The 55,987-nt window shown below is 62.4% G+C and carries 52 protein-coding genes and 1 tRNA gene (1 of these 53 cut by a window edge); 32 read left to right on the plus strand and 21 right to left on the minus strand.

The annotated features are described in order from the left end of the window. Positions 1–5 precede the first annotated feature (5 nt). The 3 genes from ACNA1V_RS13095 to argJ all read right to left on the minus strand — a co-directional run bounded on the left by ACNA1V_RS13095 (position 6) and on the right by argJ (position 3,168). Positions 6–977: a Nudix family hydrolase gene (locus tag ACNA1V_RS13095; protein ID WP_415834049.1), complete on the minus strand. Its 972-nt coding sequence runs from the start codon at positions 975–977 to the stop codon at positions 6–8. A gap of 76 nt (positions 978–1,053) precedes the next feature. Beyond that, entirely contained in the window at positions 1,054–1,929 is an 876-nt protein-coding gene (locus tag ACNA1V_RS13100; RefSeq protein WP_415834050.1) for an ATP-binding protein, read from the minus strand. A 6-nt stretch (positions 1,930–1,935) separates the two neighbouring features. Next, the gene (argJ, locus tag ACNA1V_RS13105; protein ID WP_415834051.1) at positions 1,936–3,168 is read right to left on the minus strand and encodes a bifunctional glutamate N-acetyltransferase/amino-acid acetyltransferase ArgJ; all 1,233 of its coding nucleotides are present in this window, start codon (positions 3,166–3,168) and stop codon (positions 1,936–1,938) included. 303 nt (positions 3,169–3,471) lie between these two features. Here argJ and ACNA1V_RS13110 point away from each other — a divergent pair, with 303 nt between their 5' ends. The 5 genes from ACNA1V_RS13110 (at position 3,472) to ACNA1V_RS13130 (ending at position 8,242) form a co-directional block, all read left to right on the plus strand. Continuing rightward, positions 3,472–4,917 carry a COG3014 family protein gene (locus tag ACNA1V_RS13110; protein WP_415834052.1) on the plus strand — a complete coding sequence of 482 codons (1,446 nt, stop codon included), beginning with the start codon at positions 3,472–3,474 and terminating at the stop codon, positions 4,915–4,917. A 55-nt stretch (positions 4,918–4,972) separates the two neighbouring features. After that, positions 4,973–5,425 carry a YcfL family protein gene (locus ACNA1V_RS13115; protein ID WP_415834053.1) on the plus strand — a complete coding sequence of 151 codons (453 nt, stop codon included), beginning with the start codon at positions 4,973–4,975 and terminating at the stop codon, positions 5,423–5,425. Between the two features lie 99 nt (positions 5,426–5,524). Continuing rightward, a complete protein-coding gene (gene lpoB, locus ACNA1V_RS13120; protein WP_415834054.1) occupies positions 5,525–6,136 on the plus strand; it encodes a penicillin-binding protein activator LpoB in 612 nt (203 codons plus the stop codon). A 32-nt stretch (positions 6,137–6,168) separates the two neighbouring features. Further along, on the plus strand, positions 6,169–6,957 hold the full coding sequence (locus ACNA1V_RS13125; RefSeq protein WP_415834055.1) for a hypothetical protein: 789 nt from the start codon (positions 6,169–6,171) through the stop codon (positions 6,955–6,957). Positions 6,958–7,123: 166 nt separating this feature from the next. Beyond that, positions 7,124–8,242 (plus strand): helix-turn-helix transcriptional regulator, encoded by a 1,119-nt coding sequence (locus ACNA1V_RS13130; RefSeq protein ID WP_415834056.1) that lies wholly within the window; start codon positions 7,124–7,126, stop codon positions 8,240–8,242. A gap of 36 nt (positions 8,243–8,278) precedes the next feature. Here the strand turns inward: ACNA1V_RS13130 and hemL are convergent, their stop codons facing one another. Genes hemL through thiD form a run of 3 tightly spaced genes read right to left on the minus strand, consistent with a single transcriptional unit; the run spans position 8,279 to position 11,060 of the window. After that, complete coding sequence (hemL, locus tag ACNA1V_RS13135; protein ID WP_415834109.1) at positions 8,279–9,562, minus strand: glutamate-1-semialdehyde 2,1-aminomutase; 1,284 nt, start codon at positions 9,560–9,562, stop codon at positions 8,279–8,281. A gap of 38 nt (positions 9,563–9,600) precedes the next feature. Continuing rightward, positions 9,601–10,266 (minus strand): thiamine phosphate synthase, encoded by a 666-nt coding sequence (gene thiE / locus ACNA1V_RS13140; protein ID WP_415834057.1) that lies wholly within the window; start codon positions 10,264–10,266, stop codon positions 9,601–9,603. Beyond that, positions 10,263–11,060 (minus strand): bifunctional hydroxymethylpyrimidine kinase/phosphomethylpyrimidine kinase, encoded by a 798-nt coding sequence (gene thiD / locus ACNA1V_RS13145; protein ID WP_415834058.1) that lies wholly within the window; start codon positions 11,058–11,060, stop codon positions 10,263–10,265. The genes thiE and thiD overlap by 4 nt, the downstream gene beginning before the upstream one ends. Positions 11,061–11,339: 279 nt before the next feature. Between thiD and ACNA1V_RS13150 the strand changes: the two genes are divergently transcribed. The 7 genes from ACNA1V_RS13150 to ACNA1V_RS13180 all read left to right on the plus strand — a co-directional run bounded on the left by ACNA1V_RS13150 (position 11,340) and on the right by ACNA1V_RS13180 (position 16,263). After that, entirely contained in the window at positions 11,340–11,504 is a 165-nt protein-coding gene (locus ACNA1V_RS13150; protein ID WP_068372778.1) for a rubredoxin, read from the plus strand. Between the two features lie 67 nt (positions 11,505–11,571). Then, positions 11,572–12,156 (plus strand): YqgE/AlgH family protein, encoded by a 585-nt coding sequence (locus ACNA1V_RS13155; protein ID WP_415834059.1) that lies wholly within the window; start codon positions 11,572–11,574, stop codon positions 12,154–12,156. Between the two features lie 109 nt (positions 12,157–12,265). After that, the gene (gene ruvX, locus ACNA1V_RS13160) at positions 12,266–12,703 is read left to right on the plus strand and encodes a Holliday junction resolvase RuvX (protein ID WP_415834110.1); all 438 of its coding nucleotides are present in this window, start codon (positions 12,266–12,268) and stop codon (positions 12,701–12,703) included. Between the two features lie 18 nt (positions 12,704–12,721). After that, entirely contained in the window at positions 12,722–13,276 is a 555-nt protein-coding gene (gene pyrR / locus ACNA1V_RS13165) for a bifunctional pyr operon transcriptional regulator/uracil phosphoribosyltransferase PyrR (protein ID WP_415834060.1), read from the plus strand. Then, on the plus strand, positions 13,269–14,222 hold the full coding sequence (locus ACNA1V_RS13170) for an aspartate carbamoyltransferase catalytic subunit (RefSeq protein ID WP_415834061.1): 954 nt from the start codon (positions 13,269–13,271) through the stop codon (positions 14,220–14,222). Before pyrR ends, ACNA1V_RS13170 begins: the two co-directional genes overlap by 8 nt. Continuing rightward, positions 14,219–15,517, plus strand: coding sequence for a dihydroorotase (locus ACNA1V_RS13175; protein WP_415834062.1), 1,299 nt, complete (start codon positions 14,219–14,221; stop codon positions 15,515–15,517). The genes ACNA1V_RS13170 and ACNA1V_RS13175 overlap by 4 nt, the downstream gene beginning before the upstream one ends. Continuing rightward, entirely contained in the window at positions 15,514–16,263 is a 750-nt protein-coding gene (locus ACNA1V_RS13180; protein ID WP_415834063.1) for a lysophospholipid acyltransferase family protein, read from the plus strand. Before ACNA1V_RS13175 ends, ACNA1V_RS13180 begins: the two co-directional genes overlap by 4 nt. A 103-nt stretch (positions 16,264–16,366) precedes the next feature. On the opposite strand, the gene ACNA1V_RS13185 is transcribed toward ACNA1V_RS13180, so the two are convergent. From ACNA1V_RS13185 to mpl, 6 genes are all read right to left on the minus strand, one after another. After that, positions 16,367–17,203: a symmetrical bis(5'-nucleosyl)-tetraphosphatase gene (locus tag ACNA1V_RS13185; RefSeq protein WP_415834064.1), complete on the minus strand. Its 837-nt coding sequence runs from the start codon at positions 17,201–17,203 to the stop codon at positions 16,367–16,369. Continuing rightward, positions 17,200–18,378 carry an LPS export ABC transporter permease LptG gene (lptG, locus tag ACNA1V_RS13190; protein ID WP_415834065.1) on the minus strand — a complete coding sequence of 393 codons (1,179 nt, stop codon included), beginning with the start codon at positions 18,376–18,378 and terminating at the stop codon, positions 17,200–17,202. The genes ACNA1V_RS13185 and lptG overlap by 4 nt, the downstream gene beginning before the upstream one ends. 109 nt (positions 18,379–18,487) lie before the next feature. Continuing rightward, positions 18,488–19,219, minus strand: a complete 732-nt coding sequence (mtgA, locus tag ACNA1V_RS13195; protein WP_415834066.1) for a monofunctional biosynthetic peptidoglycan transglycosylase — start codon at positions 19,217–19,219, stop codon at positions 18,488–18,490. Positions 19,220–19,233: 14 nt separating this feature from the next. Then, on the minus strand, positions 19,234–20,094 hold the full coding sequence (aroE, locus tag ACNA1V_RS13200; protein ID WP_415834067.1) for a shikimate dehydrogenase: 861 nt from the start codon (positions 20,092–20,094) through the stop codon (positions 19,234–19,236). Between the two features lie 114 nt (positions 20,095–20,208). Continuing rightward, complete coding sequence (locus ACNA1V_RS13205) at positions 20,209–22,101, minus strand: ribonuclease catalytic domain-containing protein (RefSeq protein WP_415834068.1); 1,893 nt, start codon at positions 22,099–22,101, stop codon at positions 20,209–20,211. Between the two features lie 169 nt (positions 22,102–22,270). Beyond that, positions 22,271–23,653: a UDP-N-acetylmuramate:L-alanyl-gamma-D-glutamyl-meso-diaminopimelate ligase gene (mpl, locus tag ACNA1V_RS13210; RefSeq protein ID WP_415834069.1), complete on the minus strand. Its 1,383-nt coding sequence runs from the start codon at positions 23,651–23,653 to the stop codon at positions 22,271–22,273. 461 nt (positions 23,654–24,114) lie between these two features. On the opposite strand from mpl, the gene accB reads away from it, so the two are divergent. The 5 genes from accB (at position 24,115) to ACNA1V_RS13235 (ending at position 28,878) form a co-directional block, all read left to right on the plus strand. After that, positions 24,115–24,564, plus strand: coding sequence for an acetyl-CoA carboxylase biotin carboxyl carrier protein (gene accB, locus ACNA1V_RS13215; protein ID WP_415834070.1), 450 nt, complete (start codon positions 24,115–24,117; stop codon positions 24,562–24,564). A gap of 6 nt (positions 24,565–24,570) precedes the next feature. Beyond that, positions 24,571–25,917 (plus strand): acetyl-CoA carboxylase biotin carboxylase subunit, encoded by a 1,347-nt coding sequence (gene accC / locus ACNA1V_RS13220; RefSeq protein ID WP_415834071.1) that lies wholly within the window; start codon positions 24,571–24,573, stop codon positions 25,915–25,917. 136 nt (positions 25,918–26,053) lie between these two features. Continuing rightward, the gene (prmA, locus tag ACNA1V_RS13225) at positions 26,054–26,971 is read left to right on the plus strand and encodes a 50S ribosomal protein L11 methyltransferase (protein ID WP_415834072.1); all 918 of its coding nucleotides are present in this window, start codon (positions 26,054–26,056) and stop codon (positions 26,969–26,971) included. Between the two features lie 163 nt (positions 26,972–27,134). Then, positions 27,135–28,079, plus strand: coding sequence for a carbohydrate kinase family protein (locus ACNA1V_RS13230; RefSeq protein ID WP_415834073.1), 945 nt, complete (start codon positions 27,135–27,137; stop codon positions 28,077–28,079). 295 nt (positions 28,080–28,374) lie between these two features. Then, a complete protein-coding gene (locus ACNA1V_RS13235; protein ID WP_415834074.1) occupies positions 28,375–28,878 on the plus strand; it encodes an outer membrane lipoprotein in 504 nt (167 codons plus the stop codon). Positions 28,879–29,067: 189 nt separating this feature from the next. Here ACNA1V_RS13235 and ACNA1V_RS13240 read toward each other — a convergent pair whose 3' ends face one another. Together ACNA1V_RS13240 and gltX are read right to left on the minus strand one after the other, a co-directional pair. Continuing rightward, positions 29,068–29,631, minus strand: coding sequence for a YggT family protein (locus ACNA1V_RS13240; RefSeq protein ID WP_415834075.1), 564 nt, complete (start codon positions 29,629–29,631; stop codon positions 29,068–29,070). A gap of 2,182 nt (positions 29,632–31,813) precedes the next feature. Next, positions 31,814–33,226: a glutamate--tRNA ligase gene (gltX, locus tag ACNA1V_RS13250; RefSeq protein WP_415834076.1), complete on the minus strand. Its 1,413-nt coding sequence runs from the start codon at positions 33,224–33,226 to the stop codon at positions 31,814–31,816. 81 nt (positions 33,227–33,307) lie between these two features. Between gltX and ACNA1V_RS13255 the strand changes: the two genes are divergently transcribed. After that, positions 33,308–35,761, plus strand: a complete 2,454-nt coding sequence (locus ACNA1V_RS13255) for a bifunctional acetate--CoA ligase family protein/GNAT family N-acetyltransferase (protein ID WP_415834077.1) — start codon at positions 33,308–33,310, stop codon at positions 35,759–35,761. A gap of 73 nt (positions 35,762–35,834) precedes the next feature. Here the strand turns inward: ACNA1V_RS13255 and ACNA1V_RS13260 are convergent, their stop codons facing one another. Together ACNA1V_RS13260 and yjgA are read right to left on the minus strand one after the other, a co-directional pair. After that, a complete protein-coding gene (locus ACNA1V_RS13260; protein ID WP_415834078.1) occupies positions 35,835–36,518 on the minus strand; it encodes an alpha/beta hydrolase in 684 nt (227 codons plus the stop codon). Continuing rightward, entirely contained in the window at positions 36,515–37,099 is a 585-nt protein-coding gene (gene yjgA, locus ACNA1V_RS13265; RefSeq protein WP_415834079.1) for a ribosome biogenesis factor YjgA, read from the minus strand. The genes ACNA1V_RS13260 and yjgA overlap by 4 nt, the downstream gene beginning before the upstream one ends. A gap of 109 nt (positions 37,100–37,208) precedes the next feature. Here yjgA and pmbA point away from each other — a divergent pair, with 109 nt between their 5' ends. The 6 genes from pmbA to erpA all read left to right on the plus strand — a co-directional run bounded on the left by pmbA (position 37,209) and on the right by erpA (position 42,739). After that, positions 37,209–38,576, plus strand: a complete 1,368-nt coding sequence (gene pmbA, locus ACNA1V_RS13270) for a metalloprotease PmbA (protein ID WP_415834080.1) — start codon at positions 37,209–37,211, stop codon at positions 38,574–38,576. 235 nt (positions 38,577–38,811) lie between these two features. Then, complete coding sequence (gene rplM / locus ACNA1V_RS13275) at positions 38,812–39,240, plus strand: 50S ribosomal protein L13 (protein WP_068372705.1); 429 nt, start codon at positions 38,812–38,814, stop codon at positions 39,238–39,240. Positions 39,241–39,249: 9 nt separating this feature from the next. Next, positions 39,250–39,642 (plus strand): 30S ribosomal protein S9, encoded by a 393-nt coding sequence (gene rpsI, locus ACNA1V_RS13280; RefSeq protein WP_068372703.1) that lies wholly within the window; start codon positions 39,250–39,252, stop codon positions 39,640–39,642. 654 nt (positions 39,643–40,296) lie between these two features. Beyond that, the gene (gene argC / locus ACNA1V_RS13285; protein ID WP_415834081.1) at positions 40,297–41,361 is read left to right on the plus strand and encodes an N-acetyl-gamma-glutamyl-phosphate reductase; all 1,065 of its coding nucleotides are present in this window, start codon (positions 40,297–40,299) and stop codon (positions 41,359–41,361) included. Between the two features lie 21 nt (positions 41,362–41,382). Then, positions 41,383–42,162: a DUF6776 family protein gene (locus ACNA1V_RS13290; RefSeq protein WP_415834082.1), complete on the plus strand. Its 780-nt coding sequence runs from the start codon at positions 41,383–41,385 to the stop codon at positions 42,160–42,162. A gap of 208 nt (positions 42,163–42,370) precedes the next feature. Continuing rightward, entirely contained in the window at positions 42,371–42,739 is a 369-nt protein-coding gene (gene erpA, locus ACNA1V_RS13295; protein WP_415834083.1) for an iron-sulfur cluster insertion protein ErpA, read from the plus strand. Positions 42,740–42,961: 222 nt separating this feature from the next. On the opposite strand, the gene ACNA1V_RS13300 is transcribed toward erpA, so the two are convergent. Both ACNA1V_RS13300 and ACNA1V_RS13305 read right to left on the minus strand, forming a co-directional pair. Beyond that, positions 42,962–44,092, minus strand: coding sequence for an anhydro-N-acetylmuramic acid kinase (locus ACNA1V_RS13300; RefSeq protein ID WP_415834084.1), 1,131 nt, complete (start codon positions 44,090–44,092; stop codon positions 42,962–42,964). A gap of 4 nt (positions 44,093–44,096) precedes the next feature. Then, positions 44,097–45,527, minus strand: a complete 1,431-nt coding sequence (locus tag ACNA1V_RS13305) for a M23 family metallopeptidase (protein WP_415834085.1) — start codon at positions 45,525–45,527, stop codon at positions 44,097–44,099. Positions 45,528–45,758: 231 nt separating this feature from the next. Here ACNA1V_RS13305 and tyrS point away from each other — a divergent pair, with 231 nt between their 5' ends. The 8 genes from tyrS (at position 45,759) to ACNA1V_RS13345 (ending at position 52,608) form a co-directional block, all read left to right on the plus strand. After that, positions 45,759–46,991 (plus strand): tyrosine--tRNA ligase, encoded by a 1,233-nt coding sequence (gene tyrS / locus ACNA1V_RS13310; protein ID WP_415834086.1) that lies wholly within the window; start codon positions 45,759–45,761, stop codon positions 46,989–46,991. Between the two features lie 90 nt (positions 46,992–47,081). After that, positions 47,082–47,321: a hypothetical protein gene (locus tag ACNA1V_RS13315; RefSeq protein WP_415834087.1), complete on the plus strand. Its 240-nt coding sequence runs from the start codon at positions 47,082–47,084 to the stop codon at positions 47,319–47,321. A 170-nt stretch (positions 47,322–47,491) separates the two neighbouring features. Beyond that, entirely contained in the window at positions 47,492–48,148 is a 657-nt protein-coding gene (locus ACNA1V_RS13320) for a YbhB/YbcL family Raf kinase inhibitor-like protein (RefSeq protein ID WP_415834088.1), read from the plus strand. A gap of 381 nt (positions 48,149–48,529) precedes the next feature. Continuing rightward, positions 48,530–49,774: a serine hydroxymethyltransferase gene (glyA, locus tag ACNA1V_RS13325; protein ID WP_415834089.1), complete on the plus strand. Its 1,245-nt coding sequence runs from the start codon at positions 48,530–48,532 to the stop codon at positions 49,772–49,774. Positions 49,775–49,881: 107 nt separating this feature from the next. Next, a complete protein-coding gene (gene nrdR, locus ACNA1V_RS13330; RefSeq protein WP_415834090.1) occupies positions 49,882–50,376 on the plus strand; it encodes a transcriptional regulator NrdR in 495 nt (164 codons plus the stop codon). Positions 50,377–50,454: 78 nt separating this feature from the next. After that, entirely contained in the window at positions 50,455–51,585 is a 1,131-nt protein-coding gene (ribD, locus tag ACNA1V_RS13335; RefSeq protein ID WP_415834091.1) for a bifunctional diaminohydroxyphosphoribosylaminopyrimidine deaminase/5-amino-6-(5-phosphoribosylamino)uracil reductase RibD, read from the plus strand. A gap of 167 nt (positions 51,586–51,752) precedes the next feature. Next, entirely contained in the window at positions 51,753–52,385 is a 633-nt protein-coding gene (locus ACNA1V_RS13340; RefSeq protein ID WP_415834092.1) for a riboflavin synthase, read from the plus strand. A gap of 132 nt (positions 52,386–52,517) precedes the next feature. Next, positions 52,518–52,608, plus strand: a tRNA-Ser gene (locus tag ACNA1V_RS13345). A 718-nt stretch (positions 52,609–53,326) separates the two neighbouring features. Here the strand turns inward: ACNA1V_RS13345 and ACNA1V_RS13350 are convergent. The 3 genes in view from ACNA1V_RS13350 to ACNA1V_RS13360 are tightly spaced (each overlapping or abutting the next) and all read right to left on the minus strand, a layout consistent with a single transcriptional unit that may run on beyond the window. Beyond that, positions 53,327–54,868, minus strand: coding sequence for a YfjI family protein (locus tag ACNA1V_RS13350; protein WP_127772959.1), 1,542 nt, complete (start codon positions 54,866–54,868; stop codon positions 53,327–53,329). After that, entirely contained in the window at positions 54,865–55,818 is a 954-nt protein-coding gene (locus ACNA1V_RS13355) for a DUF7146 domain-containing protein (RefSeq protein WP_415834093.1), read from the minus strand. Before ACNA1V_RS13355 ends, ACNA1V_RS13350 begins: the two co-directional genes overlap by 4 nt. Then, a protein-coding gene (locus ACNA1V_RS13360) for a helix-turn-helix transcriptional regulator (RefSeq protein ID WP_415834094.1) crosses the window boundary here: on the minus strand, positions 55,811–55,987 show its 3' portion. 21 nt of this gene lie beyond the right edge of the window; only the last 177 of its 198 coding nucleotides appear in the window; the start codon falls outside the window, past its right edge; it ends in the stop codon at positions 55,811–55,813. Before ACNA1V_RS13360 ends, ACNA1V_RS13355 begins: the two co-directional genes overlap by 8 nt.

The raw sequence follows: 55,987 nt of genomic DNA on the forward strand, positions 1-55,987 counted from the left end.
GGAAGTCAGGTGGGGATCAGGGCGCGGATGCCGGCAATGCCGTGGGCCCCATGGTGATGCGCTGTTTCCAGGGTATCAGGCGTCTGGCCGCCGATGGCATAAACCGGCAGGCCGGCGTCCGCCAGTTGGCGCGTGAAGCCTTCCCATTCCAGTACCGGGCTGCCTGGGTGGCTGGCGGTGGGCAGGACGGGTCCCAGTACGGCGAAATCGGCCTGCAGGCGGCGGGCATGCGCCAGTCCGACGCTGTCGTGGGCCGATACGCCTAGCAGATTGTAGGGGCGCAGGGCGGGCCGGGTCGTGGTGGCGCGTGCGTCGGCGGCGCGCAAGTGTATGCCGTCGGCCTGTTGCACCCATTCCAGCGGGTGGGCACTGTTGACCAGAACTCGTGCGCCGGCCGCGTGACAATGCTCGCGGACGGCCTGCAGCGCAGCCAGTGCGCTGGCGTCGGCAGGTCCGCCGTCAGTCCAGCCGGGTTCACGGAATTGCACCAGTTTCAGGCCACGCGACAAGGCGCGATCCAGGCGCTGCAGATAGGCCTCCAGGCCGGCAGCGCCGCCGATGGCGGTAATGCCGTAGGCATCGGGCAGTTGCAGCCAGCGCAGCGGCGGATAGGCGGCGGGCAGCAATTGCGGCAGCTCCAGCGCATCGTGCGGCGTGAACCAGCCCAGCGTCTGGCGCTCTTCCGGGCGCGGTTCGCCTTCCCAGTGCTCCACGCGGCAGAATGACAGCCGTACCGTGGCATGGGGATATTCGTGGATATAGGTGACCCAAGGGTAGGAACGGGTCACATGGATGCCCAGCTCTTCCTGCAATTCCCGGGCCAGTGCCTGCAAGACGGTTTCACCGGCTTCTATTTTGCCGCCGGGCAATTCCCACCAGCCAGCCCAACTTTTATCCGCGGGGCGCTGGTCGAGGAGTACGCATCCATCCGGGCGTACCAGGACACCGACTGCAACATCAAGAATTCTTCCAGGCATGGGTATTCGGGGCTTTCTGTTTCGTGGTTGCTAGGTTGAGTCGCGGGCGGCGCTGCCGCCCGCAAGGCCGGGGCCGTTAGGCTTGGCGTGCCACCCAGTCGCGGGCGAACTGCCGTGCTACGCGGCCTGAGCGTGAGCCGCGCTCCAGGGCCCATTGCAGGGCTTCCTTGCGCCAGGGCAGGCTGTCATCTGCTGCGCCGCCCAGTTCCTTGACCCAATGGGCCACGATATCGAGGTAATCGTTCTGGCGGAAGGGGTGGAAAGACAGCCAGAGGCCGAAGCGTTCCGACAAGGATACCTTTTCTTCGACGGCTTCGCCCGGATGGATCTCACCGTCGTCGTGCATGGTGGTCTGCAGATTTTCGCTATGGTACTCCGGCATCAGGTGGCGCCGGTTGGAAGTTGCGTAGATCAGCAGTTTGTCGTCGGTGGCGGCGATCGAGCCGTCCAGCACGGATTTGAGCGCCTTGTAGCCGGCTTCGCCTGTCTCGAAGGAGAGGTCGTCGCTGAAAACAATGAAGCGTTCCGGGCGGGTAGCGATCAGGTCGATGATTTCCGGCAGGTCGCCCAGGTCTTCCTTATCGACTTCGATCAGGCGCAGGCCCTGGCTGGCATAGGTCAGCAGCATGGCGCGTACCAGCGAGCTTTTGCCTGTGCCGCGCGCACCTGTCATCAAGACATTGTTGGCCGGTTTGCCGGCAACGAAATGACGGGTGTTGCGGTCCAGGATCGTTTTTTGGCGTTCGACATGGCGCAGGTCGTCCAGCGCGATGGCGCTGACGCGCGGTACGGCTTCGAGCCAGCCGCTGGCACCGCGTTTGCGCCAGCGGTAGGCGTGGGCAGACCAGTCTGTCGGGGGCGGGGCGGGCGGCAGCCAGGCTTCGAGCCGCGCCAGCACCCGCGAGGCCTGGGCCATTAACTGGGCCAGATCTTCGGGTTGGGTTGAATTCATGAAATCTCAGGAACGATAGTCTGCATTGATGGAAACGTAATCGTGCGAGAAGTCGCAGGTATAGACCGTGTCGCTGACCTGGCCGCGGGCCAGGGCGATGCGGATCACGATCTCGGCCTGCTGCATGACGCGCTGGCCGTCCGCTTCCTGGTAGTCAGGGTTGCGTCCGCCGTCGCGTGCGACCAGAACGTCGTCCAGCCACAGGCGCAGCTTGCTGACGTCGAGGTCTTCGACGCCGGCATAGCCGATGGCAGCCAGGATGCGGCCCAGGTTGGGGTCCGAGGCATAGAAGGCGGTCTTGACCAGCGGTGATTGCGCAACCGAGTAGGCGATCTTCAGCGCTTCTTCGGTGCTGGTGGCTTCTTCCACATGGATCGTCATGAACTTGGTGGCGCCTTCGGCATCGCGCACGATTTTCTGTGCCAGATCGCGCGCAGCGTCGGTCAGGGCTGTGCGCAGCGCCGCATAGGCGGGGTGGCTGGCATCGTCAATCTGCACGCCGCTCTTGCCGGTCGCGATGACGATGAAGGAGTCGTTGGTGGAGGTATCGCCATCGACGGTAATACGGTTGAAGGATTGGTTCGCCAGTTCGAGCGCCAGTTCACGCAGCAGGGCAGGTGCGATACCGGCGTCGGTCGCGAGGTAGCCCAGCATGGTGGCCATATTGGGGCGGATCATGCCCGCGCCCTTGCTGATGCCGGTAATGGTGATGGTCTTGCCTGCCAGCGTCAGTTGGCGCGAATGGATTTTCGGCTGCGTGTCCGTGGTCATGATGCTGTGCGCGGCTTCGAACCAATGCGCCGGGGCCAAATCCGCGATGGCGGCAGGCAGGGCGGCGATGATGCGGTCCACGGGCAGCGGTTCGAGGATGACGCCGGTAGAGAAGGGCAGCACCTGTTCACGGGCCAGGCCCAGCAGGCCGGCCAGCGCATCGCAGGTTTGTTCGGTATGGGCCAGGCCGCTGGCGCCAGTGCCGGCGTTGGCGTTGCCGGTATTGATGACCAGCGCGGCGATCTCCGCGCCGCTGGCCAGGTGGTGTTCACAGACCTGCACGGGCGCGGCGCGGAAACGGTTGCGCGTGAACACGCCGGCAACACTGCTGCCCGGCGCCAGGCGGAAGACTGTCAGGTCGCGCTTGCCACTGCCCGCCTGCTTGACACCGGCGGAGGCGATGCCGATTTCAACGCCGGCGACGGGATGGATCTGGTCTGCGGGAGGAATCTGGAGGTTGACAGCCATGTGACTTGCCTTGAAAGGGAAAACAGCGCCTGAGGCGGCGGATGGGAGACTGCCATTATGGCAAATCCGGAGCGCCGTTGGCGGTCATGGGGGGCAAAGTCGTGCCTTGTCCCTGAGTCATGCGGCTAGTGGCGGTCAGCTATCAGGATTTTCGGGGGCGCGTCATCCTGCAGTTGGGGGATGTGGGCGGTGTCAGTTTCTTCTTATAACCCGTAAAAAATGCAAGGAAATGTCAGCGGGTCGGTCTGGCTTCCTTGGGGATATGCCCGGGTCGCGGGTTCAACAGTGAAGAAGGGGAAAACCATGATTCTGCAACGCGGAGCATGCCTGGTGGCGGCAGGGTTGTTGGCGGGTTGCGCAGCGACGCATGATAGCAAGGTGGGCGAGAGCGCCAACGATCTGGCTGCTGGTTTGCTGGACTCTGCCATCCTGCGGGTTGAAACCCAGATGCAGGGGGAGGCAGCAGAGGATCTGCTGTTGAATCTGGAAAAAGGTGAGCTGTTGCGTGTGGCGGCGCGCTATGAAGAAAGTCAGCAAGCGCTGGAAACAGCTGATGTCACGGTGCGTGCCTGGGAGGATCAAGTCCGAGGTGCTCTGACCACCGTGGGGACTCAGATCAGTGCAACGCTATTTGGCGATGGCATGCGGGACTATGAGGGCCAGGATTACGAGAAAGTCATGCTCACGACTCGCATGGCCATGAATCGGTTGAATATGGGCGACCTGGAGAATGCTCGCGTGGATATCCGTCGCACCCATGAGCGTGAGGCATTAATAGCGGAAGCGCGCTCACGTGCCAATGCCGAAGTCGAGGCGCAAGCGCAGGAGCAGGGTGTGGAAGTGGAGCAGAAGGAGATCAGTGGTTACCCAGTGGAAATTTTCGATGACCCAGCTGTGATCGGTTTGAAGAATGGCTATCAGAATGCCTTGAGCCATTATCTGGCAGGCTTTGTCTATGAAACGCTGAACGAACCTAGTTTGGCTGCGGCTGGTTATCGCCAGGCCATCGAGTTGAGGCCGGATGAAACCACCCTGCAGGCAGGACTGGAAGGCTTGGAGGAGCGTCAGCGGCGATTGGCGACGGCTAAGGAAACGGATGTCCTCTTTGTGATTGAAACCGGACTGGCACCTGCCCGTCGTTCTCAATCCATAGTGTTACCTGTACCCACTCACAACGGTCTGTTGACCTTGGCAACGGCCTTTCCCGTGATTCAGCCTAACCCTTATGCGCTGGATTTGCAGCAGATTTCGATTGCAGGCCAGTCGGTGCCTGTGGCCCAGGCTGCTGATCTCAATGCCATGGCGCGTCGTGCGTTGCGTGACGAACTGCCTGGCATGTTGACGCGTTCGTCGATTCGATTAGTGACTAAGGCGGTACTGCAAAATGAAATCAACCAGCAGGCTGGGCCGTTGGCCGGGTTGTTTGCCGCTTTGGTCTCCGCAGCGACAGAGCCGGCGGCAGACGATCGCATGTGGCGCATGTTGCCTGAACGTGTGTACTTGGCGCGCGCGTTTGTCCCGCACGGACGGCATGAGCTGAAATTGTCCGAAGACAGCCATGCGCTCAGGACATTGGATGTGAGGGGCCAGCGCATGGTGGTGCCAGTAAGGATGCTCAGCACGGTGACTTATTTTGGCGCGCCGGCCTATCTGGATGGGGCAACCGCCGGGCAAGCGGGGTCGGCACGGCAGGCCATGGAGGCTGCTGCGCTGCGATTTCCCGTTTCGTTAACGCAGGATAGGCAGTAGGGAAATGGGGCAAGCGGCGCGCTCAGGGTCAATCGTCATGTCTCAGGAAGTCACCATGAACCATACAAGCAATCTGTGCCGTATCGCATTGGGTATCGGTGTGCTGCTCCTGGCTGCCTGCGCGCAACCGGGTCGCAGCGTGTCGCAACCGGAGTTTCTGATGCCGGCGTCGCCAGAAACAGCCGTGCTGCCGGATTATGCTGCATCGGCAGGCATCGCTAGCAAATTGGTTGTGCCGCAGCCCATGTTTGATTTGCGGGTGGTAGGCCTGCGTTCGCAGCGGGTCAACGATATGTTGACGGTACAGGCAGAGATTGCCAACGGTAGTAGCGGCCCTCGGCGACTGTTCTATCGCTTTCTTTGGCTGAACGCTGATGGTCTGCAGAGCGGGCGCGATGAGCCCTGGAAGGAACTGCCATTCCTGGGTCTGCAGAACCATTTCGTGCAAGGCATGGCAGCGCGCCCGGATGCGGTGGATTTCCGGCTCGAACTGCGTGCTGATAAGTGAGAACGCTGCACAAATCTGGTCGGGGTCGTCAGTCGGGGGACTGTTGTATGGCCGGGCCGCGCGTCGTGGATACGATAGATTTTTCTGGGAGTACCTATCATGTTGTCTCTTGAATACCTGCCCCGTGCAGCTTGCAGCCTGGCTCTGGCTGGTGTCCTTGGCCTGGCTGGTTGCCAATCCACCTTGCCGCTCGTGAGTGGTTCGGGCGATGTTGTCTATGGCGATCCGTCTGCGGTCGAAAATGTGACCAATGAATTTGGTTCTACGGATTTGCAGCGCCTGGCGGAAAGCATGACAGCGTCCTTGCTGCAAAGTCCTGCGCTGGCCGGCCGCCCTACGGTGTCTTTGGATCCCGTGCTGAACAAGACCAGCGAATATATCGACACCGGCACCATCATGCTGCGTATTCAGACTGCGCTGGTCAATAGTGGCAAGGTGCGTTTCGTGGCCAGTCACGCAGAAATGGATACGGCGGTTCGCGAGTTACAGCGCCAGAATCAAAGCGGTCTCTACAAGGCCAAGGGCAGGGTGCGAACGGGTCAGATGGAAGGGGCGCAGTTCCGCATAGAAGGTGAAATTTCGTCCATCGTCAAGCGCTCTTCCAGCATCAAGGATGTGTACTACGTCATGACGCTCAAGCTTTTTGATGCGGAGTCGGGCGTGATCGAGTGGCAGGACCAAGCGGAGCTGCGCAAATCCTCGCGCCGTTAAGGCGGCCGCGATGATTGGATCAAGGACGGAACATGAAAGAACAGCCATTGCTGAACCGGGCGCGTTGCGCCGTGTTGGCCCTGCTGTGCCTGGGCACGGCGGCGCAGGCAGCCGGGCCCAGGGTAGCCGTGACGGATCTGGGCTATGAGGCGCAGGTGTCGGAATACTTCCGCAACGTGTCGGCATCGCAGCAGTTCAGCCATCACGGCAGGCAGGCCAGCGGCAGCAGCAGCTTCACGCTGGAAGAGGGCAGCAAAACCTATATCGTGCCGGGTGAGCTGCGCAATTTCACGGCCGACATCAAGGGGGCGCTGGTACGTGGCGGCAAAGTCAGGGTGGTGCAGGGTCGGCCTCATACGGGCAAGACGAGCGAGAACGTCCACGACATCATTGCTCGTATCCGGGCGGGTGCCTTTCCGGGCGCGGATTACGTGCTGTTCGGCACGGTCAGTGATATTCAGTTCAGCGAAGGGGAAATGGGTTTCGAGGCTGGATCGCGAGCTTATACCCTGCAGCTGGATCTGGTCGCGGACTTCAGTCTGATCAACACGCGCAACTATGAAATCGTGGCGGCTTTCAGCGCAGCCGGCAGCGGGCTGGACAGCAAGATACTAAGCCGCGCCGGAGACCGGGTCAGCCTGAACCGCGCCAAAGTGGTGCGGGAAACCTCGCAGCGCTTGGCCGAAGAGGTTTATGAACAGTTGATCGGCCAGTTTGCTCAGGCCGGTGCCACGATCAGCTTCGAGGCGCCGCTGCCGCCTGCGCAGCCTGTTGCGCCGGCGACTCCCGAAGCGCCTCGCAGCGGGGTGACTGTCTATTGACGGTTGCGGCGCGTCGGCCCGCACATCTGCGCAGAGCCAAAAGTGCAATAGTAGGTAGAATCACGGAATTTTCATTTTTTCAAATAATTGAAATAGAATGAAACTTGTTTGGTGGTAATGCGCAGTGGCGGGGTGTCTGGTTTGGCACGCAGGAAGGGGAACGTCCATGGCTCGTGATCCATTGCAGGTGGCGCAGGATATCGCGCCGCTGTTCTATGAGGGAGTGCTGGATTCGAATCATTGGTACATTGCCCTCGATTCACTCTGCCGGGAATTGGAGGCGATGAACTTCCATCAGGTGACGTTGGGCCCGCCTCATGAAGAACCGATTCTGGAATCCATGGCATCGGAAACCGTGCCGGGCGACAAGCTCGAGGAATACGAGCAGCAGTATATGGGGCGAGATGAACGCGTCGCTCTGCTGGATCGTATGGTGGAAGGCGAGGTGGTGTTCGACCATCATCATTTCGATCAGCGTCATATGTCGCGCTCGGCAGTCTATGATTTCCTGCGTGGTGTCGGGACGCGCTATTCGATGTGCATGGTGATGCGGCAGACCGCTGGCACGAACGCCTATCTGGCCATGCTGCGCCCAGTCGATCACCGGCCTTACGGTGAGCGTGAGGAAGCCGTCATGCGGCTGCTGGCGCCGGAAATCCTGCGCGCGACCCGCTTGCGCGACCATACCCGCGAACTGGCGCGCCGCGCTGCGCTGGGAACCTCCGCCTTGGAGCACATGCCGTTCGGTATCGTCATCGTTGACGCTGGGCGGCGTATCCAGTACCTGAATGCCCGGGCGGCCAGCTATGTGCGGGAGGCGACCTGGTGTTCCGGCTATAGCCGCTTTGCGCTCAGGCAGCAGGCGTTACAGCTGCAGCTGGAGCAGGCCGTGGCGCGTGCCTGTTCGGTTGCCAGACGTGCGGCGGTTGTTCGTTGGGGCAGCGGGGTGGATACGGTCGTGTTGCGCATACTGCCCTTGCCGTCGGTCGCTACGGCATTCGGGGCTGGCAGCAGCCAGCCGCCGCTGGCGCTGATTGCCATGGCGCTGCCTTATGCCGGGCTGTCGTTTTCGTGCGGTGAGCTGGGAGAAGTATTGGGCATCACCTCTGCTGAGGCGGAGCTGGCCAGCGTGCTGGCGGGTGGCGATACCATCAAGGCATTCGCGATGGCCCGAGGATGCACCCTGAATACGGCCCGCAGCCACCTGAAAAGCCTGCTGGCCAAGACAGGCTGCAAGCGCCAGCTCGACCTGGTCAGGCTTATTCATGCAGTAGCGCAGGGCTGAAGCCGCCGCAAGCGCTCTCCGGCACCCCGCTCGATATCATCGCTTCAGGCTCGCAAATGCTTTATCTGCTGCTGCCAGCGTGGCTTCGATGACTTCGTCCGTATGAGTGGCGGAAACGAAACCGGCTTCGAAGGCGGAAGGTGCGAGATGGACGCCGTGATCCAGCATGGCGTGGAAGAAGTGCTTGAAGTGCTCGATATTGCATTCCTGCACTTCGGCAAAGCTCGTGGGCGGTGTTTCGCGGAAATACAGGCCGATCATGCCGCCTACGCTGTCGCTGGAGAAGGCGATGCCGTGGCGTTGTGCGGCGGCATCCAGGCCGGCGCACAGGCGGGCCGAGCGCGCGACCAGCGTTTCATAGAAACCCGGCGTGCCCAGCAGCCGCAGGGTGGCGAGCCCGGCGGCCACGGCTACCGGATTGCCCGACAGCGTACCGGCCTGGTACACCGCGCCCAGCGGCGCAATGTTGGCCATGATGTCGGCCCGGCCGCCGAAGGCGCCGACCGGCATGCCGCCGCCGATGATTTTGGCCAGCGTGGTGATGTCGGGCGTCACGCCCGTCAGGCCTTGCGCGCCTTGCGGGCCGACCCGGAAGCCTGTCATGACTTCGTCGAAGATCAGCAGGGCGCCGTGGCGCGTGCATAGCGTGCGCAGGGTTTCCAGGAAGCCGGGGGCGGGGCGCACCAGGTTCATATTGCCGGCAAAGGGTTCGACAATGACGCAGGCGATATCGTCGCCCATGCTGGCGAAGGCGGCTTCGGCAGCGGCGTTGTCGTTGTAGTCCAGCACCAGCGTGTGTTGCACGAACTCGGGCGGCACGCCGGCGGAGGTCGGATTGTTGAAGGTCAGCATGCCTGAACCAGCCTTCACCAGCAGGCTGTCGGCGTGGCCGTGATAGCAGCCTTCGAATTTGATGATCTTGTTGCGGCCCGTCGCGCCGCGCGCCAGGCGGATGGCGCTCATGGTGGCTTCGGTGCCGGAACTGACCAGGCGCACCTGTTCCATGGAGGGCAGGCGCGCGATCAGTGCTTCGGCGATTTCGATTTCCGCTTCGGTGGGCGCCCCGAAGGACAGGCCATTGAGAGCGGCCGTCCGCACGGCTTCGATGACGTCAGGGTGCGCGTGGCCGAGGATGGCTGGACCCCAGGAACCGACATAGTCGATGTACTGCTTGCCGTCGGCATCCCAGATGTAGGGACCCTGGGCACGTTCGATGAAGCGGGGGGTGCCCCCCACCGAACGGAATGCGCGCACGGGCGAATTCACGCCGCCGGGAATGCTGCGGCAGGCGCGTTGGAACAGGGTGTCATTGCGGGAAATGGCTGTCATGATGGCGGTACCGGGATCCGTGGGGTTGATCAGGCGAATGCCTGCGCGCAGGCGCGGGCGGCGGCTTCAATATCATCGGCCTGGAAAATTCCCTGGATGATGGCCAGGGCATCGGCGCCGGCCTGGACGACCGGCGTGGCATTGGCGGCATGGATGCCGCCAATGGCAACCATGGCCGGGCGCGGCGCGGGCAACGGGTTCAGCAAGGCGCGGGCCTGCTCCAGCAGCTCCAGCGGCGCGCGCGCGGCCTGTGGTTTGGTGGGGGAGGGATAAACGGCGCCGAAGGCGATGTAGTCGGCCCCTTGGGCCAGCAAGGCACGGGCACGCGCCAGATCGGCATAGCAGGAGACGCCGATGATGCGCTCATGCCCGAGTGCGGCGCGCACTGCCGCCAGATCGCCGTCATCGCGGCCGAGGTGCACGCCGTCGGCTCCCAGGGACTGCGCCAGCTTCCAGTCGTCATTGACGATGAAGACCAGTCCCAGTTCGCGGCACAGGCCGGCAATGGACTGGCCCTGGCTCAGCAGCGCCGCATGGCTGGCGCTTTGCTTGCGGCGCCATTGCAGGCTGCGCATCCCGCCGCGGGCGGCGGCAGTGATCGCTTCCAGCAGCGCCGGGGTGTCGTCGGTATCCGGGGTGATGCCATAGAGGCCACGAGGAAAGCGCAGGCCGGCGTAGTCGGGGACGGATGTCATTCTTGCTGTTCTCCAGGCAGGCGCCAGGCCAGGCGGCGGCCCATGCCGGGGCGGAAATTCTGCTGCTGGCAGGCTTGTACATAGCTGATCGCCTGGGCGACCGCTTCGTCAGGCGCCAGGCCGCGGGCCAGGAAAGCGGCAATGGCCGTTGCCACCAGGTCAGCGCTGTCGGACAGCCGTTCCTGGCTGGCATGCCAGTTCCACTGGCGCAGCAGGCCTTCCGGGCCGTTGAGCTGGGTGCAGCGGGTGTCGCTGCGCAGGGGCGCGCCCAGGATCAGCGACCATTCGGCGCCCGCTTCGCGCAGCGCGTCATTGGTTTCCACGGGTTCGCTCAGCAATCCGTCTGCCAGCCACTGTGTTATCCGCATATGCTCGGTCACGACGATATCTGTTTGCGGCAGCAACAGCTCGACGGTGGCCGCCATGACATCCTCGGCCAGGTCCTGGGCGTCCAGGTCGCTGGCGTCGCCAGGGCTGTCCAGATGCAACACCAGGGGCAAGTGGTTGTAATCGGCCGCAATTTGCGCGATGACGCTGACAGCCTCCGGCGTATCGAGCCGGCCGACCTTGAGGGCGCTGATCGCCATGTCTTCGAGCAGGCAGCGTGCCTGCTCGTCGATGAATTCATGCGAAATGGCGACAGCATCTTCCTGGTGCGCCGAATCCTGGATGGTATTGGCGGTCAGGACACCCAGGCCATGGCATTGCAGGGCCGCGCAGGTGATGGCGTCAGCGGGCAGCGAGGTGGCGCCGCTGGGGTCGAAGGGGCCGAAAATCAGAAGGGGAGGGAGCACAGAGGCGGACACTGCGGGCGAGGAAAATAATAGGACCTGGCGGGCGCCGTGTTGGGGCGCTGGCGACAGGAATCCTGTCAGCCGAGGTTGTGTTTGGTTAATATGGCCCCATTGTAGGTGAAACAGGAGCGTGCGGGCAGTCGTGCTGCGTACGCTGCCGACCCGGCGTCTTGCGTCTTGCACGGCCCGGCAAACGGGCTGTTTCGTAATGGGGCGCGTGCCCCGTCCCACAGGGCGGGTCGGTACCGCCCATCTGGATTGACAGGAAACTCTGAAACGATGCGTACTTGGATGTGTTTGATTTGCGGCTGGGTCTATGATGAAGCAGCCGGCCTGCCGGAAGAAGGTATCGCACCGGGTACCCGCTGGGAAGACGTCCCCCCCAACTGGGTCTGTCCGGAATGCGGTGCCCGCAAGGATGATTTCGAATTGATGGAAATCTGAGATCGTGAACGCGTTCTGAACCCTGCCTGTCGGGACGACAGGTTGAGTCTTGTGTGTGGAGTGTGCCATGACGAAAGAAGCGGAAAGCCAGGTTCTGCCCCATGCCGATCTGTCCAATCAGTTCCTGCTGGCCATGCCTGGTGGTGTCGAGGGCAGTCTGGCAGGCACCGTGATCTATATCTGCGAACACACCCCACGCGGCGCGCTGGGACTGGTGATCAACCGTCCTACGGATCTGACGCTGGGCGCATTGTTCGAGCGCATAGACCTGAAGCTGGAAATCGAGCCGGAAAAAGATGCCCCGGTGTTTTTCGGCGGGCCGGTGCAGACCGACCGCGGTTTTGTGCTGCACGCACCCATAGGCGAGTACTCCTCCAGCATCAAGCTGGGAGAGATGGCGCTGACGACATCGAAAGACGTGTTGCAGGCCGTGGCCAATGGCGAAGGGCCGCATCGGCTGCTGGTCACGCTGGGGTATGCGGGCTGGGGGGCGGGCCAGCTGGAAAGCGAAATGGCGTCCAATGCCTGGCTGTCGGTCTATGCCAGCCCGGATATCATTTTCGATGTCGAGCCGGCGCAGCGTTATGACGCCGCGCTCAAACAGTTGGGCATAGACCCCATCATGCTGTCGGGGGAAGCCGGGCATGCCTGAGCTTGAAAACGCCGGCCAGGCCGGCGTCCTGAAGGCGCCTGGCGCGGCAGCAGGCGTCAGCGTTGCCGGCGAGCCTGGCGGCGCCTGGGCCGTTGCGGGCGAAGCGGCCCTGCTTGCCTTCGATTTCGGTTTGCGAAAACTGGGTGTGGGGCTGGGCAATACCATTACCGGCAGCGCAAGGCCGCTGGAAATCATCCGCGCCCAGACGCGCAGCGAGCGTTTCCAGCGCATCGAAACGCTGATCGAATCCTGGCGTCCTGCCAGCCTGATCGTGGGGCTGTCGCTCGATGAAAGCGGCGCCGAACAACATGCGTCGCTGCAAGGGCGGCGTTTCGCCAATCAGCTGCATGGCCGTTTCGGCCTGCCGGTGATATTGGTCGATGAGCGTGGCTCCAGCATGGAAGCACAACGCCGTCTGGGCACGAATGATGACGACGATGCCATGGCAGCGGCTATTATTCTGGAACGCTACCTGGATTTGCTATCGGGCGCGCGCAACGGCACCTGTAACAAAGCGTCCGTGATGGGTTCCCGCACGGCTCTCTAATATCCTAAAATTCGCATCATGGCTTCAGATACACCTGTTCATTCGCCCGGCGAGCTGCCGGATGCCGAAACCCTTTACGCGCGCCTGCTTGCAGGGGTGAAACAAGAATTTTCCAAGACCCCGTCAGAAAAGACCTGGCTGGTCGGCATCCATTCCGGCGGTGCCTGGCTGGCGGAGCGCCTGCAGCGCGACCTGGGCCTGGAAGGCAATGTGGCGACCCTGAACGTCAGTTTCTATCGCGACGACTTCCATCGTATCGGTCTGCATGGCAATAGTCAGGCGCAGCCTTCTTCCATCAATTTCCCCGTGGCGGGCGCGCATGTCATCCTGGTCGATGATGTGCTCTATACCGGACGCACGATCCGCGCGGCTATGAACGAACTGTTCGATTATGGCCGGCCTGACAGCATCCGCCTGGCGGTCTTGCTGGATCGCGGTGGCCGCGAGCTGCCGGTTGCGGCCTGCGTGGTAGCGGCACATATCCCGCTGCCTCCGGAAAGCGCATTTGTTTTGTCCCGTCTCGACAACGGGAATTTTTCCCTGGCCCTGGAAAAGGATTCCGTACATGAATAACCCGCAGCTCAACCGCCATGGCGAGCTGACCCACTTGTTGACGACCGAAGGCCTGCCGCGCGACATCCTGACGCATATTCTGGATACCGCTGCGAACTTTGTGCCCCTGGCCAACCGCGAGGTCAAGAAAGTCCCGCTGCTGCGTGGCAAAAGCGTCTTCAACTTGTTCTTCGAGAACTCGACCCGCACCCGGACTACCTTCGATATCGCTGCCAAGCGGCTATCGGCGGATGTGTTCACCTTGAATGTGCAGTCGTCTTCGACGGCCAAGGGCGAATCGCTGCTCGACACGATTGCCAATCTGTCCGCCATGCAGGCTGACCTGTTCGTCGTGCGCCACGAGGCCAGCGGCGCGCCGTTCCTGATTGCTCAGCATGTGGCGCCGCATGTGCACGTGGTCAATGCCGGTGATGGCCGCCATGCGCACCCGACGCAGGCTTTGCTGGATATGTACACCATCCGGCACTTCAAGAAAGACTTCTCCAATCTGTGCGTGGCCATCGTCGGTGATGTGCTGCACTCACGCGTGGCGCGGTCCGATATCCATGCCCTGACCACGCTGGGCGCGGCAGAAGTGCGCGTGATCGGACCCCTGACCTTGTTGCCGGGCGGCCTGGAACAGATGGGTGTACGGGTGTTCACCGACATCAACGAAGGCCTCAAGGATGTGGACGTCGTCATCGTCCTGCGCCTGCAGAACGAACGTATGCGTGGCGCCCTGCTGCCGTCGGCGCACGAATATTTCAAGCAGTACGGTTTGACCCGCGAAAAACTGGCGCGCGCCAAGCCTGATGCCATCGTCATGCACCCGGGGCCCATGAACCGGGGCGTGGAGATCGACTCTGCCGTGGCCGATGGCGATCAGGCGGTCATTCTCAACCAGGTGACCTTTGGTATCGCAGTCCGTATGGCCGCAATGAGCATCGTAGCGGGAGCACAGGCATGAATCTGCAGGTAAAGGGAGGCCGGCTGATTGATCCGGCCAGCGGGCTGGATCGCGTGGCGGATCTGTTCGTTGCAAGTGGCCGGATCGTGGGTCTGGGTGATGTGCCCGCCGGGTTCACGGCAGACCGCGTGGTCGATGCCCAAGGGCTGGCTGTGTTGCCGGGCTTGATCGACCTGTCCGTGCGTCTGCGTGAGCCGGGTTTTGAGTACCGGGCGACGCTGGAATCGGAAATGCGTGCGGCCCTGGCCGGTGGCGTGACCAGCGTGGTTCAGCCGCCGGATACCGACCCGACGCTGGATGAGCCCGGCCTGGTAGAGATGCTCAAGCAGAAGGCCCGCCAGCTCAATCATGTACGCCTGTATCCGCTGGGGGCGACCACGGTGGGGTTGAAGGGCGAGCGCCTGACGGAAATGGCCGAGCTGACGGAAGCCGGCTGCGTGGCGTTTTCTCAGGCCAATGTGCCGTTGACCGATACCAGCGTCATGCTGCGCGCCATGCAGTATGCGCGTACCTATGGCTATGTCCTGTGGGTGCGCCCGCAGGATTATTGGCTGTCGCGCGGCGGGGTAGCGGCCAGTGGCGCCTATGCGTCGCGGCTGGGCCTGTCGGGGATTCCTGTCCAGGCGGAAACCATTGCGCTGCAGACCCTATTCGACTTGCAGCGCGTGACTGGCGCCCGCTTGCACCTGTGCCGCCTGTCCAGCGCTGCGGGCCTGGAGCTGGTGCGTGCGGCCAAGCAGGAAGGCTTGCCGCTGAGCTGCGATGTTTCCGTGAACCATGTGCACCTGACGGATGTGGATATCGGTTTCTTCGATTCCAATTACCGTCTGGATCCGCCGCTGCGTGGTCAGCGTGACCGTGCAGCGATCCGCGAAGCCTTGCTGGATGGCACCATCGACGCCATTTGCTCCGACCACACGCCCGTGGACGACGACAACAAGCTGTTGCCCTTTGCTGATGCTGAACCTGGCGCCACGGGCCTGGAGCTGTTGCTCAGCCTGACCGTGAAATGGGCGGCGGAAGCCGATGTGCCGCTGGTGCAGGCACTGGCGCATGTCACCTCCCGGGCGGCGCATGTCCTGACCACGGGGGCGCCGGATCTGCCGCCTTGCGGCCGCCTGGAGCTGGGCGCGCTGGCAGACTTCGCCCTGGTGGATCTGGATGCGCGTTGGGTCGTCAGCCGCGAGACCTTGCTGAGCCAGAGCTGGCACACGCCGTTTACCGGCCTGGAACTGCCGGCCCGGGTGCAGTCCACCTGGGTAGGTGGCCGACAGGTCTGGGAAGCGGGTTCGTGAGGTTCTTGCGTTTTACGCTGCGCGCCATGCTGTTGGTACCCTGGCTGATGAGCGGGTTGCTGACGGTGGCGCTGCTCTACCCCGTATTCATGGCGGGCCGTGGCGAAGGCATCGTACGCGGCTGGTCGCGCATATTGATGCGCTGGTGTTGCGGCGTGCGTTGCGAAGTGGTGGGCCAGCCGCTGTTGAAAGGGCCTGTGCTGTGGACATCCAACCATGTTTCTTGGGTGGATATTTTCATCATCAACAGTGTGCGCGCTTCGATTTTTATCGCCAAGAAGGAAGTGCGTCAATGGCCCTTGATCGGCTGGCTGGCGGCAGGCGTCGGCACGTTGTTCATTGATCGTGGTTATCGTCAGGCGGTGCGCGAAGTCGGGCAGGCCGTTGAAATCCATTTCCGCCGTGGCCGTTCCGTGGGCCTGTTTCCGGAAGGAACAACGACGGATGGCATGCGTCTGCTGCCCTTTCGTTCCGGCCTGTTTGCGCCTGCTGTTGACGCAGGCGTGCCGGTGCAGCCGGTGGCCCTGGTTTTTATGCAGAATGGCAGGCGCAGCAGCCGGGCCGCTTTTACCGGCGACCAGTCTCTGATGGCCAATATCTGGTGCATTCTGAGCACCCCGCGCATGTTTGTCAGGATTGAGTTCCTGCCAGTGCTGCAAATGCCTGAAGACGCAGACCACACGGTGCGCCGGGCACAGATCGCCCGCATGGCGGAACAATCGGTACGCCAGGTCGTCGAGGTGTGATGTACCGGGCTGGCTAGCGCCAGCCCGGTGGGCCTCGGCCTGTTTGCCAGTCCCGCTGGCGGCCGGTCTGGGCGGATATCCCGACAGACCGATCACAAGGATGCTAAAAGAGGGCGGGATCCTGGTACTGCTGGCAGGTGATCTGCAGGATTTTGCGATCGCGCAGCCGCATGGCAGTGAGGTGCCCTCCCCAGACGCAGCCGGTATCCAGGCAGATGACATCGGGGCGAACCAGCAGCCCGAGGGTGGACCAATGCCCGAAGACCACCACCACGTTGCGGGTGGCGCGCCCAGGGATGTCATACCAGGGCATCAGGGCCGGCGGATGTTGGCCCGGTACGGCCTTGGCCGCGAAATCCATCTGGCCCTTGGCGGTTCCCAGGCGCATGCGCGTAAGCGCGTTGATGATCACTCGCATGCGCTTGCCGCCGGTGAGGTCATCCTTCCATTCGGCCGGTTCATTGCCATACATTTTCTGCAGGCCTTTGCGCCAGTTTGGTCCGCGCAGGACAGCTTCCACTTCCGCTGCCAGTGACAGGGTCTTGGCGCAGTCCCATTTGGGCAGGACGCCGGCATGGACCATCAGGTGGCCGTTCTCGAAGTGCGCCAGCGGACGGTGACGCAGCCAATCCAGCAGTTCCTCGGCATCGGGTGCCTGCAGGATTTCACTGATCGTGTCGTTTTTGCCGGGTTTGCGGATATCGGCGGCGACGGCCAGCAGGTGCAGGTCATGATTGCCCAGCACACAAGTGGCGCGTTCTCCCATGTCGCGGATGCGGCGCAGGGTTTGCAGCGATTGGGGGCCACGGTTGACGAGATCGCCGGCGAACCATAAACGGCTGTCCGGTGCGCCGGCGATCTCAGGCAAGGCGAGGAGTTGTTCCAGAGGAACGCAGCAGCCTTGCACGTCACCGATCATCCAGATATCGGGACGGTTCATAGCGGGTGTTTTCTCCAGGGGTTGCGGTGTGTCGCCAGACGGGCGAGAAAATGGCGGTTTTCCATGATCAGCAGGGAGCCCAGCGCGATCAGCAAGGCTGCGGCGTTGGGTAGCAGCGCCGTGCTCCAGGGCGGCAGGCGCCCCAGCATGCCGATATTCAGCGCCAATTGATTCAGCATGAAAAAGCCTACGCCCAGCAGAATGCCGATGAACACTTTGGCGCCGACGCCGCCGCGCCGGGTCTGCATGAAGCTGATGGGAGCGGCAATGGTCATCATGACCAGCAGCGTGAAGGGGTAGATCAGTTTGCGCCACAGCGCGACGATCTGACGGTCAGCCTGCAGGTGATTGCTGTGCAGGTAGGAAATGTAGTCCCACAGCGTGAGCATGGACATGCGCTCAGGGGTCAGCACACGCGCCAGCAGGCGTTCTGCCGTCAGGGTGGTCTGCATGGCCATCTGGTCTTCGCGGTCGATGGTGACCAGGGGCTGGCTGCCCGGCCGGGTTTGCGAGAAGGCCGTGGCGGCATCAAGATCGACGCGATGGTGGCTGATGGTGTTCAGGTGCAGTTCATCGCCGCTGAAACTGCCGCTTTCCGCCATGGCCAGGGCGCTCAGGCGTTTGTCGGGCGCGAAGGTGTAAAGCGTGATGTCGCGGACGCCGCCATTGGCCTCCAGTTTGCCGACGTTGATGATGCGCATGCCGCCTTCGGGCGTGGGCTCCTTGAACCAGTAGCCGCTATGCATGGCGCCGCCGCCCGGTTTGCCGCGCAGCAGCAGGTTGGCTTCGCTGCCATGCAGTTCGGCGGCCGGCGTGATGACTTCGGAAAGCAGCAAGGCGCCTGCCATCCAGGGCAACGTGACGATCCAGAGCATACCCAGCAGCCGGGCGCCGCTGACGCCCGAGACGCGCAGGATCACCAGTTCATTGCGTTGCGCCAACCCGGCCAGCGCCAGGATGGCGCCGATCAGCAGCCCGATGGGCAGCAGGTCGTAAAGGCGCGTGGGCAGTTGCAGCGCTTGCAGGTAAAGCAAGGCGGGCAGGGTGTAGCTGCCGCCCAGGCTGTCCAGTTCTTCAATCAGGGAGAAAAACGTAAACAACCCGAGCAGCGCGAGCAGCACTACCGCGCAGGAGCGGTAGATTTCGCGGGCCAGATAACGGCGTGCGGTGCGCATGCGGCGGAAACCTTGACTGGATGGAAAGGGAAAGCCTGTTATTTTGGCGCGTTTCGATAGATTTTGCAGGAAGACGGCCTGATTGGCGCGGGATCAGCGCGCCAGGATGTCAGGGAATGTGAACCTGTTTCATGCGTGCCAGCAACGTTGCTGTCTGTTTGTTGAGGAACGCGGTGTTGCGATGCTTGTCGTAATAGCGAGGATTCGGAAGCATGGCGGCCAGCCGCGCCGCTTGGGCCGCGCTGAGCTGCTGCGCGGACACCCCATAATAATGCCGTGCGGCAGCTTCAGCGCCGAAAATCCCTACTCCCCACTCGGCCAGATTGAGATACAACTCCAGGATCCGGCGCTTGTCCATGCTGTGTTCGATCATATAGGCCAGCACCAGTTCCTGCGCCTTGCGCAGATAGCTGCGCGAGCCGGACAGAAACAGATTCTTTGCCAACTGCTGGGTGATCGTGGAGCCGCCGCGAATACGGCTGGATTGCTGGTTGTGCTGCCAGGCGCTGCGGATGGCTTCCCATTCGACGCCATCGTGCTGCGTGAAGCGGGAATCCTCGGCAGCGATGACCGCGCGTTTCAGGTTATTGCTGATGCGGTCATAGGGAACCCAGCGGTAATCCAGCCGGGCATCCGGTTGGCTGTCCCGGAGGCGCGACAGTTCTTGTCGCATGACGGCGCTGCTGCCCGGATCCTGGCGGGCATACCAGGCGACCTGGGCCAGCAGCCAAAGCTGCGAGAGCAGCAGCAGGATCAGCAATGCCATGACCAGCGCGCCCAGCCGTTTCGGCCAGGACCAGCGGAAGCCTGGGCTGACGTGGTCGGGGGCGTGGTCCTGCATGGCGGTCGGCGGCTTCAGGCAGCGCCGGAGAGACGTTGCCGCAGCGCGGTGAGTACCGGGGCCGTGTCCGGCGTCAGGTCATGCCAGATTTCAAAACTGGCGGCAGCCTGGCCGACCAGCATGCCCAGGCCATCGCTGGCACGGCCGGCGCCGTCGGCCACGGCCTGCTGCATGAAGGGCGTAGGCTGGGCGGAGTACACCATGTCGTAGGCCAGCGAACCCGGCGCGTAAAGGCCGGCAGGCAGGTTCAGGGTGGCATCGCCCAGGCTGCTGGAAGTGGCGTTGATGACCAGATTCCAGCCTTCCGGGCGGCTGGCGGCATCCAGGCCGCCGGCTTCCAGGCGGCTGGCCTGGGGCAGGGTGCGCACCAGAGGATTGGTGATCATTTCCTGGGCGCGCTGCGCATTGCGGTTGACGATGCGCAGGCTGGCGCAACCTGCGGCCAGCAGGGCCTGCAAGACACCCCGGGCGGCACCGCCGGCGCCGATGATGAGGACATGCGCATCCTTGAGGGGCGCGCCTTGCTGTTGCAGATCCTGTACCAGGCCGATGCCATCGGTATTGCAGCCATGCATCATGCCGTCGTGCATCCAGAGCGTATTGACGGCACCGGCGACGCGAGCCCGCGCGCTGAGCGCCTGGGAGGCCAGGGCGTAGGCATCCAGCTTGAACGGCGCCGTGACATTCATGCCGCGCGCGCCAGCGGCGAAGAAGGGCAGGACAACCTCATTGAAGCCGCCGATAGGGGCCAGCAGGCGGGAGTATTCCAGCGGCATGTCGAACTGCCGGGCGAAAGCCTGGTGGATGTCCGGGGACAGGCTATGGCCGATCGGATTGCCGATGACGGCACAGATGATGGGTTTCGTGTCGCTCATGGTCGCAAAGAAAGGAGACGGCGGAGCACCCGGCCTGGCTGGATGATCCGCGCAACGGAGGAACGCTGGCGTTGGCGCATGTTCAACGGCAGTGTATCCCGTCGGGCGTCCGGTTTACGCGTTTTCGGTGATGACACCCAGATAGCGGCAGTCCAGCGTCAGCGCCAGTTCGTCTTTGCCCATCAGTTCCAGCCTGACCGGCGTGCCGCGTTCCAGTTCCGGCATGCCGGCGACGCGGGTGACAAAGGGTGCGCAGCTGAAACGCACGAGGTCTTCACGCAGGACATGCGCCGTGACTTCCTTGAGGCCTTGCTGCTGGAACCAGCGCAGGCACCAATAGCGCTCCATGGCATCCTGATGGTCGTGCCAGGTCGCGTATTGCGCTTCAAAGGCGCCGATGATGGCGAACAGGTCGGCATCGCGTGGCTTGAATGGGGCGACCAGCGGGGCCGAGATGCCGTGCTGTGCGGCGGCGATCAATTGCCATTGGTTGACCAGATCCACATAGCGCCGCAGCGGCGAAGTGCACCAGGCATATTGCGGCACGCCGATGGCCTCGTGTGGCAGGGCATGGGTGCTCATGCGGGTGCGGCCAGCTTGCTGGGAGCGGTAAATGCCGGGCAAGCCGGTACGCGCGAGCAACTCGCCCCAAAGCGTATTGGCCAGGATCATATATTCGGCCACCAGCCGATCCAGCGGCGCATTGCGGCGGCGCGGTTCGATGCGGACGGTGGCATCGGGGTCGTCCGGGTTGCCATCCAGGTAGAAGCTGTATTCGACCCGGTTGTTGTTTTCCGGCTTGCCGCGTACTTCATCACGCCGGGCGGACAGGGCCAGCGCCAGTTGCCAAAGCGGCTGCATCCAGTCGAGATGCGGGTGGGCATCGGCCGGGCCGGCCAGGGCTTCCTCGCTGTAGATGGCGTCCATCTGGTTGTGGCGCAGGTTTTCGCGCACCTGCACACGCTCCAGGCGAGTTTCAGTATGGCGTATTGCGCCGGTGGCCGGGTCGGCTTCCACATACAGCGACAGCGCGGGCACGGGTTTGCCGGCATCCAGCGAGAAGCGGCTGATCAATGCTTCAGGCTGCATGGGGATTTTTTCCCCAGGCGTATAGACCGTGGACAGCCGGGTGCGCGCATGTTTGTCCAGTTCGCTGTCGCGGGTGACAGCCAGGCCCGGGACGGCCACGTGGACACCTACGCGCAGCCAGCCATCCTCCAGACGCTGCACGGACAGTGCATCGTCGATTTCGGTGGTGGTGATGTCGTCGATGGAATAGGCCTGGGCATCAGCCAGTGGCAGGTCGGCGCCCAGGTCAGGCACCGTGATGTCGCCAAAGCCGGTGCCGCGCGGGAAGTTCGCGGCAAGGAACCGGGCCTTGTGCAGCGCCAGCGGGCTGGGCCAGGCACCCAGGTCCAGCAGCAGGCGTTCCGGGCTTTTCTGCAATTGCTGGCAGGCCGCGTCCATGGCCTTCCAGGCCATGCTGTTCTTGTCGGGACGGATCAACAGCATCTCGGCGGCTTCGGCGATGGGGGCAGGCAGGCGGCCTGCCGTCATGTCATCGACCCATTGCTGCTGCTGTTCCGCCTGCAGGCGCTTTTTCTCCTGGGCTGCCTTGGCAGCCGCGAGAATGTCTGCCGGCGCAGCGCGGTAGCGTCCTTTGCCACGACGATGGAAATAGATGGGGGCGCTGTGCAGGCGCAGGATCAAGGCTGCCTTCTCGAGTGCGGAAGGCGCATGGCCGTAGTAATCGGCGGCAAATTCGGCCGCTTCAAAATCTTCCTGGCTGCTGCACTCCCAAAGGAAATCGAGGTCGATGTCTTCGGCCTGGGCCTGGGCTTGCGTCAGGAAATTGGCGGCATCCTTGGTATCAAAGGTAAACAGCGCATTGGTGCGCTTGATTTTGCTGCGCTTGCCGCTTTCCGATTCCACTTGCAGGCTGGCGTCGGTTTCAGCAAGGATGTGGCCGATCTTGAAACCGCCGTCTTCTTCGTAGAACAAATACATCTTGTCGCGTATTCCTGGGGGAGTTGGCCCGAGCCAGCGGGCCCGGGGTATGGCTGTGTGGAAATGAAAGGAGCGGACGGAGCGCTGGCGGTGGCCGGAGAGAATTGCCGGTCGGTTTTGTTACCTGCGCTGGCCGGTTTTTTATCTTGCGGTTTTGACCTGCGGTTTTTTACATGCTTTTGCGGGCGAGTTCCAGCGCATTCAGCAGGCGGCCGTGTATGCCGCCGAATCCGCCGTTGCTCATGATCAGGATATGGTCGCCGGGGCGGGCCTCCGCTGCCAGGGCCTGCACCAGCGCATCAAGGTCGCTCCAGCAGCGGGCGCGTTCGCCCAGAGGGGCCAGTACCACTGCCGGATCCCATTGCACGCTTTGCGTACCCTGGCGTTCGCCAAAACAGTGGATCAGGTCGGCATCGGCCAGGGAACCGGGCAGGCGGTCGGCCATGGTGCCCAGCTTCATGGTATTGGAGCGCGGCTCCAGCACGGCGATGATGCGTGCCTGGCCGACCTGGCGCCGTAATCCGGCCAGCGTCGTGGCGATCGCTGTGGGGTGGTGGGCAAAGTCGTCATAGACCGTAATGCCATCGACCTGGCCCCGGACTTCCATGCGGCGTTTCACGCCCTGGAACGTGTTCAGGGCGGCAATCGCCGTTGCCGGCGGGATGCCCGCGTGCTGCGCGGCGGCAATGGCCGCCAGGGCATTGGCGCGGTTGTGAGCGCCTGACAAGTGCCAGGCGACAGTGCCCAGGTGCTCGCCATGCAGACTGACATCGAAGCGGTTGTCGGCCAGATCCCGGGCCTGCCAGTCGCCATCGGCGCCGAATGTCTGGCATTCCGACCAGCATCCGCGCGCCAGCACGCGATCCAGCGCCTCATTGTGGCTTTCGCGGATGATGCGGCCCTGGCCGGGCACGGTGCGCACCAGGTGATGGAACTGGGTTTCGATGGCCGCGAGATCGGGGAAGATATCGGCGTGATCGAATTCCAGGTTGTTCAGCACGGCAGTACGGGGGCGGTAATGAACGAATTTGGAGCGTTTGTCGAAGAACGCCGTATCGTATTCATCAGCTTCGATGACGAAATGGCGGCTGGCGGGCTGCCAGCGCGCCGAGACGCCGAAATCGGGCGCCACCCCGCCGATCAGGAAGTTGGGTGCCAGACCGGCTTGTTCCAGGATCCAGGCCAGCATGGCCGTGGTGGTGGTCTTGCCATGCGTGCCGGCAACGGCCAATACGTGCTGCCGGTGCGGCGTCAGAATATGCTCGTTAAGCCATTGCGGGCCGGAGATATAAGGCAGGCCTTGGTCAAGGATGGCTTCCATCAGCGGATTGCCGCGCTTGACGACATTGCCGATGATGTACAGGTCTGCGCCCAGGGACAGCTGCGAGGCGTCAAAGCCTTCCAGCAGTTCGATGCCCTGTTCTTCGAGCTGGGTGCTCATGGGGGGATAGACGTTCGCGTCGCACCCGGTGACGCGATGGCCGGCAGCACGGGCGATCAGGGCCAGACCGCCCATGAACGTGCCGCAGATGCCCAGAATGTGCAGATGCATGGAAACCTCCGTACTGCATTGTAATGGGGGAAATGGATGCCAAGCGGCGGGCGGGACAGATCGGTGAACCATTGTTTTCAATGGACAACGGCGTTTTTTTGACGTAAAAAGCGGTCTATCGTTACTTTTGCCGACATAATGGCGCATTGCGAATGGGTTCCCCAGATGCTGGCAGTGGTTCCAGTCAGCCTGCGCGGGCCGTTTTTTTCTGGCTGGCCGGCGCTCGCGCACAGGCTGGCAGCCGGAACCAGATCTCGCCCGGAACGGCTAGGCCGTGGCCGCGCTTGGACTCGTCTGTGAGACATGCGGCGTACTTGCCGTTTTATGTGTCCACTTGGTCTGATCCGTCCATGAGATCTCCCCGTTTCCAGCTTCCAGCACGTTCGTTCCAACCTGGCTTCGCAGACCGGGCATAGCACCGTCTTGCGTCGCTGAAAAATACACTATGGGAAAAGGCAGTTATGGATCTCCGAAAACTGAAAACCTTGATTGACCTGGTTGCCGAGTCCGGCATCGCCGAACTTGAAATTACCGAAGGTGAAGGCAAGGTCCGCATCGTCAAGTTCGTGCCGCAGGCTGCTGTGGCACCGGCTCCCGTCTATGTGGAAACCGCAGTGGCGGCGCCGGCGGCTGCCGCGGCCCCGGCAGCTGCGCCTGCCGCGCCCGCCGCACCGCAAGGCCATGTCGTCAAGGCTCCCATGGTGGGCACGTTCTACCGTGCCTCCAGCCCCGGCGCGACGCCTTTCATCGAAGTTGGCCAGAGCGTCAAGGAAGGCGATGTGCTGTGCATCATCGAAGCGATGAAGCTGCTCAATGAAATCGAGGCCGACAAGGCTGGCGTCATCACCGAAGTTCTGGTGGAAAACGGCGCGCCCGTGGAGTACGGTCAACCCCTGTTCGTCATCGGCTGATCGCACATGTTCGAGAAAATCCTTATCGCCAATCGCGGTGAGATTGCGCTGCGCATCCAGCGCGCCTGCCGCGAGATGGGTATCAAAACCGTGGTCGTGCACTCCGAGGCCGACCGCGATGCGAAATACGTCAGGTTGGCCGATGAGTCGGTCTGCATCGGGCCGGCACCGTCCCGCGACAGCTATCTGAACATGCCCGCCATCATTTCGGCTGCCGAAGTGGCGGATGCCGAAGCAATCCACCCGGGGTACGGCTTCCTTGCGGAAAATGCCGACTTTGCCGAACGCGTGGAAAAGAGCGGTTTTGTGTTTATCGGCCCGCGTCCGGATTCCATCCGGATCATGGGCGATAAGGTCAGCGCCAAGCAGGCGATGATTGCTGCCGGTGTGCCCGTCGTGCCCGGTTCGCCCGGCGCCTTGCCGGACGATCCGCAGGAGATCCTCCGCCTGGGCCGCGAAGTCGGCTATCCGGTGATCATCAAGGCTGCCGGCGGTGGCGGTGGTCGCGGCATGCGTGTGGTCTATACCGAAGCTGCTTTGTTGAGCGCCGTGCAGATGACGCGCTCCGAAGCGGGTGCGGCCTTCAACAACCCGGAAGTCTATATGGAGAAGTTCCTCGAGAACCCGCGCCATATCGAAATCCAGGTGTTGGCGGATGGTGGCCGCAATGCTGTCTGGCTGGGCGAGCGTGATTGCTCCATGCAGCGCCGCCACCAGAAGGTCATCGAAGAGGCGCCGGCGCCCGGTATTCCCCGCCGTCTGGTGGAACGTATCGGTGAGCGCTGCGTCGAAGCCTGCCGCCGCATCAACTATCGTGGCGCGGGTACTTTCGAATTTCTGTATGAAAACGGCGAGTTCTATTTCATCGAAATGAACACCCGTATTCAGGTCGAACACCCGGTGACGGAGCTTATTACCGGTATCGACCTGATTCAGCAGCAGATTCTCGTGGCGGCCGGCGAGAAGTTCACGCTGCGCCAGCGTGATATCCAGATCAAGGGTCACGCCATCGAGTGCCGCATCAACGCGGAAGATCCGTTCACCTTCGTTCCCAGCCCCGGCCGCATCACCAACTGGCACGTGGGTGGAGGCCCGGGCATCCGCATCGACTCGCACGTGTTCAACGGGTATTTCGTGCCCCCCAACTACGATTCGATGATTGCCAAGGTGATCTCCTACGGCGACACGCGTGAACAGGCCTTGGCCCGTATGCGCATCGCCCTGTCGGAAATGGTGGTGGAAGGTATCTCGACCAACGTGCAGTTGCATCGCGAGCTGCTGCAGGACGCGCGCTTCATTGAAGGCGGCACCAGCATTCACTATCTCGAGCAAAAGCTCTCCCAGCGTCCTTGAGCCAGTGCCGCTGCTGCCGTGAGGGGCGGCGGCGCCAGCCGATAGGACATACGGGCCCCGCCGCACAGGCAGGGATGGCCCGCCAGGCATCGCCAGCAGTAACATGCTGGCGATGCCTATTTCAGGAACCAGAAAAATGCGTGAGTTATTGTTGTCCTGCCCGGGAGACCTGGCGGAGCCCTGGTCGGATGCCTTGCTCGAAGCTGGCGCACTGTCCGTCTCGGTCGAAGATGCGGATAGCGATACCGAAGCCGAGCAGCCGCTGTTCGGCGAGCCGGGGACGGAGCCGGAAACCGTGGGCTGGAACCGCAACGTCGTGGTGGCGCTGCTGCCCGACGGGGCGGATCCGGCGCAGTTGCTGGAGGCAGCCCTGTCATCCAGCGGCCTGGACGCGGCCCTGGCCGAAAACTGGACTTTGCGGGATGTGCCCGACGCTGATTGGGTGCGGCTGACGCAAGCGCAGTTTGGGCCGATTGCGGTTGGCGACAAAGTGCGCATCGTGCCTAGCTGGCACGTGGAACCAGGCGCAGCGCTGGACAAACCGGCAGGCGGCATCGCGATTCAGCTGGACCCTGGCCTGGCATTCGGTACCGGCAGCCACCCGACCACGCACTTGTGCCTGGCCTGGCTGGCGGAAGCCATGCCTGCTGGCGCCAATGTGCTGGATTACGGTTGTGGTTCGGGCATCCTGGCGATTGCTGCCGCGATGCTGGGGGCAAACAGCGTTCATGGCGTGGATATTGATGCCCAGGCCGTGCAGGCCACGCAGGACAATGCGACCGTCAATAGCGTGACGATCCAGGCAAGCCTGCCGGATGGTCTGGCGGATGGACAGTACGATGTTGTCGTCGCCAATATCCTGTCCAACCCCCTGAAGGTGCTGGCGCCCATGCTGGCCGGCCGTGTTCTGCCGGGCGGGCATCTGGTACTGTCTGGCGTGCTGGCGCGCCAGGCCGAGGAAGTGGCCGCCGCCTATGCGCCTTGGCTGGCAATGACGGTCTGGCAGGAGCGCGAAGGCTGGGTCTGTCTGCATGGGCAGCGTCCGGCGGCCTGAAAGGGCGCCCAGGGGCGCGGCGACACGCTGCTGGCCGCTACGCTGGTATGTGTTGCTGCGCACCGTGTTCGGGCGGGAATAAAACGCCCGGATATCGTCGGGCGGATGTGAGCGTTGCCGGATCGGTCCGGCGGCCTGTATTCACTGTATTGAGGAATCAACTATGGCTTTTCCCATTCTGGTTTGCGGCTCCATCGCTTTCGACAGCATTGCGGTTTTCGAAGGCCACTTCAAGGATCACATCCTGCCTGACCGGATCCAATCCCTGAGCCTGTCCTTCACGGTGCCGTCGCTGCGCAAGGTGTATGGCGGATGCGCAGGCAATATCGCCTACAACCTGCGCCTGCTGGGCGGGCAGCCGCTGCCGGTGGCGACCGTGGGCGAAGATGCCAGCGACTATCTGGACTACCTGCGTAAGCTGGGCATCAGCACCGAATGGGTGCGCGTGGCGCCGGGCAGCTATACCGCACAGTGTTTTGTGACCACCGATCTGGACGATAACCAGATTGCCGCGTTCCATCCGGGCGCCATGGCGCTGGCTGCGGATAACGATATTTCTACGGCGGAAGGCGCATGGGCCATTGTGGCACCGGATGCCAAGGATGGCATGTTTGCGCATGCCCGGCGTTTGCATGCCCGTGGTATCCCCGCGGTCTTCGATCTGGGGCAGGCCATGCCCTTGTTCAGCGGCGAGGATATCGAAGAGATGCTCAAGCTGGTGCAGGTGCTGACGCTCAACGATTATGAAGCCAGCGTGGTGGAACAGCGCACCGGGCGGGACATGGCGGATATCGCCAAGGGCCTGCAGGCAGTGGTCGTGACGCGTGGCGCCAACGGCGCGACAGTATGGACCAATGGCAAGACCGAGGAAATCGGTGCCGTGAAGGCCGAGGCTGTCGTGGACCCGACCGGTTGCGGTGATGCGCATCGGGCCGGCTTGCTGTACGGTGTATCGCTGGGCTGGTCATGGGCTGACAGCTGCCGCCTGGGTAACGTCATGGGTTCGATCAAAGTCGCGTCGCGCGGGCCGCAGCAGCACCAGCCTGCACGGGAAGAGATATCCAGGCGCCTGGAGCAGGGCTACGGCCTGGTATTGCCACCGCTGTAAGCGGCTCGGGCGATGGGCCTTGGGCACAAACCTGGCAGGCGGCGCATCCTGCCGCCAGGCCGGGGCCAGGGCCCGTCTGCATTGATAAAGGTTGTGACAGATTCTCAGGTATCCGCTCGACCGGGAAATAGGTTTCCGGCTTGCCGGGATGTATCATGTGAATAGAGATTCTCTGCGGTAGTCGGCTGTCCCTGTAATAGGGCTGCCGGGTTCGGTTGAAGGCATCCGCCGATTCTGACCTGCCGCGACATCGCCTGGCTGGGAGCCAGGTGATGGTGACATTAGGAGCGACATCATGGCTATGGCACAAGTACAAGTTTCTTCCCGTTCCGGCGTCCGTCGCGGCATGGCGGTGGTCGCCGTGGCAGCAACTCTGGCCGTCCTGGCAGGCTGCTCGACGCAGCGCGCGTCCAGTTCCGTCTATACCTACGGCCAGGCGCAGCGCGAGCAGATCGTCCGCAACGGCACGGTACAGAAGGTGCGTCCGATCACGCTGCAATCCGATGATTCCACGGCCGTGGGCACGCTGGCAGGGGGTGCCTTGGGCGGTGTTGTGGGTAATACGGTCGGCGGCGGCAGCGGTCGTACCATCGCAACGGTGGGCGGCGCCATCCTGGGCGCCTTGGCCGGCAGCGCCGTTGAGAAGAACATCAATACCCGCAATGGTGTGGAAGTCACGGTGCTGCTGGATAACGGCGAAACCCGTGTCATCGCCCAGGAAGCGGATGTGCCGCTGAGCGTAGGCCAGCGCGTGCAAGTGATCAGCGGTGCGGGCCCGACCCGTGTGGCGCCGATGTAAGAGCCGTTTGGAAGATGGCTGCCTCTCTCATGATGGGGGGCTGCCTTCCAGGCTGGTGCGGAGGGTCTATCCCGTACCAAACAAAAACCCCCTGCAAGCCGAGCTATCGGCTTGCAGGGGGTTTTTCATGGCCGCGACGCATGCCGGGGGCAGGCGCAAACTGGCCACGGCGGCACGCACGCCGCAGGTTCAGAACATGAGCAGCTGGTAGCTGATACGGGTCAGGATCATCACGCAGATCTGTGCGCCGAGCAGCAGCACCAGCGGCGAGAGATCCATGCCGCCCGGAGTGGGCAGGACGCGACGGATAGGCGCCAGCAGCGGGTCGGTCATGGTGCGCAATACCGGCATGACGGGCGCCAGCGGATTGACCCAGGACAGGATGGCCTGGATCAGTGTCAGCCAGACCAGGAGATTGAAGCCCCATTTCGCCACCGTCAGGATGGCTGCGCCGAGGATGGAGGGCACCATGGTCAGCGTGGGCAGGCTTTGCAGGGCCAGGCAGATGACCAGGAACCAGTAGATCAGGGCGATCAGCCAGGCGGCGGCCAGGCTGGCCCAATCGACACGGCTGCGCAGCGGGAACACATTGCGCAGAGGCTGCACCAGCCATTGCGTCACCTGAGAGATCGCCTGGTGAATGGGATTGAACGGGTGTAGCCGGACAAACAGCATCCAGGCGCGGGCCAGCAGGGCGGCGCCCAGCAGCATGGCTGCAATGTCTAGCAGGAAGTGAATGATTTCGCCGATCATGAATAAGCCTGAAATTACGGAGATGGCCGCAAGGTAGGGCATGTCATGCCGCAGGTACCTCAAACGGGCAAGGCGATTTTATGCGGGAGCACAATGAAAGGCGACTCCCGTGGGGTGCATTTGCCCATGGCCGGGCTGCCATTGTCGCATGATGTGGTGACAGCGCGGCGGCGGTTTTGCCGTGCTGTTGCCATGAAAAAAGCGCGCCCCGGGAGCGAGTTGCCTGCCCCGAAGTTGGAGTGATGTCCAACGCTCGGGGAGCAGTTCGTTCAGAGGGGCGCGCTTTCTGTTTCGGCCCGCCGAGGGACGGGCCGAGTGGGATCAACGCTTGTCGGCGGGGCGCTCGTCAACCGGGAAGGGCCAGGCGCTGGCCGGATTGCTGCCGGTCTTGGCCGGTGTGGCTTCTGCTGCAGCGGGGGCCGGTGCGGCTTTCTTTGCTGCGGCTTTCTTTGCGGCGGGCTTTTTGACGGCGGCCGGCTGCTTGGCCGTCTTGCCATCTGCCGCTGCCGGCTTCGTTGCGGTGGCGGCCTTGGCCTTGGCAGCCGGTTTGTCAGCCGGGGCGACGGGAACCTTGCTGGCAGGGGCTTCTGCTGCCGGGGCGCTGCTTTCCGACGCTGCGGGGGCTACGGTCTTGGCAGCGGCTTTTTTGGCCGGAGCCGTCTTGGCAGCAGGCTTGGCTGCGGGTTTGGCAGCAGCCTTGGCGGGCGTCTTGGCAGCGGTAGCGTCCGTGCTCTTGGCAGCCGCTTTTTTGGCCGGAGCCGCCTTGGCAGCGGGCTTGGCAGCCGGTTTTGCGGCGGGTTTGGCAGCAGCCTTGGCCGGTGCCTGAGTAGCGGTAGCGTCCGCGCTCTTGGCGGCAGCCTTTTTGGCGGGGGCGGGCTTGGCAGCCGGCTTTGCANCGGGCTTGGCCGCAGCCTTGGCNGGNGCCTTGGCAGCAGTCGCGTCGGCGCTCTTTGCCGCAGCCGCTTTCTTGGCGGGGGCGGGCTTGGCAGCCGGCTTTGCAGCGGGTTTGGCTGCAGCCTTGGCCGGTGCCTTGGCGGCAGTCGCGTCGGCGCTCTTGGCAGCCGCCGCTTTCTTGGCGGGTGCAGCCTTGGCAGCCGGTTTTGCAGCGGGCTTGGCCGCAGCCTTGGCCGGTGCCTTGGCGGCAGTCGCGTCGGCGCTCTTGGCAGCCGCCGCTTTCTTGGCGGGTGCAGCCTTGGCAGCCGGTTTTGCAGCGGGCTTGGCCGGTGCCTTGGCGGCAGTCGCGTCTGCGCTCTTGGCAGCAGCCGCTTTCTTGGCGGGTGCAGCCTTGGCAGCCGGTTTTGCAGCGGGCTTGGCCGCAGCCTTGGCGGCAGCGGCCTTTTTGGCCGGTGCCTTGGCAGCGGAAGTGGCAGCAGCCGGTTGCGCGCCAGCTTGCGCAGTCACGGGGGCGGCGGCAGCTTGGTCGGCAGTTTTCTTGGTAGAGGGTTTCTTGACTGCTTTTGCCGCAGTCTTGGTGGCTGTTGCCATGGTATTGCTCCTTAGGTTCTCTCAGGGTTCCCAGAACATCAACGCGCGCAGTAACTGCCGGTTAAGCTGGCACTTAGCTGCCCGGAAAATTCATTGGCGAATTCTGCGCGCATGGGAAGGCTGCGAGCCGGGGAAATGCCAATGAACATCGTGCAACCCTTTGATATGGCCCGCGTGGTGTGCGCGAGCCATTTCAAATGGCGCTGACAGGCTGGGGACTGCCTGCCTCGATGTAAATCTGTCGGGGATGGGGGATGGGGCACCGCCTCTTCCGCATAGGGATGAGCGATGCTGTGCGCCTGCCTTTGATCAGAGGCAGGTACAGAAACGGCGGTCGGAAAGATCGTGCCAGACACGGGCGTGGTGATAGACAAGTTCGTAGCCGATCGGGGCGGGGCCGGAAATACCTCAATCATAGGGGAATTTGCCTGGATTGGGATGTTTGCGGCCAATTTCCAGCGTTGCTTTTCTGACAGTGTGGTTTCAGGCGCAGCACTTGGGCGGGAGAGGCATGAATGCTGACTCTCCAGGCCAAGGGCAGGGGCGTTTGACGACACGGAAAAAATGTCTGGCAGGACGGCTTGCGTGATGGTGTCCGGAAGGATGAAACCGCCCCGCTGCCTTCCTGGTGAATACAGGTCGTTCAGGCGTGCGGGGCGATGTGTCATGTCGTCTTGAATGACCGTTGCGCCGGGCTTCAGATCTGGTTCAGGCGAGCCAGCACCGTGTCGCGGCCAAGCAGCTCCAGCACGGCGTCGATGGAGGGGGTCTGGGTACGGCCAACGACCGCCACGCGCAAGGGGATGGCCAGTTGCGGCATTTTCAGGCCGCGTTCCTTGATGAAGGACTTGACCTGCGCGTTCAGCGCTTCGCGTTGCCACGGCGTGTCCGCCAGCTGCGCCGCAAAATCACGCAGCAGGGTACGGTTGCCGTCGCCCAGGTGTTCTTGCACCAAGGCGTCGGATGCCGGTTCATGCGGACCGCAGAACAGCATGGCGCCGTCAGCCAGTTGCTCCAGGGTTTCGGCGCGGTCTTTCAGCAGGGCAATCACGGCTTCGAGATTGTCGATGTCTGCCTTGCCGCCACGGGCCGCGATACGCGGCGCAACCAGCTTGGCCAGGTCAGCGTCCGGCGTCTGCTTGATGTAATGGGCATTGACCCAGTTCAGTTTCTTCGGATCCCATTGCGCAGCCGAGCGCGACAGATGGCTGGGGTCGAACCATTCAACGAATTGTTCGCGGGTGAACAGTTCATCGTCACCATGGCTCCAGCCCAGGCGCGCCAGATAGTTGATCATGGCTTCCGGCAGGTAGCCGTCGCGGTCATATTCCATGACGCTGACGGCACCGTGGCGTTTGGACAGCTTCTCGCCGTCCGGGCCCAGGATCATGGGCAGGTGGCCGTATTCGGGCACCTTGCCGCCCAGGGCGCGCAGAATGTTGATCTGGCGTGGCGTGTTGTTGACGTGGTCGTCGCCGCGGATGACATGGGTGATATTCATGTCGAGGTCATCGACGACCACGCAGAAGTTGTAGGTCGGCGTGCCATCAGGACGGGCGATGATCAGGTCGTCCAGCTCGCTGTTGGCAAAGCGGATGGGGCCTTTGACCATGTCGTTCCACGCGGTTTCGCCATCCAGCGGGCTGCGAAAGCGAATGACGGGCTTGCGGCCTTCCGGCACCGGCGGCAGCGTTTTGCCGGGCTCCGGGCGCCAGGTGCCGTCATAGCGCGGCTTCAGGCCCTGGGCGCGTGCGGCTTCGCGCATGGCTTCGACTTCTTCCGGGCTGCTGTAGCAGTAGTAGGCCGTGCCGGCATCCAGCATGCCCGCCAGCACTTCGCGGTAGCGGTCCATGCGCTGCATTTGATAGAACGGGCCTTCGTCTGCATCCAGGTGCAGCCAGCGCATGCCGTCCAGAATGGCCTGGACGGCTTCCGGCGTGGAGCGCTCGACATCCGTGTCCTCGACGCGCAGGACGAAGGTGCCGCCGTGATGGCGTGCATAGGCCCAGGAAAACAGGGCCGTGCGAGCGCCGCCCAGATGCAGGAAGCCGGTAGGAGAGGGAGCGAAACGGGTGCGTACGGGTGTGGTCATGGCTGGCGCGGGTGGCATGGTGTGAATACTGCTTTCATGCCACCGTGAGTGCGTGTAGGGTTATGGTATCCGTATCATTTTAATGGAGCGCCACCCACTATGTTGCGTCATCTTATTGCTCCGCTGTTTGATCCGCGCACCTTGCTGGTCATGGCCGATAGTGCCTTGCCTGTTATGCAGAGTCTGCCGGCCACACTGCGCGACCGCGTGACACGGGTGGAATGCGTGCCGGGCGAGGTGCCGGCATTGCCAGAAACGCTCTGTGGGCTGGCGCCGGGCGCGCGCTTGGATCTGGCCCTGGTCGGCGTGCGGCCTTCCGTGCTGCTGGAGACTTTGGCGCGGCTGGAACCGTTCCGGCCGCATGCGGCCATTCTGCTGCCCTCCGATGAGGCGGATCCGGCACCGGCGGTGACGGCGGCGCTGTGCCGCGATTGGGCCTTGCGTCATCAGTGTGCGTTGCTGGGTCCCAATGCCTTTGGTGTGCAACGTCCACCTGCCGGCTTGAATCTCAGCCAGCATCCCATTCTGGCGCGGCGCGGCAAAGTAGCGCTGGTGACGCAATCGCGCGCGCTCATGGCGGCGGTAATGGATTGGGCGGATGATGCCCATATCGGGTTCTCCGTGGCCGTGGCGCTGGGCGACGAGGCGGTGATCGGTTTGCCCCAGGTGCTGGATTTTCTGTCAGGCGATAGCTGGACCGATAGCATCGCGCTCTATGTCGAAGATGTCGGGTTTGCGCGCGAGTTCATGAGTGCATTGCGCGCCGCTGCCATGGTCAAGCCGGTGGTGGTGCTGAAAGCCGGACGCGCGTTGGATGTGTCGGGGGCCGATAACGCATTTGATGCGGCCTTGCGGCGCGCCGGCGCCGTGCGGGTACGTTATTTCGTACAGCTGTTCTCGGCGCTGAAGGTGCTGGGGTATGCGCGGCGGCCACGTGGGCGCGGTGTTGCTTTGCTGTCCAACGGCAGTGGCCCGCCGCAGTTGGCGCTGGACCTGATGGGGCCGGCGTCGGCGGTGTTGCAGGCGGACCTGGTGGCGGCGACACGCAAGCGCCTGGCGGAGTTGCTGGAACCGGCTGCCAAACCTTCCAATCCGGTGATTACCTATGCGCCCTTGACGCCGGATCGCGTGGCAGAGCTGCTGTTGTGCCTGCTGGACGACGCCAATGTCGAAGGCGTGCTGGTCTTGCTGGCGCCGGATGCCCGTTCGGATCTGGCGGGCGTGGTGGCGCGCCTGGCGCAGTTGGCGCCCAAGGCGCGCAAGCCGGTCATTACCTGCTTGATGGGCGATGCCGGCATGCGCCCGCTGCGGCGTCTGATGGATGATGCCGGAACGCCGGCTTTTCGGACGCCGGAATCCGCTGCCGATGCCTTCGGCGTGTTGGCCACGCATCATTACAACCAGCAGTTGCTGATCCAGACCCAGCCACCCGAGCAGCATGGCGAGGCGCCGGATATTGCCGGGGCCGAGCGTGTGCTGGCGCATGCCAGGGCAGCGGCGCGCCAGGAGCTGGAACCCGCCGAATGCCGCGCCTTGTTGCGCGCGTTTCTGGTACCCGTGGCCGGGCCGTACGTCGGGTGTGAGCCACCGGGCGACGCGCTGGAACCGCCAGCCGCCATCCGGGTGCGTACGGATTGCCGCTTTGGCCCCGTGCTGAGCCTGGGGGCGGGCGGTGCGGCGGCAAGCATGCAGGCGCCTGATCGGGGGGCGGATCTGGCGCCGCTCAATGCGTTCCTGGCACGGCAGCTGATGGAACGCAGCCGCCTGTGGCAAAGGGTGCTGCGCGACCATATCAGCCCGGTGGCTGAAGAGGCTTTGCGGGTTGCGCTGGAGCGGATTTCCGATCTGGTGACGGAGCTGCCGGATGTGCGGGAGATCGACATCGACCCGCTGTATGTAGGGGATGCCGGCCTGACGGCCGGCGGGATGCGTATCCGTCTGGCAGAATTGCCGGCGCAACGGCCGGCTGCCAGCGGCTATCCGCATATGGCGATACATCCGTACCCGATGCAGTGGGTGCGGCAGCGTCAGTTTGCGGATGGCGCGCCCTGGGAAATACGGCCCATCCGTCCGGACGATGCCGAGCTGTTGCAGACGTTCATTCGCGGGCTGTCGGAAGAAACCCGCTATATGCGCTTCGTGTCGATGATGCGGGAGCTGACGCCGCGTATGCTGGCGCGCTATACCCAGGTGGATTACCACCGTGAGTTCGCGCTGGTGGCGACGACGCGGGTGCCGAATCCTGCCAATCGCGGCCTGCCGATGGAGATCATCATTGGCCTGGCGCATTATCTGCGCAATGCTGACGGGCGCGGTGCGGAGTATGCATTGGTCGTGGCGGACGACTGGCAGCGGCGCCGGCTGGGACGCGAGTTGATGGGGACGCTGATCGAGGCGGCCGCGGCTCAGGGGCTGGAGTACATCGACGGCCTGGTGCTGGCAAACAACCGTCCGATGCTGGGCCTGATGACCAGTCTGGGTTTCACCAATGATGTGGATGCCGAGGACCCGAGCATGCGACGGGTCTGGCTGGGGCTCAGGCCGGCGCGCTGATGGCCGGCTGGCGTGGCCGGCACGGCAGCGTGCCGCATCGGGCGGCGGCACGCTGGCCGGGAGGGTGGCGCGCTTATTGCACGGACAGTACGGTTTTCAGGAAGACGGCGATGTCGGCGATTTCCTGCGGGCAGACCGAGTGCGGCATGGGGTAGGTACGCCATTCGATCTGGTAGCCCAGGCTATCCAGAATGCGTCGCGCCGTTTCGGCCCGGGCCGGAATGACGATGGGATCCTGGGTGCCATGCGCCATGAAGATAGGCGTTTGCTGGTTCGCCGGGCTGCGTTCCTGGGCCAGCGAGTCAGCCAGGGGCAGATATCCGGATAGGGCGACCAGGCCGGCCAGCGTTTCGGGGTGGCGCAGCCCGGTGTATAGCGTCATGGCGCAGCCTTGCGAGAAGCCGGCCAGGACGATATTGGCAGCAGGAATGCCACGCGCCTTTTCGCGGGCGATCAGCGCTTCGATCTGGTCGGCGGAGGCGCGGATGCCCGCGCCGTCTTCGCGGGCGCCGGCCGCCATCTGGAAGATGTCGTACCAGGCGCGCATGGGCATGCCACCGTTGATGGTGACCGGCCGCACCTGCGCATGCGGGAAAACAAAGCGGATCGCTGGAGCGCCCGGCCAGGACAGGTGCGGCACGATGGGCGCGAAGTCATTGCCGTCAGCGCCCAGGCCGTGCATCCAGATGACGGCATGTGTCGGGTTGGGCGCGGTTTCCAGTTCGATGGTGTCCAGCAGGTCGGTAGCGGAAGTCATGATTCGATATCGGGTTCAGAGGGTGCGGCAGACTGTTCAGCATCGAACAGTGATTTGAGTGTCTGGAACAGGGCGCGATAGTGCTTGCGCTGCGGTTCGTGGCTTTCCGGCAGCGTCGCGTTGGTTGCGGCTTCCTTGCGGGCGGCGCGCAACTGGGCGCGCAGGGCCTGGATATCGACGTCCGGATGGCGGTTCAGCAGTTCCGTCAGCGGTTGGTCGTCTTGCATCAGCCGATCGCGCAGGCGTTCGATGCGATGCAGGCTGGCTGTTTGTTCGCGCGAGCCGTTGGCCCAGATGTCGAGCTGGGTGCGGATGGCGTCTGCGGGTGCGTCGCGCATCAGCTTGCCGACGTAATGGGTCTGGCGGCGGCGTGCGCCATGGCTGTTGATGCGCTGTGCGGCCCGGATCGCTTCATACAGCGATTCGGACAACGGCAGTTGTTTCAAGCGGTCAACAGGCAGTTCGATCAGCGTTTTGCCCAGGTCTAGCAAGGCGTGCATTTCACGTTTGACCTGGGATTTGCTGGGGGACAGATCCTCCTCGTCGAACTCGTCTGTCGTGTTGTGGGCGGGCGGGCGCATGGGGAAATCCTGAATGAGGCAAATGAAAAAGAATGGCGGCAGGCGGACGAAACTTCGTCATGCTTGCGGCGACTTGGCTATGATACCCGCCTCAGCGTATGGGAAAGTCATGGCAGATTCTTCTTCGAATTTTTTACCGATTGCCGCGAATCAGGCATTGTTCCGCGAACTGGTCGAGTTGGCACTGGGCCACGCACGTAGTCTGGGTGCCAGCGATGCGGCGGCCGAAGTCTCGGAAAGCCAGGGGCTGAGCGTGTCGGTGCGTCGCCGCGATGTCGAAACCGTGGAGCAGACGCGCGATCGTTCGCTGGGTGTGACGGTCTATGCGGGGCAGCGGCGGGGTTCTGCGAGCACCTCCGATTTTTCGCCGCAGGCGATCCGGGCCGCGGTGGAAGCCGCCTGGCATATTGCCCGCTATACCGGCGAGGATGAGGCGGCCGGCCTGCCGGATGCGGATGAGCTGGCGACGGAGTTTCCCGATCTGAAGCTGCATTATCCCTGGGCGCTCGATGCCGACGAGGCGGCCCGGCTGGCGTTGCGCGCCGAGCAGGCTGCACGTGCGGTCAGCAAAATGATCACCAACAGCGATGGATCGCAGATCAATGCCAGCGAAGGGCATTTCGTGTTGGGTAATACGCGCGGTTTCATGGGGGGCTATCCCTATTCGCGCCACAGCCTGTCGGTGGCGCCGATCGCCGGACGCGGCAATCGCATGCAGCGCGATTATTGGTATAGCGCCGTGCTGAATCCGGCAGATCTGGCAGACCCTGATGCCTTGGGGCGCTATGCCGCCCAGCGTGCCTTGTCGCGCTTGTCGGCGCGGCGCATTCCTACCGGTAATTATCCTGTGCTGTTCGAGGCGCCGCTGGCGCTGGGGCTGATGGGCGCCATGGTGCGCGCCGCCAGTGGCGGCGCTTTGTACCGTAAAGCGTCGTTCCTGCTGGATGGCATGGGCAAACAGCTGTTTCCGAGCCATATCCGGATGGATGAGGATCCGTTCCTGCCTGGGCAGGGCGGCAGCGCGGCGTTCGATGATGAGGGCGTGCGCACGCGGGCGCGCCGCGTGGTGGATGCTGGTGTGCTGCAGGGCTATTTCCTGTCCACCTATACGGCGCGCAAGCTGGGTTTGCCGCCGACGGGAAATGCCGGTGGCTCGCACAATCTGGTGTTGCGTTCGACACGTACCCGCAAGACGGATGATTTCCGTGCGATGCTCAAGAAGATGGGCACGGGTCTGTTGGTGACCGAGCTGATCGGTCAGGGCGTGAATTATGTGACTGGTGATTATTCGCGCGGCGCTTTTGGATATTGGGTGGAAAACGGCGAGATCGTCCATGCGGTGGAGGAGATCACGATTGCCGGGAACCTGCTGGATATGTTCAAGGGGATAGTTGCCGTCGGTGCGGACGCGATCACGCGTGGCGCGAAAACCAGCGGTTCGATTTTGATTGACAAGATGGCAGTGGCAGGTTCCTGATTTTTCATGCTAAACTCGCGGGTTTCTGCCTTCATGGGCAGGGAATTCGCACGGGCGGTTGACAACGCTTTGGCGAGAGCACGCTGCACAAGCCGGTATTCCTGAGCCTTGCGTTCGGGGTCGGGTGGTCGTAGCGTGATTTTGAACTTTTCCGGGCGTGTCCTGAACGGCGCGCGGGGTATGGGCCAATGGTGGCGCAGCCTGACCGGATTCCATTTGATTTTAGGAACAGATCATGAAGACCTTTGTGGCAAAGCCGCATGAAGTCAAGCGTGACTGGTTCGTGATTGATGCCAAGGGCAAGGTCCTGGGTCGTGTGGCCAGCGAAGTCGCACGCCGCCTCCGTGGCAAGCACAAACCGGAATTCACGCCTCACGTTGACACCGGCGATTACATCGTCATCGTTAACGCGGCCGATATCGTCGTGACCGGCAACAAGGCGCTGGACAAGCGCTACTACCGTCACTCGGGCTACCCCGGCGGCATCACCGAAACCAATTTCGAGAAGATGCAGCAGCGTTTCCCGGGCCGTGCGCTCGAGAAGGCCGTCAAGGGCATGCTGCCCAAGGGTCCTCTGGGCTACGCCATGATCAAGAAAATGAAGGTGTACGCTGGTGCCGAGCACCCGCACGCCGCTCAACAGCCGCAGCCGCTGGAAATCTAAGGAAAGGCCATGATCGGTAACTGGAACTACGGCACCGGCCGCCGCAAGACTTCGGTGGCTCGCGTGTTTCTCAAGAAGGGCTCGGGCAAGATCGTGGTCAACGGCAAGGCTGTTGACGAATACTTCGCTCGTGAAACCGGCCGCATGGTTGTGCGTCAGCCTCTGGTGCTGACCGGCCATCTGGAGTCGTTCGATTTCCACATCAACGTGCATGGCGGCGGCGAAAGCGGCCAAGCCGGTGCAGTGCGTCACGGTATCACCCGCGCATTGATCGACTACGATGCAACGCTGAAGCCCGCACTGTCCCAGGCTGGCCTGGTGACCCGCGATGCGCGTGAAGTCGAGCGTAAGAAGACCGGCTTCCACAAGGCCCGTCGCCGCAAGCAATTCAGCAAGCGCTGATGCAGTTTTGTCCGTGCCGCTTTTCGAAGCGGTATGGGCAGGCGAAAAAACCCTGGCTGTTTTGGCAGCCAGGGTTTTTTTTATGCTGTGGCGGTTTGGGTTTGGGTTTGGGTTTGGGTTTGGGTTTGGGTCGGTTTGGGGCAGAGAGCGCCGTGCTAAGCCGCACCCAGGCCAACCGCCCAGGCCCGCGCAGATCGCGTGGTTCCGGCTGCGCCGGAACTCCCCGGTGTCCAGGGCAGGAACGGGGCGGGCACACAACTCGCGGCGCGGACAGTCCACCGGACTGTCCGCAAGCGTGCCGCTCAGACACGTGTGCCCTGGTTTCCCCGTTCCCACCCCGGACACCGGCACGCTCCACTGCGCCAGCCTGGGCGGTTGGCCTGGGCGCTCGCATTGGTTGCGCGCAGCGGCGAAACCAATGACAGGATTTTTCATCCGTCAGATGGGGCTATCTTCACCTCTTCACCTCTTCACCTCTTCGCCTCTTTGTCTCTTTGTCTCTTTGTTTCGGCGGCAGGGCAGAGGGTTATGAGGGGGGCGGGAGCGCGCGCAATGGGGAGAAATCAGGGAACTTGGAAAAAGTACCGGGGGTCTCATCCAGAAGCGATAGAATCAATGGTTTCAGAAGAACCCGTATTACGAGAGGATTTCGACATGGCTCAAACCGCACCTGCGCGTATCAAGGTCGGTATTGTTGGCGGTACTGGCTACACCGGCGTTGAGTTGCTGCGCCTGTTGTCGCGCCATCCGCATGTGGAACTCAAGGCCATTACCTCCCGCAAGGAAGATGGCCTGCCTGTGGCGGATATGTATCCGAACCTGCGTGGTCATGTCGATATCGCTTTCAGTTCGCCGGATAAGGCCGAGCTTGATAAGTGCGATGTGGTGTTTTTTGCCACACCGCATGGCGTGGCCATGAATCAGGCACGCGAGTTGCTGGATGCCGGGGTGCGGATTATCGACCTGGCGGCAGATTTCCGCCTGAAGAATCCTTCGATGTTCGAGAAGTGGTACAAGATGCCGCATGCCTGCCTGGATATTCTGGCAGAGGCACGCTACGGCTTGGTCGAGCTGGACCGCGATGGTTTGCGTGAGGCGCGGGTGGTCGGTAATCCCGGCTGCTATCCGACGACGGTGATACTGGGCCTGGCGCCGCTGCTGGAAGGTGGTCTGAGCCTGATTGATACCAATAGCCTGATTGCCGATTGCAAGTCTGGTGTGACGGGCGCAGGCCGCAAGGGTGAGATCCCGCTGCTGTTCTCTGAGGCCGGTGATAATTTCAAGGCGTATGGCGTGGCCGGGCACCGTCACCAGCCGGAAATCGAGGCCCAGCTGTCGCGTTTGCATGGCAGCCTGATCAAGCTGACGTTCGTGCCGCATCTGGTGCCGATGATCCGCGGCATGTTCTCGACGATTTATGCACGTATCTTGCCGGGCGCCCGCGAGGTGGATTTCCAGAAGCTGTTCGAGGAACGCTACGCAGGCGAGCCGTTCGTGGATGTGCTGCCGGCTGGCCAGTTGCCGGAAACCCGTACGGTGCGGGCATCGAACAAGTTGCGTATTGCCGTGCAGCGTCCCGCCAATGGCGATCAGCTGATCATTCTGGTGGTGCAGGATAATCTGGTGAAGGGCGCTTCGGGCCAGGCCGTGCAGAATATGAATCTAATGTTCGGTTTCCCGGAAACGGCGGGGCTGGAACATGTGGCGATTCTGCCTTGATGGTTGTGTTGATGTCTGATTGTGCCAACCAGTAAGCGCCGGCCGGTCAAGGCTCATGCCCATGCGCCGCACGCGGCGCGCCTGCGGGCGCGTGCGCGGCGAGCGCCTGCGCTGGCGATTGTGCTGGCCCTGTTGCTGGGCCTGGTGACTGGCGTGGCAGGCGGCTGGTTCTGGGCGCAGGCGCGCCCGCAATCGCCGGTCATCAGCGCCAGTACGATGCTGGAACCCGATGTCGCGTTGCTCAGAAGCCAGGAGGAGCTGGCGCTGGTGCGTTCGCAACTGGCCATGCGTGACGGAGAGCTGGCCGTGGAGCGGGCGGCACGTCAGCGGCTGGAAGAGCAGGTGTCCGGGCTGCAGCGGGATCTGGGAGCCGAGCGGGATCGCCTGGCCTTTTTCGAGCAGCTGCTGCCATCGGGGCCGGGAGGTTCGGTTGATATCCGCTCCGCCAGTTTCGAGCGTTTTGGCAGCGCCTTGCAGTACCGCGTCTTGCTGATGCGCAATGGCAAGGTGGAAACGCCATTTCAAGGCAGTTTGAGATTCATGGCGGCAGGGATGGACAACGGCAAGGCGGCGACGCGGGAGTTGCGTCCCATGCAGGCCGATCCCAGTGGGCAGCCCATGCCGGGGACGCCTGAGGCCGCAGTGAAGCATGAGCTCAGTTTCGATCAGTATCTGAGCGCCAAGGGCGTGTTGTGGATTCCTGCCGGTTTCGTGCCTGCTTCAGTCACTGTGCAGGTGCTGGAAGGCGATACGGTGAAGACGGCCTATCGCGTGGAGCTGGAGGCGGTGGCGGCGCCCTGAGCCGCCCGGGTGCATTTTCCCCTGGGCCTTGGGCATCCGGGCCGTGCCTGATGCCTGCCGGGGCGGAGTGTTGCAGTAATGGCGAATAGCAATGCTGCCTATGGGTGTATCCCTGGTTCGGCCATAGGGGCTGCGTTATAGTAAAGCGTCCGCCGGTGTTTCTGTGCCGGCCATCTCGCGGCCACAGCAGGCCGCCAGGAGTCAGCAAATGAGCGCAGTGACCGAAGTCACCGATCTGCAGGCACCCCCTGCTTCCATTATCTTTACCGATGCCGCCGCTGAAAAAGTGCGCGATCTTCTCATCGACGAAGGCAATCCCAACCTGAAGTTGCGCGTGTTCGTGCAGGGTGGCGGTTGCTCGGGCTTCCAATATGGCTTCACGTTCGATGAAGATGTCGCCGACGATGACACCATCCTGGAAAAGGCCGGTGTGCAATTGCTGGTCGATCCGATGAGCTTCCAGTATCTGGTGGGCGCAGAAATCGACTACAAGGAAGATATCGAAGGCGCGCAGTTCGTGATCCGCAATCCGAACGCCACCACGACCTGCGGTTGCGGTTCGTCGTTTTCGGTGTAATTGCTTGCGGTATGCCGGCCTCTTGAGGAGGCTGGCAACGGGTCTGAGCCATGCGTCTCGCCTGAGTGCCCTGCCCGATGTGTCTTGCACTGGCCAGTTACGCAAAGCCAGGTACTCAAAAGCCCCGCTGATCAGGGCCGCCTTTGTCGGGCGGCTGTCTGGCCGGCAGGGTTTTTTTTCGTCTGTGTGTTTCGTGCGGATGTGGCGTGTGGTGGATGAGCGTCAGGCCGGGTACCAGGCACCCAGGATGCTGCGGTGGCGTGCACCGGTGACAGATGGCAGGCTGGCTGGCACGCCATGGTGGTGCGCCCAGGCCAGCCAGGCAAAGGCCATGGCTTCCATGTGCTGCGGATCCACCCCGTAGGCGTCGCTGGCGTTGACCGGGCAGGGCGCCTGGCGGGTCAGTGCGCTCATCAGGTGCAGGTTGCGCGCGCCACCGCCGCAGACGATCAGTTCTTCCGTGTCCGGCGCATGCCGGGCCAGTGCTTCCAGAACGGTGGTGACGGTAAATTGGGTCAGCGTGGCCTGGATGTCAGCCGGACTGGCCTGGCCGGCGGCTGCCAGTCGGGCGTCCAGCCAGGCGCTGTTGAAGAGGTCGCGGCCGGTGGATTTTGGTGGCGGCAGGTTCAGCCAGGATTCGCTTTGCAGCAGGTAGGCGAGCCAGTCGGGCAGGCATTGGCCGCTGGCCGCCCAGGCGCCGCCGGCGTCGTAGCCATTGCCGGTATGGCGCTGGCACCAGAGGTCCAGCAGCATATTGCCGGGTCCGGTATCGAATCCCACCGGATCCTGGCCGGGCCTAAGCAAGGTCAGGTTGCCGATGCCGCCCAGGTTAAGCAGGGCGCGTGGTCGTTCAGCCTGGAACAGGGCTGCGTGAAAGACGGGCACCAGCGGGGCGCCCTGGCCTCCGGCAGCGATATCGCGCCGCCGGAAATCCGCAACGACAGGAATATTGGTCAATTCAGCCAGCAGCGCCGGGGCATTCAATTGCACGGTGTAGCCGATATCCGGGCGGTGGCGTATGGTCTGCCCATGCGCGCCGATGGCCGCAATGTCGCCGGCTTCCGATTCGCTCAGGTAGAGCACTGCGGCAACCGCCTGGGCATAGGCCTGGGCAATCTGCAAGGCAGCGGTTTCAGCGCGATGGATTTCATTGTCGCCGGGCAGGTTAAGCGCCAGCAGTTCGTCGCGCAGCGCGGCAGGGTAGGCCTGGTGGGCGTGCGCGATCAGGCGCAGCTGCTGCGGGCCGCTGATTTCAATCTGGACGGCGTCCACGCCGTCCAGGCTGGTGCCGGACATGATGCCGATGTAAGAACGCCCGCGGCGGGCGCGGGCGTCGGGATGAGAAGCCGTCATGAGGTCAGTTGGCGGAGGCGATCTGGGTGCTGTTGTCATCCTGCAGGGCTTGCTGATCCTGCATGTCCTGCTGGAACTGGGCCAGCATCCGGATTTGCGATTGATACGGCGCGGTAGCGCGGGCAAAGGCCTGGACTTCGGCAGCCGTCAGCTTCTGCGTGATAGGCAATGAGGCCGACAGCGGATCGACAGGCACCCCCTGGACGCGGAACTCATAGTGCAGGTGCGGCCCGGTAGCCCAGCCGGTGGCGCCGACATAGCCGATCTGTTCGCCCTGGCTGACGCGGCGGCCTTTGGTCATGCCGGCTGCCAGGCGGCTTTGGTGTGCATAGAGCGTGGAATAGCCGCCAGCGTGCTCGATGATGATCACGTTGCCATAGCCGTTCTGCCAGCCGGCAAAGCTGATGGTGCCGTCGCCGGTGGCGTGAATCGGTGTGCCGCTCGGGGCGGCGTAATCCACGCCTTTGTGGCCTACCCATTTGTTCAGGATCGGATGCTGGCGCATGCCGAAGGTGGAACTGATGCGGCTGAACTTCAGTGAGGTGCGCAGGAATGCGCCACGCAGGCTGTTGCCTTCGAAGTCATAGTAATTGCCGCGCTCGTCGCCATTGGGGGAGTACCAGGCAGCACTGTGCTGCTTGCCGCGATTGGTGAACTCCACGGCCAGGACGCGGCCGGAACCCACGGGCCGGCCTTCGAACATGCGTGCTTCATAGACGACCCGGAATTGGTCGCCTTGGCGGATGTCCTTGAGGAAGTCGATGCGGCTGCCGAGGATTTCCGCGATCTGCTGCGTAATGCCGTCGGGAATGCCTGCGCGATCGGTGGCGCCGAACAGCGAACTGCGGATTTCACCCATGCCGACGCGTACCTGGCGTTCCGGCGTGACTTTCAGTTCCTTGGCGCTGAAGCCGTCGTCTGCGCGGCGGACTTCCAGCAGTGCGGTGACGGGCTGGCTGTTTTCCGTGGTTTGCGGGGTATGGATGTAGCGCAGCCAGTTCAGCTGGCCGTTTTCGTCCAGCGACGCCTGCAAGGAACGGCCAGGGTAGAGCCGATAGATGCTGCGGGCATCCGGTTCGTGCGTCAGGAAAGCCAGCAGGCCCGGTTCGTCGATGTGGAGGCGCTTGAGCACCTGAGCCAGCGTATCGCCGCTGCGGATGCGGGTTTCATGGACAAAGTCTGCTTCTGTGGCAGCTTCATCCGCATTGGTCAAGGCCAGCGGCAGGGTTTCGCTCAGCATGCGTTGCTGCACCTGAACGCTGTTATCCTTGCTGGGTTGAACCATGCCGATGGCTGCTGCCGCGCCGAACATGGCGAAAGCGCCCAGAAGGGCGACTCGGCGGAAGCGGCTGGAGAAGTTGTTGCGTGGCTGGCTCGATCCGGAAGAACGGAGAGTCCGTAGCCTGTTTTGCGTGTCGGGAGACCTGCCGGTCATCGCTGGAGCCCTATTGCCAAGGTTTGGGAACAATGCATGGCAGACCAGGTGGCTCCAGGAGAAGTTCCCGCGAGTTGGCCAGGCTGCCAGAATAAATTCGAGGGGAGACTGCGAAGCAGAAATCTCCTGGCGCGTTATGATTGCCGGGAGAATTGCGCGACAAGGTGCGATAACACCTTGAATTTAGCCTTTTTTAACATGCTTACAGCCGCCAAGGCTACCATTTACCCAATGTCCTCATCTTCTGAAACAATTTCCCCCCAAACTCAGGATGCTCTGAAGATCATCCGCCGCGGTTGCGATGAGTTGCTGGTTGAATCCGAACTGGCTCAGAAACTGGAAAAGAGCCGTGCCTCGGGTGAGCCGCTGCGGATCAAGCTGGGGCTGGATCCTACCGCGCCTGATATCCATCTGGGCCATACCGTCGTTCTGAACAAGCTGCGCCAGCTGCAGGACCTGGGCCATAAAGTCATTTTCCTGATCGGCGATTTCACCGCTACCATCGGCGATCCTAGCGGCCGCAACAGCACTCGCCCGCCGCTGACGCGCGAGCAGATCGAAACCAACGCCCAGACCTATTATTCCCAGGCCAGTCTGGTGCTCGACCGGTCTCGCACCGAAGTCCGCTATAACTCGGAATGGTGCGATTCGCTGGGCACGCGCGGCCTGATTCAGCTGGCATCGCGCTATACCGTGGCGCGCATGATGGAGCGCGACGATTTCACCAAGCGCTTCAAGGGCGGAATTCCCATCTCGGTGCATGAGTTCATTTATCCGCTGCTGCAGGGGTATGACTCGGTGGCGCTCAAGGCCGATATGGAGCTGGGCGGAACCGACCAGAAGTTCAACCTGCTGGTGGGCCGCGAATTGCAGAAGGAATATGGCATGGCGCAGCAATGCGTGCTGACCATGCCGCTGCTGGTCGGTACCGACGGCGTGGAGAAGATGTCCAAGTCCAAGGGCAACTACATCGGCGTGACGGAAGCGCCGGATTCCATGTTCGGCAAGCTGATGTCGATTTCCGACACGCTGATGTGGAAATATTACGAGTTGCTTTCTTTCCGGTCGCTCGAAGAGATTGCTGGCTTGAAGGCGGAAGTCGAAGCCGGCCGTAATCCGCGGGATGTGAAAGTGCTGCTGGGCCGTGAGCTGGTGGAGCGTTTCCATGGTGCGGCTGCAGCGGAGTCGGCTGCCGAGGCATTTGATGCCCGTTTCCGTGATGGCGCCGTGCCGGAAAACATGCCGGAAGTGACCATTGCCGGCGCGCCGCTGGGCATTGCCAAGGTCTTGCGTGAAGCGGGTCTGGTGCCTTCGGGTACCGAGGCCAACCGCAACATCGAGCAAGGCGGTGTGCGGATTGATGGTCAGCGAGTGGAAGATCGCGGGCTCACGCTCGACGCCGGCGAATATGTGATTCAGGTAGGCAAGCGCCGCTTCGCGCGGGTGACTTTGGTCGCCGCCTGAGATTGCCGCGCCTGAACAGGCGTTTTGCCGGTCTGGCGGGCTGTGCGGCCCGCCGGGCAGCAAGCATGATCCTGGGCAGCACTGAGTTGGATGGAAATCCGGTTCAGGGCTGCCCAGGATTTTTTATTGCCGGTGCCGTCACGATGGGCGGGAAAGAGGGGTGTTCGAGAGGCATGGGCCGGTGTGCCCGGCCTGGGGGGCAAGCTGTGCCTGCCGGTGTTCCAGGGAGCGTGGCAGCACCGAAAAGGCGTATTTTCCTTATTTTCTGATGATGATTTTTACCTGCAAAATGACGTCTTTTTTACGATGAAAAAGAATATTTTGCTGTAGGATAACGTGCGGTTGCCGGTTTTGCAGGCAGCCGGGCGTGTCGCCTTGGGCGGGGCGCAATGTTCGTTTCCTAGTGCTGGGCGGCGCCGTGGCAACCCGGGTTGCCTTCTTGAAGCCGCAGTCGCATTTGTCCAGGCCGGCGTCCAGCCATTCCACGAGGAGCTGTTCCCATGAAACTCGCAAGTCTTTCCTTTGCCGATGGCGCACCGATTCCGGAGCGCCATGCCTTCGGCAAAATGGCTGCAAAATCCAAGGTCGAGCTGGCGGATAACTTCAATCCGCAATTCGCCTGGAGCGATGTGCCGGAAGGTGTGAAGTCATTCGCGTTGCTGTGCGTCGATTCGGATGTGCCGAGTGTGCCCGACGATGTGAACGTGGACGGACGCGAGGTGCCCGCCGACCTGCCGCGTACGGATTTCTTCCACTGGGTGCTGGTGAATATGCCGGCCCGTTTCCGTACGCTGGATGAGGGGCATTTCTCCAATGGCATCCGGGCGCGCGGCAAGCCCGGCCCGCATACCCACATCGACGGCGTACGCCACGGAATCAACGACTATACCGGTTGGTTTGCAGCAGATCCTGACATGTCGGGCGACTACTATGGCTACGATGGTCCGTGCCCGCCCTGGAATGACACCCGCGTGCATCGTTACGTGTTTACCGTGTATGCCCTGGATATTGAAGCGCTGGATTTGCCGGAACGGTTCGGTGGCCAAGATGTGCTGCAGGCCATGAATGGCCATGTGCTCGCCAGCGCGTCCTGGACGGGCACCTATACCCTGAACCCGGAACTGGCACCGGTGCGCATCGGGCCGCCGGCATCCTGAAGCCTGCGCCAGGATGGGGGTGGGGTGTGCCCCTGCGCGCGCTCCCTGCCATGGCGGTTGCGTCATGTGCGGTGCCTGATCCCGGTGGCCGTGGCGCACAGGCGGCGCGGCAGGCGATGCTGGTGCGTGTGCCGGCGTTGGCATGAGGCCGACGTCCGGCTGGCAGGAAGCAGGCGTGAGGCACGCTTGAGGCAGGCATCAGGCTGACCCAGGTTCGGCGAGCGCTTTTTTCGCCGGGTGCGCGCAAACGTGGCAGTTTGGCACACAAGCAGGGTTTTTTTATGCCCGATCGCTACCGGATGGTGCATTTTGCCATGCCCGGCGGGGTAAACTAAGTAGCTTCTTCGTGTTTCACCACGCTATTGAGCTCAGGACCCCCAAATGTTTGATCGCACCCGTACCCTCGATAAGGTTGACCCTGAACTGTGGGACGCCATCCAGAAGGAAGACGTTCGCCAGGAACAGCACATCGAGCTGATCGCTTCGGAAAACTATGCCAGCCCGGCGGTGATGCAGGCCCAGGGTACGCAACTGACCAATAAATACGCAGAAGGTTATCCCGGCAAGCGCTACTACGGTGGTTGCGAGTTCGTCGATATCGTCGAACAGCTCGCCATTGATCGCCTGAAGGAACTCTTCGGCGCAGAAGCCGCCAACGTGCAGCCGAATTCCGGCTCCCAGGCCAATCAGGGTGTTTACAACGCCGTCCTGAAGCCGGGCGACACGGTGCTGGGCATGAGCCTGGCGGAAGGGGGCCACCTGACTCACGGCGCCAGCGTCAATTCGTCGGGCAAGCTCTACAACTTCCATCAGTACGGCCTGGATGCCAACGAAGCGCTGAACTACGAACAAGTCGAAGCCCTGGCACGTGAACACAAGCCCAAGCTGATCGTGGCGGGTGCATCGGCCTATTCCCTGCACATCGACTTCGAACGCCTGGCGCGCATCGCCCATGAAAATGGCGCGCTGCTGATGGTGGACATCGCTCACTATGCCGGCCTGGTGGCCGGTGGTGCGTACCCCAACCCGGTACCGTACGCCGATTTCGTTACCTCCACGACCCACAAGTCGCTGCGCGGTCCGCGCGGTGGTGTGATCATGATGAAGGCCGAATTCGAAAAGGCCGTCAACTCCGCCATCTTCCCCGGCATCCAGGGTGGTCCCCTGGAGCATGTCATTGCCGCCAAGGCCGTGGCTTTCAAGGAAGCGCTGGATCCGTCCTTCCGCGACTACGCCGCTCAGGTCGTTAAGAACGCCAAGGTCATGGCGGAAACGCTGGTCAAGCGTGGTCTGCGCATCGTGTCCGGCCGTACCGAAAGCCACGTCATGCTGGTTGACCTGCGTGCCAAGGGCATCACGGGCAAGGAAGCCGAAGCGGTGCTGGGCCAGGCCCACATCACGGTGAACAAGAACGCCATTCCCAATGATCCGGAAAAGCCCTTCGTCACCAGCGGCATCCGTCTGGGTACCCCGGCCATCACGACGCGCGGTTTCGGCGAAGCCGAAGCCGAGCTGACGGCCAACCTGATTGCCGATGTGCTCGACAATCCGCATGACGCCGACAACATCGCCAAGGTGCGTGCCCGCGTCAGCGAGCTGACGGCCCGTCTGCCGGTCTATAAGTAAGCCTGGGTGCTGGGCGCTGCCTGCCGGGCAGCGCCGGTCCCGGAGGAACGCGGCTCGTATCGGATGCGAGTCGCGTTTTTGCATTCTGGAAACAGGAGAATGACAGCGTGAAATGCCCTTTTTGCGGCCATCAGGATACCCAGGTGCTGGATTCCCGCGCCATGGAGGAAGGACAGACCATACGCCGTCGGCGCCGCTGTCTGGCCTGCGAACGCCGTTTTACGACTTTCGAACGCGCTGAACTGGACTTGCCCTACATTGTGAAGCGCAATGGCAGCCGTACCGATTACGACCGTGCCAAGCTGCGCGCCAGCCTGAGCCTGGCCTTGCGCAAGCGGCCGGTTGCCACGGCAGATGTGGATGCGGCCGTTGTGCGTATCGAAGAGGCACTGATGACCAGCGGCCTGCGTGAAGTGCCCAGTTCGCGGGTAGGGGAGTTGGTGATGCAGGAGCTCAAGAAACTGGATCAGGTGGCATATGTGCGCTATGCCTCGGTTTACCAGAGCTTCGAGGATATCGGTGAGTTTGTCCGCGCCATCCGTGCCATGCAAGGGCCGCGTGAGGACGGCGTGAAAGACAAGGCGCCGCAAGACAAGGCCTGAGGCTGGCGCGCTCAGACGGTTGGCGTCACGCTGCATCACGGTGGCTGTCGTGGCTGGCGCGGCGGGAAAAGGAACAGAATGCAGGATCAGGATATTGCCTGGATGCGCCAGGCGCTGGCTTTGGCCGAGGAAGTGACCAACATCACGACGCCCAACCCCAGGGTGGGCTGTGTCATTGTGCGTGATGGCGTGGTGCTGGGAGTGGGCGCCACACAGCCTGCAGGCGGGCCGCATGCCGAGGTCCGGGCGTTACGGGATGCGGCGGCTCGCGGAGCCGATGTGCGCGGCGCCACGGCTTATGTGACGCTGGAGCCCTGCAGCCATTTTGGCCGAACGCCGCCCTGCTGCGATGCGCTGGTGGCGGCAGGCCTGGGGCGTGTGGTGGCGGCCATGGGTGACCCGAATCCGCTGGTCAATGGGCGCGGCATGGCGCGTTTGCGGGCGGCAGGCATAGAGACTGCATCCGGGGTATGCGAAGAGGCGGCCCTGGCGCTCAATATCGGTTTTGTGGCGCGGATGAGCCGAGGTACCCCTTGGGCATGGCTCAAAACCGCTGCTTCGCTGGATGGGCGCAGCGCGCTGGACAATGGCCGGTCACAATGGATCACCGGGCCGCAGGCGCGCGAGGATGGCCATCGCTGGCGGGCCCGCAGTTGCGTGGTCATGACCGGTATCGGCACGGTACTGCACGATAATCCCAGGCTCAATGTGCGGGCGCTGGAAACGCCCAGGCAGCCTCGCAAGGTGCTGATAGACGGAGAACTGCGTCTGCCCGAAGACGCCTTGCTGATCGAAGGTGCGCCCTTGCTGGTGTTTACGGCCAGCGATGACGCGGCCAAAGCGGAACGTCTGGTGCGGCGCGGGGTGACGGTGATCCGGTTGCCGGGAGATCGGCCGGGCACGGTGGATTTGCCTGCCGTCATGCAATGGCTGGCGCAGGATGGCGTCAACGAGGTGCATGTCGAGGCTGGTCCGGGCCTGAATGGCGCCCTGTTGCGTGCTGGGTGCATAGATGAATTGATTTCCTATGTCGCGCCCGTGTTGTTGGGCGATGCGCAGCCCATGGCGCGCTTGCCTGCGCTCGATGATCTGGCTCAGGCGCAGCGTTTTGAATTCACCGATATGGCGCGCCTGGGAGCCGATCTGCGCTTGCGTGCCAGGGTGGCGGAAAACTGGAATGCCTTGCGTGATCGGGTGCGCCTGGCCTGAACTCGCCTGGGGGCAAGAGTCCGGATTCCCCGATGCGGGCCGCGGTGGCAACGGATGGGGCAGTGGGTGGAGTATTCTTCCAGAATTGCAATGCGCCGGCGGGAGGCTCGCCGGAATCAAGTGGGAGGGGGCGCCCTTCTTCATGGAAATATTCAGCAGGAGCAGTCATGTTTACTGGAATCGTTGCCGCAGTCGGACATATTGAAACCGTGGCCCCCCTGGGGGCGGATGCCAATGCCGGGGTTCGTTTGGCGATACGCGCCAACGCGCTGGATCTGTCCGATGTCGCGTTGGGAGATTCGATCGCCATTCAGGGCGCTTGCATGACGGTGGTGGAAAAAACCGATGCGGGTTTTCTGGTGGATGTATCGCGTGAGAGCTTGAGCCTGACCGTCGGTCTGGATGCGCCGGGAGACGTCAACCTGGAAAAGGCGCTGCGTGTGGGGGATTACCTGGGCGGCCACATCGTATCAGGGCATGTGGATGGTCTGGGCACGGTGGTGCGCTTCCAACCCGTGGGGGAATCGCACGAGCTGGTGTTGCGGCTGCCTGCCAATCTGGCGATTTACCTGGCATACAAGGGTTCGGTGACGGTCAATGGTGTCAGCCTGACCGTGAACCGGGTGCAGGACTTGCCGACGGGTTGCGAAATTTCCATCAACCTCATCCCGCATACCGTGGCGGTCACGACATTGCGTCACCTGCATGCAGGGGACAAGGTCAACATCGAAATCGACACCATCGCACGTTATGTGGAACGCATGGTGGGTGTGCGCAACCAGATTGCCGTCACGGATTAAGGCCCGTCCTGAATTTTCAGGGCATGGCAGCAGAATTTCGTCTTGCGCGGTGAAAAAGCTGCAGACGATAGCGAAAGTTTGCTAGAATTACGGATTCTCGTGATCCGTAGGGTTTCCCTGCGGCGCGTAGCAGGACAGGTGGCCGAGTGGTTGAAGGCGCACGCCTGGAAAGCGTGTATACGTGAATAGCGTATCGGGGGTTCGAATCCCCCTCTGTCCGCCAAGAATTTCTTATAAGCCGTTGATTTCTTTGTTGAAATCAACGGTTTTTTATTTTCAGCCCCACATGCGGCCCCACATTATGCAGCGGCTTGAGGACGTTGCAGCAATGTTGCGTACGTGTCTGTGTTCTCTGAATGGGCATCACGCCAGCGGCGGTGATGTTTATGAAGCACACAGGAAGAGCCCACCCCACTACCGCAGCGGCCTCGCGTAGTCGGGGGGCGTTCTGGTGGCCACCAGCGGTCAAGTTTGCTCGATTTGCTGAGCTGAAATTTATTTTTCATGCCGTGCCTACGCTGATAGTTCAGGGTCAAACTCTGCGCATCTGTGCAGGGTGTGGATGGTTGTAGTGCCAACTGTGGCGATACGCTGGCGGCAACGGTTAGCGTAAAAGCTGTGGCACTCTGCGCAGCTTCGTCGGTCGTCTAGCTGGCTGTCTCGGCTAGCAAGCCTGTCGGCCAGGGCGGCGGCTTGCTGGTCGGCTATGCCCTTAGCCTGAAACGCTTGTACGCGTCGGGCATGTAGTGCCGTTTCCTGCTCGGTGTTTGCCGTATGCACCAGCCGTAAAGTAGGCCGCTCAATTTTGGGGTTTTGGGTACTTGCGACTGTGACACTTGCGACTCTTGCGACACTTGGGGGCGTTTTAGGCTTATCTGTCGCACCTGTCGCAACTGTCACTGTCGCAACATCTCCGTTTAAGGCTTCTTCCCACATCGCCATCAGTCCCATGATTCGCCCCCATTTAAGAGTTTGGGATTAATCACAATGAGTTTTTGCCTGCCGTCCTGTACTGAGCTAGCGCGTTCAGCGTCGACCAGCTCTTGCAGCACTGGCGTTAACTGTTCGGTGCGGCGCAGCTTTGAAGATGGAAATTCACGCAGCACGTCGCGGGTGCTAACCCGATTTGTGCGCCGTTCATTGCACCGGTCGATAAGCCACGCATCCAGCCGGGCCGCAAGGCTTGTTGCCGGGTTTTGTGACAGTTCTGTGAGCAGCCGTCTAGATTCGCCTAGATGCCACATGGCTACCATGCAGGCTGAGTCCATGGCGTGGACGCCAATGCTGTCATCCGTGCCATGTTGGTACAGGTGGAACAGGGCGGCAATGCGTGCTGCGTTGTCTGCGGTTTTGCTGGCTACGTCCTTCACCTCGGCAAGCTCGCCAAACGGAGCTAGCTGGCTTTCGATAAGGTTGTAGAACCGTATCCATATCTCTTTTGCTTCTCGGGAAAATTCCAGCATCGTGGGCGCTACGCCATTGCCGGTTTCATCGAACGTTATAGGTTCGGTCAGCAGTTGAGTGATTCGAGCATTGAACCCGGCAAGGCCTGCCATCGCATAATCAGGCTCTTGGTATTGGCGGGTGCCTTGCGTCGAGGTAGGCCACGCCACCAGAAACCGTGCAAGAAACCCGCTGCCGCGAGCAAGGTCACCAGCCTTGCCCATGAAACCAGCCAGGACGGGCAATTGCACTTGCAGCGATACAGTCAGGCGGGCATTGCGAACGGTGAAGCCTTCCACGCTACGGCGGCTTACCTTGTGCGTGCCGCCATCCCACAGCACATTCAGCGCGGCAAGGTTGCGCATAACCGAATCTGCGCCCATGCCGTGCGAACCGAATACCGTACCGGCTTCGCTACTGACTATGCCAGCACTGGGCCATTTTTTTGCCAGCCCATGCGTAAGGGCTTCGGGCGTGGCATCGCCATACAGAAGCTCAGGCACTTTTGGTGCTTCCGGCTTGGTTTGCTCCAAATCTTGCAGGGTGTTTTCAAAGTCTCCCGTCGACTGGCCACGCTTGGTCGCTGCCTTGATGGCCTCCATCACCCCGGCCTTTTTCGCAGTCCATGCCTGCATGTCAGCGAGATATGTATCTACCTCCGGCTTCATGGCTTCGGTCTGGGCGATTTCATACTCATGTATGGCGCGGGTAAAGAAACCGTCCACTGTGCTTTTGCGTTCGCCGGAATCGGCCAGCACCAGGGCAAACAGAGATACTGGCCCTGTCAGTTGCGGATTGCGGACGACATTGATATGCGCCTGCGCGGCCAATGACAATGCGGTGAGTGCGCTTGTTGCCACCATCGGCACGGGTGCCTTGGTCGTTGCATGAACATCTGCTACAGCGACGCGCATGCCTTCGGGCAAGGCGTTCAGGGGGTACGGCTCGGCTTCGTATTGCTTGCCCTCCAGCGGTAGCGGGTCGGCCCATTCTGTCACGGGTGCGGCGTCGGGGTTGAACACTTCCATAACGGCGCTCATACAGTCGCCTCCTTTGCAATCAATTCGTCGTTCCAATCGCCAATGCTGGGCGGGGTGTGTATGCGTGCGGTGAAGCCCTGCACGGTCAGGCGCCTTGCCAAGTGTGCGGCGGCTTTCTGTCCGGTTTGGTTTGCGTCGTTGTCAGCGAACACATACACATTACGAACACTGGGGGGCGGTGCGAAGCTGGCCAGCCCATGAGCAGATACGCCAGCCCATACCGGCAAACCAAACCGGATTGCAGCAGCTAGCGCCGTTTCTATCCCTTCCGCTATGCCAATACCGAGGCGGCCATCGCTGCGAGTTACGGGGGGAGCAATCTTGATGCTTGCGCCCCCCATCACGCCAGCCGGTGAGCATAATTTCTTGACGCTAGGCACGGATGCTTTACGGCCATCAGGCGTTATATAGGTACGATGTATCGTTACAAGCTCATCAGTTGGCGAAGTCACGGCGGCGAGCATCGCAGCAAACGTACCGATGCAGTGCCCTTCGTGCCAAAACTCCAGCCCTGTATGAAAACGCAATGCGCGTGTTATCGGAACTGTCAGCCCGCGGTTACTTAGGTAGCGGCCTGCCGGGTCATTGTTAGTAATCGGTGTAGCACTATTCCAAAGAGCCATCAGCCTGTTGCGATTAACTACCCATTGGCGGGCCTGCTCTTGTAGACGCTCTTGCTGGGCACGCTCGATCATGCATTTTGTATTGGCGCGTTGCTCTGGCGTTTGCGGCTTATTACCGCCAGATACCCATACGTTACGTTTGCCAGTGCGCCAGTCTCCATATACGCAGGTCATTAGGTCTGTATTGTCAAAGACACGATACCAGCCCGATTTTTGCGAACCCTTGTCGCTATCGTTTTTGCAGCGGATTAAGCGGCCAGATTCCAAGCCGTCTATTTTCAAGCCTGCGTCTTGTAGTGTGCGTATTAGTTCGATGCGGTTAGCCATGATGCCCCCCTTTTTTCGACTCGAGCCATGCGTCCAAGTCTGCACGCATCACTGCAGTAGAGTTTTCTCCCAATTTGAAGGTGCGGGGAAAAGTTGGGTCATTCTTGGCAAAGCGCCAGAAAGTAGGTACGGAAAATCCGCAGTAAGTGGCGGCCTGTGTAGGCCGCAA

It is taken from the genome of Kerstersia similis (assembly GCF_965139615.1).
GTDB classification, from domain to species: domain Bacteria; phylum Pseudomonadota; class Gammaproteobacteria; order Burkholderiales; family Burkholderiaceae_B; genus Kerstersia; species Kerstersia similis.

Coding starts and splice junctions, on each gene's coding strand:
- aroE (WP_415834067.1), bottom strand. CDS start 20,094: ATGAGCGACACGAAACCCATCATCTGTGCCGTCATCGGCAATCCGATC.
- ACNA1V_RS13340 (WP_415834092.1), top strand. CDS start 51,753: ATGTTTACTGGAATCGTTGCCGCAGTCGGACATATTGAAACCGTGGCC.
- ACNA1V_RS13155 (WP_415834059.1), top strand. CDS start 11,572: ATGACGAAAGAAGCGGAAAGCCAGGTTCTGCCCCATGCCGATCTGTCC.
- ACNA1V_RS13150 (WP_068372778.1), top strand. CDS start 11,340: ATGCGTACTTGGATGTGTTTGATTTGCGGCTGGGTCTATGATGAAGCA.
- pmbA (WP_415834080.1), top strand. CDS start 37,209: ATGGCAGATTCTTCTTCGAATTTTTTACCGATTGCCGCGAATCAGGCA.
- rpsI (WP_068372703.1), top strand. CDS start 39,250: ATGATCGGTAACTGGAACTACGGCACCGGCCGCCGCAAGACTTCGGTG.
- thiE (WP_415834057.1), bottom strand. CDS start 10,266: ATGACATCCGTCCCCGACTACGCCGGCCTGCGCTTTCCTCGTGGCCTC.
- ACNA1V_RS13305 (WP_415834085.1), bottom strand. CDS start 45,527: ATGACCGGCAGGTCTCCCGACACGCAAAACAGGCTACGGACTCTCCGT.
- ACNA1V_RS13355 (WP_415834093.1), bottom strand. CDS start 55,818: ATGGCTAACCGCATCGAACTAATACGCACACTACAAGACGCAGGCTTG.
- ACNA1V_RS13205 (WP_415834068.1), bottom strand. CDS start 22,101: ATGTATTTGTTCTACGAAGAAGACGGCGGTTTCAAGATCGGCCACATC.
- argJ (WP_415834051.1), bottom strand. CDS start 3,168: ATGGCTGTCAACCTCCAGATTCCTCCCGCAGACCAGATCCATCCCGTC.
- ACNA1V_RS13230 (WP_415834073.1), top strand. CDS start 27,135: ATGGCTTTTCCCATTCTGGTTTGCGGCTCCATCGCTTTCGACAGCATT.
- ACNA1V_RS13350 (WP_127772959.1), bottom strand. CDS start 54,868: ATGAGCGCCGTTATGGAAGTGTTCAACCCCGACGCCGCACCCGTGACA.
- lptG (WP_415834065.1), bottom strand. CDS start 18,378: ATGCGCACCGCACGCCGTTATCTGGCCCGCGAAATCTACCGCTCCTGC.
- mtgA (WP_415834066.1), bottom strand. CDS start 19,219: ATGCAGGACCACGCCCCCGACCACGTCAGCCCAGGCTTCCGCTGGTCC.
- ACNA1V_RS13315 (WP_415834087.1), top strand. CDS start 47,082: ATGGAAATCCGGTTCAGGGCTGCCCAGGATTTTTTATTGCCGGTGCCG.
- ACNA1V_RS13235 (WP_415834074.1), top strand. CDS start 28,375: ATGGCTATGGCACAAGTACAAGTTTCTTCCCGTTCCGGCGTCCGTCGC.
- ACNA1V_RS13185 (WP_415834064.1), bottom strand. CDS start 17,203: ATGAACCGTCCCGATATCTGGATGATCGGTGACGTGCAAGGCTGCTGC.
- gltX (WP_415834076.1), bottom strand. CDS start 33,226: ATGCCACCCGCGCCAGCCATGACCACACCCGTACGCACCCGTTTCGCT.
- ACNA1V_RS13255 (WP_415834077.1), top strand. CDS start 33,308: ATGTTGCGTCATCTTATTGCTCCGCTGTTTGATCCGCGCACCTTGCTG.
- prmA (WP_415834072.1), top strand. CDS start 26,054: ATGCGTGAGTTATTGTTGTCCTGCCCGGGAGACCTGGCGGAGCCCTGG.
- lpoB (WP_415834054.1), top strand. CDS start 5,525: ATGTTGTCTCTTGAATACCTGCCCCGTGCAGCTTGCAGCCTGGCTCTG.
- pyrR (WP_415834060.1), top strand. CDS start 12,722: ATGGCTTCAGATACACCTGTTCATTCGCCCGGCGAGCTGCCGGATGCC.
- ACNA1V_RS13125 (WP_415834055.1), top strand. CDS start 6,169: ATGAAAGAACAGCCATTGCTGAACCGGGCGCGTTGCGCCGTGTTGGCC.
- ACNA1V_RS13260 (WP_415834078.1), bottom strand. CDS start 36,518: ATGACTTCCGCTACCGACCTGCTGGACACCATCGAACTGGAAACCGCG.
- ACNA1V_RS13115 (WP_415834053.1), top strand. CDS start 4,973: ATGAACCATACAAGCAATCTGTGCCGTATCGCATTGGGTATCGGTGTG.
- tyrS (WP_415834086.1), top strand. CDS start 45,759: ATGTCCTCATCTTCTGAAACAATTTCCCCCCAAACTCAGGATGCTCTG.
- accB (WP_415834070.1), top strand. CDS start 24,115: ATGGATCTCCGAAAACTGAAAACCTTGATTGACCTGGTTGCCGAGTCC.
- ACNA1V_RS13100 (WP_415834050.1), bottom strand. CDS start 1,929: ATGAATTCAACCCAACCCGAAGATCTGGCCCAGTTAATGGCCCAGGCC.
- ACNA1V_RS13130 (WP_415834056.1), top strand. CDS start 7,124: ATGGCTCGTGATCCATTGCAGGTGGCGCAGGATATCGCGCCGCTGTTC.
- ACNA1V_RS13300 (WP_415834084.1), bottom strand. CDS start 44,092: ATGACGGCTTCTCATCCCGACGCCCGCGCCCGCCGCGGGCGTTCTTAC.
- mpl (WP_415834069.1), bottom strand. CDS start 23,653: ATGCATCTGCACATTCTGGGCATCTGCGGCACGTTCATGGGCGGTCTG.
- accC (WP_415834071.1), top strand. CDS start 24,571: ATGTTCGAGAAAATCCTTATCGCCAATCGCGGTGAGATTGCGCTGCGC.
- ACNA1V_RS13095 (WP_415834049.1), bottom strand. CDS start 977: ATGCCTGGAAGAATTCTTGATGTTGCAGTCGGTGTCCTGGTACGCCCG.
- erpA (WP_415834083.1), top strand. CDS start 42,371: ATGAGCGCAGTGACCGAAGTCACCGATCTGCAGGCACCCCCTGCTTCC.
- ACNA1V_RS13320 (WP_415834088.1), top strand. CDS start 47,492: ATGAAACTCGCAAGTCTTTCCTTTGCCGATGGCGCACCGATTCCGGAG.
- ACNA1V_RS13170 (WP_415834061.1), top strand. CDS start 13,269: ATGAATAACCCGCAGCTCAACCGCCATGGCGAGCTGACCCACTTGTTG.
- ribD (WP_415834091.1), top strand. CDS start 50,455: ATGCAGGATCAGGATATTGCCTGGATGCGCCAGGCGCTGGCTTTGGCC.
- rplM (WP_068372705.1), top strand. CDS start 38,812: ATGAAGACCTTTGTGGCAAAGCCGCATGAAGTCAAGCGTGACTGGTTC.
- ACNA1V_RS13175 (WP_415834062.1), top strand. CDS start 14,219: ATGAATCTGCAGGTAAAGGGAGGCCGGCTGATTGATCCGGCCAGCGGG.
- ACNA1V_RS13240 (WP_415834075.1), bottom strand. CDS start 29,631: ATGATCGGCGAAATCATTCACTTCCTGCTAGACATTGCAGCCATGCTG.
- argC (WP_415834081.1), top strand. CDS start 40,297: ATGGCTCAAACCGCACCTGCGCGTATCAAGGTCGGTATTGTTGGCGGT.
- ACNA1V_RS13110 (WP_415834052.1), top strand. CDS start 3,472: ATGATTCTGCAACGCGGAGCATGCCTGGTGGCGGCAGGGTTGTTGGCG.
- glyA (WP_415834089.1), top strand. CDS start 48,530: ATGTTTGATCGCACCCGTACCCTCGATAAGGTTGACCCTGAACTGTGG.
- yjgA (WP_415834079.1), bottom strand. CDS start 37,099: ATGCGCCCGCCCGCCCACAACACGACAGACGAGTTCGACGAGGAGGAT.